Source organism: Asanoa sp. NPDC049573, assembly GCF_040676615.1.
Classification (GTDB): Bacteria; Actinomycetota; Actinomycetes; order Mycobacteriales; family Micromonosporaceae; genus Asanoa.
Genome location: NZ_JBFAPI010000028.1, coordinates 1 through 56,566, shown reverse-complemented (window position 1 = coordinate 56,566; position 56,566 = coordinate 1). Strand labels below are relative to the sequence as shown.

Annotated in this window: 51 protein-coding genes, 1 other RNA gene and 1 pseudogene (1 of these 53 cut by a window edge); 33 read left to right on the top strand and 20 right to left on the bottom strand. The window is 72.2% G+C overall.

Annotated elements, in window-relative coordinates; all coding sequences use genetic code 11:
* The 6 genes from AB0J74_RS35960 to AB0J74_RS35935 form a co-directional block, all read left to right on the top strand.
* Nucleotides 1-410: the 3' portion of a flavoprotein gene (locus tag AB0J74_RS35960; RefSeq protein ID WP_363456762.1), read on the top strand. 187 nt of this gene lie to the left of the window's left edge; 410 of the gene's 597 nt are visible here — the last part of the coding sequence; the start codon falls outside the window, past its left edge; the stop codon is at nt 408-410.
* Between the two features lie 11 nt (nt 411-421).
* On the top strand, nt 422-1,672 hold the full coding sequence (locus AB0J74_RS35955) for a Nif3-like dinuclear metal center hexameric protein (RefSeq protein WP_363456760.1): 1,251 nt from the start codon (nt 422-424) through the stop codon (nt 1,670-1,672).
* Nucleotides 1,669-2,409, top strand: a complete 741-nt coding sequence (locus AB0J74_RS35950) for a C4-type zinc ribbon domain-containing protein (protein ID WP_363456757.1) — start codon at nt 1,669-1,671, stop codon at nt 2,407-2,409. Before AB0J74_RS35955 ends, AB0J74_RS35950 begins: the two co-directional genes overlap by 4 nt.
* Entirely contained in the window at nt 2,406-3,509 is a 1,104-nt protein-coding gene (locus AB0J74_RS35945; protein WP_363456754.1) for a bifunctional RNase H/acid phosphatase, read from the top strand. Before AB0J74_RS35950 ends, AB0J74_RS35945 begins: the two co-directional genes overlap by 4 nt.
* Nucleotides 3,510-3,669: 160 nt before the next feature.
* Entirely contained in the window at nt 3,670-9,144 is a 5,475-nt protein-coding gene (locus tag AB0J74_RS35940) for a biotin carboxylase N-terminal domain-containing protein (protein ID WP_363456751.1), read from the top strand.
* A 49-nt stretch (nt 9,145-9,193) separates the two neighbouring features.
* Nucleotides 9,194-10,045: a DUF4253 domain-containing protein gene (locus tag AB0J74_RS35935; RefSeq protein WP_363456780.1), complete on the top strand. Its 852-nt coding sequence runs from the start codon at nt 9,194-9,196 to the stop codon at nt 10,043-10,045.
* Here AB0J74_RS35935 and AB0J74_RS35930 read toward each other — a convergent pair.
* Together AB0J74_RS35930 and rnpB are read right to left on the bottom strand one after the other, a co-directional pair.
* Nucleotides 10,026-10,499 (bottom strand): hypothetical protein, encoded by a 474-nt coding sequence (locus AB0J74_RS35930; protein WP_363456748.1) that lies wholly within the window; start codon nt 10,497-10,499, stop codon nt 10,026-10,028. The two genes, AB0J74_RS35935 and AB0J74_RS35930, sit on opposite strands and share 20 nt — an antisense overlap.
* A gap of 328 nt (nt 10,500-10,827) precedes the next feature.
* An RNA gene (gene rnpB, locus AB0J74_RS35925) (RNase P RNA component class A) lies at nt 10,828-11,226 on the bottom strand.
* 43 nt (nt 11,227-11,269) lie between these two features.
* On the opposite strand from rnpB, the gene AB0J74_RS35920 reads away from it, so the two are divergent.
* Entirely contained in the window at nt 11,270-12,034 is a 765-nt protein-coding gene (locus AB0J74_RS35920) for a sulfite exporter TauE/SafE family protein (RefSeq protein WP_363456745.1), read from the top strand.
* On the opposite strand, the gene AB0J74_RS35915 is transcribed toward AB0J74_RS35920, so the two are convergent.
* The 7 genes from AB0J74_RS35915 to AB0J74_RS35885 form a co-directional block, all read right to left on the bottom strand.
* Nucleotides 11,951-13,222: an MFS transporter gene (locus AB0J74_RS35915; RefSeq protein ID WP_363456743.1), complete on the bottom strand. Its 1,272-nt coding sequence runs from the start codon at nt 13,220-13,222 to the stop codon at nt 11,951-11,953. The genes AB0J74_RS35920 and AB0J74_RS35915 overlap by 84 nt on opposite strands.
* Before the next feature lie 88 nt (nt 13,223-13,310).
* Nucleotides 13,311-13,508 carry a helix-turn-helix domain-containing protein gene (locus AB0J74_RS35910; protein ID WP_363456740.1) on the bottom strand — a complete coding sequence of 66 codons (198 nt, stop codon included), beginning with the start codon at nt 13,506-13,508 and terminating at the stop codon, nt 13,311-13,313.
* 176 nt (nt 13,509-13,684) lie between these two features.
* Entirely contained in the window at nt 13,685-15,355 is a 1,671-nt protein-coding gene (gene mctP, locus AB0J74_RS35905; RefSeq protein ID WP_363456736.1) for a monocarboxylate uptake permease MctP, read from the bottom strand.
* A gap of 5 nt (nt 15,356-15,360) precedes the next feature.
* Nucleotides 15,361-15,600: a DUF3311 domain-containing protein gene (locus tag AB0J74_RS35900; protein ID WP_363456733.1), complete on the bottom strand. Its 240-nt coding sequence runs from the start codon at nt 15,598-15,600 to the stop codon at nt 15,361-15,363.
* A gap of 128 nt (nt 15,601-15,728) precedes the next feature.
* Nucleotides 15,729-17,054, bottom strand: coding sequence for a glycoside hydrolase family 18 protein (locus tag AB0J74_RS35895; protein ID WP_363456730.1), 1,326 nt, complete (start codon nt 17,052-17,054; stop codon nt 15,729-15,731).
* 182 nt (nt 17,055-17,236) lie between these two features.
* Nucleotides 17,237-17,548 carry a hypothetical protein gene (locus AB0J74_RS35890; protein WP_363456727.1) on the bottom strand — a complete coding sequence of 104 codons (312 nt, stop codon included), beginning with the start codon at nt 17,546-17,548 and terminating at the stop codon, nt 17,237-17,239.
* Nucleotides 17,549-17,576: 28 nt separating this feature from the next.
* Nucleotides 17,577-18,041, bottom strand: a complete 465-nt coding sequence (locus AB0J74_RS35885) for a MarR family transcriptional regulator (RefSeq protein ID WP_363456724.1) — start codon at nt 18,039-18,041, stop codon at nt 17,577-17,579.
* 170 nt (nt 18,042-18,211) lie between these two features.
* On the opposite strand from AB0J74_RS35885, the gene AB0J74_RS35880 reads away from it, so the two are divergent.
* The 5 genes from AB0J74_RS35880 (at nt 18,212) to AB0J74_RS35860 (ending at nt 22,157) form a co-directional block, all read left to right on the top strand.
* On the top strand, nt 18,212-18,415 hold the full coding sequence (locus AB0J74_RS35880; protein WP_363456721.1) for a hypothetical protein: 204 nt from the start codon (nt 18,212-18,214) through the stop codon (nt 18,413-18,415).
* 87 nt (nt 18,416-18,502) lie between these two features.
* Complete coding sequence (locus AB0J74_RS35875) at nt 18,503-19,183, top strand: histone H1-like repetitive region-containing protein (protein WP_363456718.1); 681 nt, start codon at nt 18,503-18,505, stop codon at nt 19,181-19,183.
* A gap of 75 nt (nt 19,184-19,258) precedes the next feature.
* Nucleotides 19,259-20,701 carry an RNB domain-containing ribonuclease gene (locus AB0J74_RS35870; protein ID WP_363456715.1) on the top strand — a complete coding sequence of 481 codons (1,443 nt, stop codon included), beginning with the start codon at nt 19,259-19,261 and terminating at the stop codon, nt 20,699-20,701.
* A gap of 20 nt (nt 20,702-20,721) precedes the next feature.
* Entirely contained in the window at nt 20,722-21,414 is a 693-nt protein-coding gene (gene npdG, locus AB0J74_RS35865; protein WP_363456712.1) for an NADPH-dependent F420 reductase, read from the top strand.
* Between the two features lie 26 nt (nt 21,415-21,440).
* A complete protein-coding gene (locus tag AB0J74_RS35860) occupies nt 21,441-22,157 on the top strand; it encodes a helical backbone metal receptor (RefSeq protein ID WP_363456710.1) in 717 nt (238 codons plus the stop codon).
* Here the strand turns inward: AB0J74_RS35860 and panB are convergent.
* Both panB and AB0J74_RS35850 read right to left on the bottom strand, forming a co-directional pair.
* Entirely contained in the window at nt 22,140-22,970 is an 831-nt protein-coding gene (panB, locus tag AB0J74_RS35855; RefSeq protein WP_363456707.1) for a 3-methyl-2-oxobutanoate hydroxymethyltransferase, read from the bottom strand. The two genes, AB0J74_RS35860 and panB, sit on opposite strands and share 18 nt — an antisense overlap.
* A gap of 115 nt (nt 22,971-23,085) precedes the next feature.
* Complete coding sequence (locus tag AB0J74_RS35850; RefSeq protein WP_363456704.1) at nt 23,086-24,879, bottom strand: NAD+ synthase; 1,794 nt, start codon at nt 24,877-24,879, stop codon at nt 23,086-23,088.
* A gap of 130 nt (nt 24,880-25,009) precedes the next feature.
* Here AB0J74_RS35850 and glnA (AB0J74_RS35845) point away from each other — a divergent pair, with 130 nt between their 5' ends.
* The 6 genes from glnA (AB0J74_RS35845) (at nt 25,010) to AB0J74_RS35820 (ending at nt 30,572) form a co-directional block, all read left to right on the top strand.
* Nucleotides 25,010-26,362 carry a type I glutamate--ammonia ligase gene (gene glnA / locus AB0J74_RS35845; protein WP_363456701.1) on the top strand — a complete coding sequence of 451 codons (1,353 nt, stop codon included), beginning with the start codon at nt 25,010-25,012 and terminating at the stop codon, nt 26,360-26,362.
* Between the two features lie 85 nt (nt 26,363-26,447).
* Nucleotides 26,448-27,398, top strand: a complete 951-nt coding sequence (locus tag AB0J74_RS35840) for an ABC transporter ATP-binding protein (RefSeq protein ID WP_363456698.1) — start codon at nt 26,448-26,450, stop codon at nt 27,396-27,398.
* Nucleotides 27,395-28,186 (top strand): ABC transporter permease, encoded by a 792-nt coding sequence (locus AB0J74_RS35835; protein ID WP_363456696.1) that lies wholly within the window; start codon nt 27,395-27,397, stop codon nt 28,184-28,186. Before AB0J74_RS35840 ends, AB0J74_RS35835 begins: the two co-directional genes overlap by 4 nt.
* Before the next feature lie 20 nt (nt 28,187-28,206).
* Complete coding sequence (locus tag AB0J74_RS35830) at nt 28,207-29,439, top strand: histidine kinase (protein ID WP_363456693.1); 1,233 nt, start codon at nt 28,207-28,209, stop codon at nt 29,437-29,439.
* Nucleotides 29,436-30,044: a response regulator transcription factor gene (locus AB0J74_RS35825; RefSeq protein WP_363456690.1), complete on the top strand. Its 609-nt coding sequence runs from the start codon at nt 29,436-29,438 to the stop codon at nt 30,042-30,044. The genes AB0J74_RS35830 and AB0J74_RS35825 overlap by 4 nt, the downstream gene beginning before the upstream one ends.
* 102 nt (nt 30,045-30,146) lie before the next feature.
* The gene (locus AB0J74_RS35820; RefSeq protein WP_363456687.1) at nt 30,147-30,572 is read left to right on the top strand and encodes a DUF350 domain-containing protein; all 426 of its coding nucleotides are present in this window, start codon (nt 30,147-30,149) and stop codon (nt 30,570-30,572) included.
* Nucleotides 30,573-30,770: 198 nt separating this feature from the next.
* On the opposite strand, the gene AB0J74_RS35815 is transcribed toward AB0J74_RS35820, so the two are convergent.
* Entirely contained in the window at nt 30,771-31,970 is a 1,200-nt protein-coding gene (locus AB0J74_RS35815; protein ID WP_363456684.1) for a nitrate- and nitrite sensing domain-containing protein, read from the bottom strand.
* A 45-nt stretch (nt 31,971-32,015) separates the two neighbouring features.
* Nucleotides 32,016-32,891 carry an LD-carboxypeptidase gene (locus tag AB0J74_RS35810; protein WP_363456777.1) on the bottom strand — a complete coding sequence of 292 codons (876 nt, stop codon included), beginning with the start codon at nt 32,889-32,891 and terminating at the stop codon, nt 32,016-32,018.
* Nucleotides 32,892-32,968: 77 nt separating this feature from the next.
* Between AB0J74_RS35810 and AB0J74_RS35805 the strand changes: the two genes are divergently transcribed.
* Genes AB0J74_RS35805 through AB0J74_RS35795 form a run of 3 tightly spaced genes read left to right on the top strand, consistent with a single transcriptional unit; the run spans nt 32,969 to nt 38,077 of the window.
* Nucleotides 32,969-33,730: a type 1 glutamine amidotransferase gene (locus AB0J74_RS35805; protein WP_363456681.1), complete on the top strand. Its 762-nt coding sequence runs from the start codon at nt 32,969-32,971 to the stop codon at nt 33,728-33,730.
* A 4-nt stretch (nt 33,731-33,734) separates the two neighbouring features.
* The gene (locus AB0J74_RS35800) at nt 33,735-36,677 is read left to right on the top strand and encodes a bifunctional [glutamine synthetase] adenylyltransferase/[glutamine synthetase]-adenylyl-L-tyrosine phosphorylase (RefSeq protein ID WP_363456678.1); all 2,943 of its coding nucleotides are present in this window, start codon (nt 33,735-33,737) and stop codon (nt 36,675-36,677) included.
* On the top strand, nt 36,677-38,077 hold the full coding sequence (locus tag AB0J74_RS35795; RefSeq protein ID WP_363456676.1) for a pyridoxal-dependent decarboxylase: 1,401 nt from the start codon (nt 36,677-36,679) through the stop codon (nt 38,075-38,077). The genes AB0J74_RS35800 and AB0J74_RS35795 overlap by 1 nt, the downstream gene beginning before the upstream one ends.
* Here the strand turns inward: AB0J74_RS35795 and AB0J74_RS35790 are convergent.
* The 3 genes from AB0J74_RS35790 to AB0J74_RS35780 form a co-directional block, all read right to left on the bottom strand.
* Nucleotides 38,074-38,640: a hypothetical protein gene (locus AB0J74_RS35790; RefSeq protein ID WP_363456673.1), complete on the bottom strand. Its 567-nt coding sequence runs from the start codon at nt 38,638-38,640 to the stop codon at nt 38,074-38,076. The genes AB0J74_RS35795 and AB0J74_RS35790 overlap by 4 nt on opposite strands.
* Before the next feature lie 171 nt (nt 38,641-38,811).
* Nucleotides 38,812-40,083, bottom strand: a complete 1,272-nt coding sequence (locus tag AB0J74_RS35785) for an MFS transporter (protein ID WP_363456671.1) — start codon at nt 40,081-40,083, stop codon at nt 38,812-38,814.
* Nucleotides 40,084-40,171: 88 nt separating this feature from the next.
* A complete protein-coding gene (locus tag AB0J74_RS35780) occupies nt 40,172-40,729 on the bottom strand; it encodes a hypothetical protein (protein ID WP_363456668.1) in 558 nt (185 codons plus the stop codon).
* A gap of 189 nt (nt 40,730-40,918) precedes the next feature.
* Here AB0J74_RS35780 and AB0J74_RS35775 point away from each other — a divergent pair, with 189 nt between their 5' ends.
* The 7 genes from AB0J74_RS35775 to AB0J74_RS35745 all read left to right on the top strand — a co-directional run bounded on the left by AB0J74_RS35775 (nt 40,919) and on the right by AB0J74_RS35745 (nt 47,960).
* Nucleotides 40,919-41,089 carry a hypothetical protein gene (locus AB0J74_RS35775; RefSeq protein ID WP_363456665.1) on the top strand — a complete coding sequence of 57 codons (171 nt, stop codon included), beginning with the start codon at nt 40,919-40,921 and terminating at the stop codon, nt 41,087-41,089.
* Complete coding sequence (locus AB0J74_RS35770) at nt 41,086-44,115, top strand: AAA family ATPase (protein ID WP_363456662.1); 3,030 nt, start codon at nt 41,086-41,088, stop codon at nt 44,113-44,115. The genes AB0J74_RS35775 and AB0J74_RS35770 overlap by 4 nt, the downstream gene beginning before the upstream one ends.
* A gap of 10 nt (nt 44,116-44,125) precedes the next feature.
* A complete protein-coding gene (locus tag AB0J74_RS35765; protein ID WP_363456660.1) occupies nt 44,126-44,821 on the top strand; it encodes a DUF4191 domain-containing protein in 696 nt (231 codons plus the stop codon).
* A 265-nt stretch (nt 44,822-45,086) separates the two neighbouring features.
* Nucleotides 45,087-46,511: a type I glutamate--ammonia ligase gene (gene glnA, locus AB0J74_RS35760; protein WP_363456774.1), complete on the top strand. Its 1,425-nt coding sequence runs from the start codon at nt 45,087-45,089 to the stop codon at nt 46,509-46,511.
* Nucleotides 46,512-46,658: 147 nt separating this feature from the next.
* Nucleotides 46,659-46,955 (top strand): hypothetical protein, encoded by a 297-nt coding sequence (locus AB0J74_RS35755; RefSeq protein ID WP_363456657.1) that lies wholly within the window; start codon nt 46,659-46,661, stop codon nt 46,953-46,955.
* A 75-nt stretch (nt 46,956-47,030) separates the two neighbouring features.
* A complete protein-coding gene (locus AB0J74_RS35750) occupies nt 47,031-47,618 on the top strand; it encodes a tetratricopeptide repeat protein (protein WP_363456655.1) in 588 nt (195 codons plus the stop codon).
* Nucleotides 47,619-47,657: 39 nt separating this feature from the next.
* Nucleotides 47,658-47,960 (top strand): HEAT repeat domain-containing protein, encoded by a 303-nt coding sequence (locus AB0J74_RS35745; protein ID WP_363456653.1) that lies wholly within the window; start codon nt 47,658-47,660, stop codon nt 47,958-47,960.
* 3 nt (nt 47,961-47,963) lie between these two features.
* On the opposite strand, the gene lipA is transcribed toward AB0J74_RS35745, so the two are convergent.
* A complete protein-coding gene (gene lipA, locus AB0J74_RS35740) occupies nt 47,964-48,896 on the bottom strand; it encodes a lipoyl synthase (protein ID WP_363456650.1) in 933 nt (310 codons plus the stop codon).
* A gap of 340 nt (nt 48,897-49,236) precedes the next feature.
* On the opposite strand from lipA, the gene aspS reads away from it, so the two are divergent.
* Nucleotides 49,237-50,496 (top strand): aspartate--tRNA(Asn) ligase, encoded by a 1,260-nt coding sequence (aspS, locus tag AB0J74_RS35735; protein WP_363456647.1) that lies wholly within the window; start codon nt 49,237-49,239, stop codon nt 50,494-50,496.
* Between the two features lie 12 nt (nt 50,497-50,508).
* Here the strand turns inward: aspS and lipB are convergent, their stop codons facing one another.
* Nucleotides 50,509-51,147: a lipoyl(octanoyl) transferase LipB gene (gene lipB / locus AB0J74_RS35730; RefSeq protein WP_363456644.1), complete on the bottom strand. Its 639-nt coding sequence runs from the start codon at nt 51,145-51,147 to the stop codon at nt 50,509-50,511.
* 54 nt (nt 51,148-51,201) lie between these two features.
* Here lipB and AB0J74_RS35725 point away from each other — a divergent pair, with 54 nt between their 5' ends.
* A complete protein-coding gene (locus AB0J74_RS35725) occupies nt 51,202-51,624 on the top strand; it encodes a hypothetical protein (protein WP_363456641.1) in 423 nt (140 codons plus the stop codon).
* Here the strand turns inward: AB0J74_RS35725 and AB0J74_RS35720 are convergent.
* The gene (locus AB0J74_RS35720; protein WP_363456639.1) at nt 51,608-53,407 is read right to left on the bottom strand and encodes a glycosyltransferase family 87 protein; all 1,800 of its coding nucleotides are present in this window, start codon (nt 53,405-53,407) and stop codon (nt 51,608-51,610) included. The two genes, AB0J74_RS35725 and AB0J74_RS35720, sit on opposite strands and share 17 nt — an antisense overlap.
* An 83-nt stretch (nt 53,408-53,490) precedes the next feature.
* Here AB0J74_RS35720 and AB0J74_RS35715 point away from each other — a divergent pair, with 83 nt between their 5' ends.
* The 3 genes from AB0J74_RS35715 (at nt 53,491) to AB0J74_RS35705 (ending at nt 56,132) form a co-directional block, all read left to right on the top strand.
* Entirely contained in the window at nt 53,491-54,453 is a 963-nt protein-coding gene (locus AB0J74_RS35715) for an ATP-binding protein (protein WP_363456636.1), read from the top strand.
* A gap of 11 nt (nt 54,454-54,464) precedes the next feature.
* On the top strand, nt 54,465-54,848 hold the full coding sequence (locus tag AB0J74_RS35710; protein ID WP_363456633.1) for an SCO5389 family protein: 384 nt from the start codon (nt 54,465-54,467) through the stop codon (nt 54,846-54,848).
* 99 nt (nt 54,849-54,947) lie between these two features.
* A complete protein-coding gene (locus tag AB0J74_RS35705; protein ID WP_363456630.1) occupies nt 54,948-56,132 on the top strand; it encodes a PHB depolymerase family esterase in 1,185 nt (394 codons plus the stop codon).
* On the opposite strand, the pseudogene AB0J74_RS35700 reads toward AB0J74_RS35705, so the two are convergent.
* Nucleotides 56,133-56,566: pseudogene (locus AB0J74_RS35700) on the bottom strand (hypothetical protein); the annotation flags it as partial.

The following is a 56,566-nucleotide window of genomic DNA, read 5'->3' as shown; positions in this document are numbered from 1 at the left end:
ACCCCGGCGACCCCGACGTCCTACCCGCGCCCGACGCGATCGTCGTCGCGCCGGCCACCGTCAACACCGTCAACAAGTGGGCCGTCGGCATCGCCGACACGCTCGCCCTCGGCCTGGTCGTCGAGTCACAGGGCAAGGGCCTGCCGATCGTCGTGATGCCGTTCACCAACGCGCCGATGGGCGCGCACCCGGCCTTCCGCGAGGCCATCGAACGGCTGCGGTCGTGGAACATCACGGTCCTGTTCGGCGACGACGTGCTGCCGCTGCGCCCACCCGGCGCGGCCGGCGACCTGGTCGACACCTTTCCCTGGCACCTGGCCCTCGACGCGCTCGATGCCCGGATCGGCGCCGACCACCGCGTCACCGTCACCGCACCGACCATCGCCTCCGAGGACAGCCCTCGGCGGTAGGATCTGCGCCGATGAGCACGACTGTGGCCGCCGCCGTCGCGGCCCTCGACGAGCGTTATCCGCCCGTCTGGGCGGAAGAGTGGGACCGGGTGGGCCTGGTCGTGGGCGACCCCGGCTGGCCGGTCGCCCGCATCCTGTGTGTGGTCGACTGCGTGCCGGAGACCGTCGCCGAGGCGATCGCCGCCGACGCCGACCTGATCGTGGCCCACCATCCGTTGCTGATGCGGGGGGTTTCGTCGGTCGCCGCGACCACCTACAAAGGACGGATCGTCCAGGACCTGATCAAGAACGACGTGGCGCTGTTCACCGCGCACACCAACGCCGACGTGGCCAACCCCGGCGTGTCCGACGCCCTGGCCGCCCGGCTGGGCCTGGTCGACCTGCGCCCGCTGGTGCCCTCGGCGCCGGCCACGCCGTCGGCCGACCGCGGACCCGACCCGAGCCGCGACGCCGACTCGCCCGGTGACGCCGGCTCGGCCCGTGACGCCGGTCCTGGCCGCGATGCCGACTCGGGCCGTGACGCCGGTCCTGGCCGCGGCGCCGGCTCGGCCCGGGACGCCGGTCCTGGCGCCGACGCGGGCCGCGATGCCGGCTCGGGCGGCGATGCCGGCTCGGGCCGCGATGCCGGCTCGGGGCGTGATGCCGGCTCGGGGCGTGATGCCGGCTCGGGCCGTGATGCCGGCTCGGGCCGTGATGCCGGCTCGGGCCGTGATGCCGGCTCGGGCCGTGATGCCGGCTCGGGCCGTGACGCCGGTCCTGGGCCAGGCGTCGGCCTCGGCCGCGATGCCGATCTCGTCCGCGACGGCCGCCCGGGGCCCGGCCTCGGCCGGGGCGTCGGGCGGATCGGCCGGCTGCCCGTGCCGCGGCCGCTGTCGGCGTTGACCGCCCAGGCCGCCTCCGTCCTGCCGCGTACCGCCTGGGGTGTCCGGGCCGCCGGCGACCCCGACCGGGTGATCTCCACGGTCGCCGTCTGCGGCGGTGCCGGCGACTCCTTCCTGGCCGCGGCCGCCGCGGCCGGCGTCGACGCCTACCTCACCGCGGACCTGCGCCACCACCCGGCCAGTGAGGCGGTCGCCGGAGGTGGCCCCGCGCTGCTGGACGCGGCACACTGGGCCACCGAGCGTCCGTGGCTCGACGACCTCGCGGCCTACCTGCGTGCCAGGCTTGAGGTGGATGTGGTGGTCTCCGACCTCGACACCGACCCGTGGACGCTGCACGCCGCATCAGCACTTTTCACCCCGTCGAAGGAGTCGCTTCCGTGAAGGCCGAACCACAGGCGCAGCGCCGGCTGCTCGACCTCCAGGCGATCGACACCTCGCTGGCCCAGATCGCCCACCGCCGCCGCACGCTGCCGGAGAACGCCGAGCTGGAGGCCCTGGCCCGGGAGCTGTCGGCGCTGGAGGACGAGCGGGTCCGGGCCCAGGTCGCCGTCGACGATCTTGATCGGGACATCGCCCGGATGGAGAAGGACGTCGAGCAGGTACGCGCCCGCAAGGACCGCGACCAGGCCCGGCTGACCATGGGCAGCGGCCCGGCCCGGGAGCTGGAGGCGATCCAGCACGAGATGGTCTCGCTGACCCGGCGGCAGTCCGAGCTCGAAGACGCCGAACTGGAGTTGATGGAGAGCCGGGAGACCGCACAGGCCGCGCTCGACGAGGTGCTCGGCCGGCTGACCGCGACCCGCGACCGCCGCGGCGACACCGAGGCCCGTCGCGACCAACTGCTGGCCGAGATCGAGTCCGACGAGCAGGGCCGGATCGCGGCCCGCGGCCCGGCCGCCGGCGAGGTGCCGGCCGACCTGCTGGCTCTCTACGACAAGATCCGCGAGACCTCCGGCGGTCTCGGCGCCGCGCTGCTGACCGCCGGCCGCTGCGGCGGCTGCCGGATCGAGTTCTCCGGCGCCGACCGCGCCCGGATCAAGGCGGCCCCGGCCGACGAGGTGCTCCGCTGCGAGGAGTGCCGCCGGATCATGGTCCGCACCTCGGAGTCCGGCCTGTGACTCGCCCGACCCGGGTGGTCATCGAGGCCGACGGCGGCGCGCGCGGCAACCCCGGTCCGGCCGGTTACGGCGCGGTCGTGCGTACCCCCGCCGGAGAGGTCCTGGTCGAACGCTCCGAGGCGATCGGCATCACGACCAACAACGTCGCCGAATATCGCGGGCTGATCGCCGGCCTGCAGGCCGCGGTCGACCTGGGCGCCGCCGAGGCCGACATCCGGATGGACTCGAAGCTGGTCGTCGAGCAGATGTCGGGCCGCTGGCAGATCAAGAACGCCGGCCTGCGCCCGCTCGCGGCCGAGGCCGCGGCGCTGGTCAACCGCCTCGACCGGGTCAGCTTCACCTGGGTGCCGCGCGACCGCAACACGCACGCCGACGCCCTGGCCAACCAGGCGATGGACGCGGCGGCCGGCATCGCGCCGGTCTCCTCGGCCGAGGCCGCGGCGGCGTCCGCGCCCCGGTCCTGGGAGCCCCGCCCGACCGAGAGCGCCACCCGGGTGCTGCTGGTCCGGCACGGCGCGACGGCGATGACGGCACAGGGCCGCTACTCCGGCCGGGGCGACGTGCCGCTGTCGACGATCGGCGAGGCCCAGGCCACGGCGGCCGGGGTGCTGGTCGCGGCCCGGGTGCCCGACGCGGTCGCGGTAGTCAGCTCGCCGCTGACCCGCTGCGTCCAGACGGCGCGGGCGATCGCGGAAGAACTCGGCGGCGTCCCGGTCCGGATCGACGAAGACCTGATCGAGTGCGACTTCGGCGACTGGGAGGGCCTGACCTTCGCGGAGGTGCGCTCCCGCTGGGCCACCGAACTCGACGCGTGGCTGGCCGACCCGTCGGTGGCCCCACCCGGCGGCGAGTCCTTCACGGCCGTGGCCACCCGCGCCCGCCGGGCCGCGTCGGCCCTGCTCTCGGCGTACCCGTCGAGTGCCGTGGTCGCGGTCTCGCACGTCTCGCCGATCAAGCTGATCCTCCAGGACGCGCTGGCCGGCGGCCCAGGCTTCCTGCACCGCCTCTACCTCGACCCGGCCGGCGCGTCCACGGTCGACTACTGGCCCGACGGCGGCGTCGCCGTCCGCACGGTGAACGACACTTCCCATCTACGCTGAGTCACCAGCGTCGCATCACTTTTGTGGGGTCTCCACAACGAGCGCGGTCTGCCATGCGCGGTGCGGGGATTGGTGTACCCGCCGGTAATCGAGCAGGGTATGCACAGGTGCAGGCGACCGTCCGAAACCCGGACGTCGTCCTCTATGGGAGGCTCAGCCGGTGTTCAGTCGTGTCGCCATCGTCAACCGTGGTGAGGCCGCCATGCGGCTCATCCACGCGGTCCGGGACCTTTCCGCCGAAACCGGGGCGCGGATCGAGACGGTCGCGCTCTACACCGACGCCGACCGCACCGCGACGTTCGTGCGGGAGGCCGACGTCGCCTACCCGCTCGGGCCGGCCTCCGCGCGTCCCTACCTCGACCACGCCGTCCTCGAACGGGCGCTGATCGAGACCCGGGCCGACGCCGCGTGGGTCGGCTGGGGATTCGTGGCCGAAGACCCGGCGTTCGCCGAACTGTGCGACAAGCTCGGCGTCACCTTCATCGGGCCGAGCGCCGAAGCGATGCGCAAGCTGGGCGACAAGATCGGCGCCAAGCTGATCGCCGAAGAGGTCGGCGTGCCGGTCGCGCCGTGGAGCCGGGGCGAGGTGGCCACCCTCGACGACGCGCTGCGCGCCGGCGAGCAGATCGGCTACCCGCTGATGCTCAAGGCGACCGCCGGCGGTGGCGGGCGCGGCATCCGGATGGTCGCCTCGGCCGACGACCTGACCGACGCCTACACCCGCACCAGCCAGGAGGCGCTGCGCGCGTTCGGCTCCGGCGTCGTCTTCCTGGAGCGCCTGGTCACCGGCGCCCGCCACGTCGAGGTGCAGGTCATCGCCGACGGGCAGGGCACCGCCTGGGCCCTGGGGGTGCGCGACTGCTCGGTGCAGCGGCGCAACCAGAAGATCATCGAGGAGTCGTCCTCGCCGGTGCTGTCCAGCGAGCAGGCCGCCGAGCTCAGGGCCTCGGCCGAGCGGCTCGCGGTGGCCGTCGGCTACCGCGGCGCCTGCACGGTCGAGTTCCTCTACCACCCCGGCGACAAGATGTTCGCGTTCCTCGAGGTCAACACCCGCCTCCAGGTCGAGCACCCGATCACCGAACTGACCACCGGCACCGACCTGGTCCGTCTCCAGTTGCACGTGGCCAACGGCGGCAGCCTGACCGGCCCGCAGCCGGCCGAGGCCGGGCACGCGGTCGAGGCGCGGCTCAACGCCGAGGACCCCGATCGCGACTTCGCGCCGGCGCCCGGTCGGATCGCCCGGCTGGTGCTGCCCGCCGGCCCCGGCATCCGGGTCGACACCGGCGTCAGCGAGGGCGACACGATCCCGGCCGACTTCGACTCCATGATCGCCAAGATCATCGCGTACGGGCAGGACCGCGCCCAGGCGCTCGGCCGTCTCCGCCGGGCCATGGCCGAGACCACGGTGATCATCGAGGGCGGCGCCACCAACAAGAGCTTCGTGCTCGACCTGCTCGACCAGCCCGAGGTGATCGACGCCAGTGCCGACACCGGTTGGATCGACCGGGTACGCGCCGAAGGCCGCCTGGTCAACCACCGGCACTCGGCGATCGCGCTGGCCGCCGCCGCCATCGAGGCCTACGAGGACGAAGAGGAGATCAGCCGGCAGCGGCTGCTGGAGACCGCGCACGGCGGCCGCCCGCAGGTGCACCACGACCCGGGCCGGCCGCTCGACCTCAAGCTGCGCGGCGCCGGCTACCGGGTCAGCGTGGCCCGGGTCGGGCATCGCCGCTTCCGGGTCGACCTCTCCGGCGCGGCCACCGCCGACGTCGAGATCGAGCGCTACGACGAGCACACCGGCCAGATCGTCGTCAACGGCCGCCGGTTCCGGCTGGTGTCGGCCACCCACGGCCCGATCCACCTGGTCGAGGTCGACGGCGTCACCCACCGGATCAGCCGCGACGAGGGCGGTGTCGTCCGTTCACCCGCGCCGGCTCTGGTGGTCGCCACGCCGGTGTCCGTCGGCGACGAGGTCGAGTCGGGGGCCCCGATCCTCGTACTCGAAAGCATGAAAATGGAGACGGTGCTCCGGGCGCCGTTCCGGGCCCGGGTGCGCGAGTGCCCCGTGTCGGTGGGCAGCCAGGTCGAGACCGGTGCGCCGCTGATGCGGCTCGAGCCGCTGGCCGACCAGGACGCGGCCGAGCCGGCCGCGGCCGCCGCCACGGCCGTCGAGATCGACCTGCCGGCCCGGCCGGTGGAGTCGCCGGCCGACCGGGTCGACCGCGGCCTGCACGACCTGCGCGGCCTGCTGCTCGGCTTCGACATCGACCCCAACGGCCACCAGCGGGTGCTCTCGGCCTACCTGACCGCCCGCGCCGCCCTCGGCGAGCGGCCGCTGGCCGGCGAGCTCGACCTGTTCACGGTCTTCGCCGACCTGTCCGAGCTGAGCCGCAACAGGCCGCTCGGTGAGCTCGAGGTCGAGTCCGACAGCCACGTGCACAGCCCGCGCGAGTCGTTCCACAGCTACCTGCAGAGCCTCGACGTCGAGCGCGCCGGCGTGCCCGAGAGCTTCCAGGCCCGGCTGACCCGGGTGCTCGCCCACTACGGCGTGACCAGCCTCGACCGCACGCCCGAGCTCGAGGAAGCCGTCTTCCGGATCTTCCTGGCCCAGCAGCAGATGAGCCGCAACGTCGCGATCGTCTCCGAGCTGCTCCGAGCGTGGATCGCCGGCTCGCCGCCGGTCGAGGCGCTCCGCGAACGCGCCGGCCTGACCCTCGAACACCTCGTCGAAGCCACCCAGGTGCGCTTCCCGACCGTGTCCGACCTGTCGCGCGGCGTCGTGTTCCGCTGGTTCGCCCAGCCGCTGCTGCGCCGCAACCGGGCCGCCGTCTACGCCGCCGTCCGCGCCGACCTGCGGCACCTCGACCGCAACCCGGACGCGCCCGACCGCGCCGAGCGGATCCAGGCCATGGTCGCCAGCGCCGAGCCGCTGGTCCGGCTGATCGGCCAGCGGATCGGCCGGCCCGGTCGCGACCACGCGCCGCTGCTGGAGGTGCTGACCCGGCGCTACTACGGCAACCGGGGCCTGTCGTCGGTCACCGAGCGGGAGATCGCCGGCTGCCGGTTCGTCACCGCCGAGCACACCGGCGTCCGGGGCGTGACCCGGCTCGTCACGACGGCCGTCGACATCGCCACCCTGCCCGCCGCGATCGGCGCGGTGGGCGCGTTCGCCGCCGACGTCGCCGACCGTTCGCTGGTCGCCGACCTCTACGTCATGTGGGACGACCAGCCCGACGCCGAGGCGATGGCGGTGCGACTCGGCGAGATCCTGGCCGCGAGCACGCTGCCCGCCGGCGTCCGCCGGATCACCACCACGATCGCCGGCAAGAGCGGCGCGGTGATGCACCACCACTTCACGTTCCGGCCGGACGGTCACGGCTTCGCCGAGGACAGGCTGATCCGTGGCCTGCACCCGCAGATCGCCCAGCGCCTCCAACTGCACCGGCTGCGCGAGTTCGACCTCACCCGGCTGCCGTCCGCCGACGAGGAGATCTACCTCTTCAAGGCGGTGGCCCGGAGCAATCCGGCCGACGAGCGGCTGGTCGCGATGGGTCAGGTCCGCGACCTGACGCCGCTGCGCGAGGCCGACGGCCGGCTGGTCGCGCTGCCCGCGCTGGAAGACGCGATCACCGCGGGCCTCGACGCGATCCGCAACATCCAGGCCCAACGGCCGCAGAACAAGCGCTACGACACCAACCGCCTGATGATGTACGTCTGGCCGGCCACCGAACTGTCCGCCGACGAGCTCAACGCCCTGGTCCAGCGGATCCTGCCGACCACGGCCGGCGCGGGCCTCGAAGAGGTGCAGTTCGTGGCCCGCCAGCGCAACGCCGCCGGCGAGCTGGCCGAGGTCGCGGTGCGGATCACCCTCGACCCGGGCAACGGCGCACGGGTGCACGTCGACAAGCCGTCGATGGAGCCGGTGCGCCCGCTCGACGACTACCGCCAGAAGGTGCTGCGGGCGGCCCGGCGCGGCAACGTCTACCCCTACGAGCTGACCGAGTTGCTGGCCGGCCGGTCCGGCACGTTCGTCGAGCACGACCTCGACGACGGTGGCGTGCTGGTGCCGGTCGACCGGCCGAAGGGGCGCAACACGGCGGCGATCGTCGCGGGCGTCGTCACGACCCCGACCGAGCGGCATCCCGAGGGCGTCACCCGGGTGGTCCTGCTCGGCGACCCGACCAAGGCACTGGGTGCGCTGGCCGAGCCGGAGTGCGCGCGGGTGATCGCGGCGCTCGACCTGGCCGCTTCGATGCGCGTACCCCTGGAATGGTTCGCTCTTTCGGCGGGTGCCCGCATCTCGATGAGCTCCGGCACCGAGAACATGGACTGGGTCGCGGCCGCGCTCAAGCGGATCGTCACGTTCACCCAGGACGGCGGCGAGATCAACATCGTGGTCGCCGGCATCACGGTCGGTGCCCAGCCCTACTGGAACGCCGAAGCCACGATGCTGATGCACACCAAGGGCATCCTGGTGATGACCCCGGACTCGGCGATGGTGCTGACCGGCAAGCAGTCGCTCGATTTCTCCGGCGGCGTCTCGGCCGAAGACAACTTCGGCATCGGCGGCTACGACCGGGTGATGGGCCCCAACGGCCAGGCGCAGTACTGGGCGCCCAACCTGCCGGCCGCGCGCGACGTGCTGATGGCGCACTACGACCACACCTACGTGGTGCCCGGCGAGTCCGGCCCGCGGCGGGCTGTCACGGCCGACCCCGCCTCGCGCGACGTCTCGTCGTTCCCGCACGAGCTGGCCGGCAGCGACTTCAACACGGTCGGCGAGATCTTCTCGGCCGCGCACAACCCGGACCGGAAGAAGCCGTTCGACATCCGTACGGTCATGCGTGCCCTGTCCGACCAGGACCACCCCGTGCTGGAACGCTGGGCCGGCATGGCGGACGCGGAGACGTCGGCGGTGCAGGACGTGCACATCGGCGGCTGGCCGGTCTGCCTGATCGGCATCGAGTCGCGCTCCGTACCGCGGCGCGGTTTCCCGCCCACCGACGGCCCCGACACCTACACGGCCGGCACGCTGTTCCCGCGCTCGTCGAAGAAGACCGCGCGGGCAATCAACGCCGCGTCGGGCAACCGCCCGCTGGTGGTGCTGGCCAACCTGTCGGGATTCGACGGTTCTCCCGAGTCGATGCGCAAGCTCCAACTCGAGTACGGCGCCGAGATCGGCCGGGCGATCGTCAACTTCGAGGGCCCGATCGTCTTCTGCGTCATCTCCCGCTACCACGGTGGCGCGTTCGTGGTCTTCTCGAAGGCCCTGAACCCCAACATGACGGTGCTGGCGCTGGAGGGCTCGTTCGCCTCGGTGCTGGGCGGCGCACCGGCCGCGGCCGTGGTCTTCTCGGGCGACGTCAACAACCGCACGGCGACGGACCCGCGGGTCACCAACCTGCAGGCTTCCGTCGCCGCCGCGAGCGGTGCGGAGCGGGCGGCGCTGAACGCGCAGTTGGCCGAGGTCGCGGCGGCGGTCCGCGCGGAGAAGCTGGGCGAGGTGGCGGCGGAGTTCGACCGCGTGCACAGCATCCAGCGGGCGGTCGAGGTCGGCTCGGTCGACGCCATCATCAGCGCCGCGGAACTGCGTCCTCGGATCATCGAGGCCATCGAGCGTGGCATGACCCGCTGACCGGCAGCCGTTGTCTTCGCTCCGCCGGGTCTGGAAGGCTCGGCCGGTGATGACGGACCTGGACGACATCGAAGGCGCGCTGGATGGTGGCTTTCTCGCCGGTCTGACGGCCGCGCACGGGCCGGCCGGCACGATTCTGGTCGCCGACGTCGACCCGGCGGAGGTTCTCCAGACCTGGCAGGCGGCTTACGCACTGGTCGGTGTGACGGGTCGGTGGCCGGTGCTCGTCGCCGACGAGTGGAGTGCCGTCGACCCGCGACCCGACCCCGACCCGAGGCAGCCGGGACCGCGTGAGTTGACGACCCTGGACGACGCCGCCCGCACCGTGGACCCGTGGACACGTTTCCGGCGTTGGTCGGATGAGGATGGCCCAGCCACCGCGGACGAGGTGCCCGGCTACGCGCGCGGCTACCACGGCATCGACCTCGGCGAGACCCTCCTCCAGCAGGCGCCGGTGCCGTCAACCGGCGCCGACCTCGACCATTGGATCTATGACCGGGTCCTGGCCGATCCCGAGCTCGAAGCGCGGGTTCGGGGCAGGGTCGGCTACGCGGTCCGGACCGACTACTGGTTCACGCCGTCCGGCGTCACGCTGGTGTTGCTGCCGACCGCCGACCCTTGGCTCGCCGCGAAATGGATCAGCTTCTACGGTGCCGAGCAGAACGAACGCGAGTTGGCCGCGGTCCTGTGGCAGTGGCACGGTCGCTGGGGCGCGCACCTCGTCGCCTGTTGGGGGACCATGCTCCAGTTCACGGTCGAACGTCCACCCACAGCGGGCAACGACGCCTGGGCAGCGGCCGGTCAGATTCTCGGCCTGGCCGGCAACCTGTCGATGACCCGATGGGAGTTGGCCGCCGCACTGCCCGGCGGCACGGCCTGGTTCATCCACAACCGACCCTGACAGCGTTGCCGGGCAAGGCGTCGCGGACCTCGAAGTCCACCGTGAGGGTTTGCTCGTACCTGTGTGACGCGGACTCGTACTGGATCTCAATCTCGTCGACGCCGTGGTTCCCGGTGGCGCATAACGCGAACCCCCCGAAGTCCTCCCGGTGATAGATGCGTGCACCGAGCAGCGTGAGGCCGCGATCAGGCGACGCGGCGATCTCCGTAACGCGGATGGTCCTGCCGTCCTTGATGTCTGGCACGTCAAGCTCGAACATCACCACGTCGCCTACCAGCGGCTCCCGCACCGACAGGGTGACCGCGGAATTGTCGGGATGTCCAATCGCGCTTCCCGGCAGAACAACGTCGCTTGCCTTCACGATGACGGGTACGGCGACGGCCGCCACCACAAGAAGCGAGGCGATCAGCGCGAGGCGTTTCTTGCGCTGACCGCTCAACTTGTCCAGTCCCACCACATGCTTGACGGATCCATCCTGGCCGATGATTTAGGTTCTGGGTTCCGTGAAGGCGCCGGCCGGTCACCGTGCGGGGCGTGACTGCTGGATGGCCTTCTGGGTGAGTGCCTGTGGAGCTGAAGGTCAGATCACGCCACGAGCGCCTCTGACGTTGTCGCGGTCGATCTCACCTCAGACGAGCGGTTCCTGTCGAGCCGGGGCTGGGTGAGTGGGGCGGCCCCGCAAGTCCAGAGCCAGGGTCAAAACCAGCCGACGTGCCGCCGTGGGCGACGTCCGCTGAGCCGTCTGGGCACCAGGGTGGCCAGCACGGCAAGCAGGAGGGCGACGGACGAGTCGGCCTGTACGCCGGATTCTGTTCCCGCCGCCTCGCGGCGGTGGGTGGCGGCCATCCATCTAGGCCTGTCGTTGCCGGCAGGCTCGAGCGGCCTACCCGCAGGCTCGGGCGGGCAGCCCTCGAACGCCTGCGCAGATCGCCCGTGGGCGATCCTTTTGGCCTTGCTCCGGGTGGGGTTTACCGAGCCGCGCCGGTCACCCGGCGCGCTGGTGGGCTCTTACCCCACCGTTTCACCCTTACCAGGTCGCTGGGACCTGGCGGTTTGTTTTCTGTGGCACTTTCCCGCGGGTCACCCCGGGTTGCCGTTAACAACCACCCTGCCCTGCGGAGTCCGGACGTTCCTCGGCGGCGACCCCGGAGGGTCACCGACGCGACCGCCCAGCCGACTCGTCCGTCTGCAGCCATTCTACCGGGGGGCTATTCTGCATCTCCGATGGATCTCACCCATGCCGTTCTGCTGGTCGCCGCCGGGCTGGCCGCTGGGCTGATGAACGCGATCGCCGGTGGTGGGTCCCTCATCACGTTTCCGGCGCTGCTCGGTGTCGGCCTCGCACCCGTACCGGCCAACGTCAGCAACAGCGTCGCCGTCTGTCCGGGCTACTTCGCCAGCGTGTACGGGAGCCGCCGCGACCTGCGTGGCCAGGAGCGGCGGACCCTGTTGTTGCTGCCGACCGCGGTGGTCGGGGCGATCGCCGGCTGTGTGCTGCTGCTGATCACGCCGGAGGCCGCGTTCGACATCGTGGTGCCGTTCCTGGTGCTCGGCGCCACCGCCGTGCTGGCGTTCCAGGACCAGCTTCGCAAGGTCGTCGGGCATCCGGCGCGGATCAGTCGCGGCCGGCAGCGGGTGATGCTGCACAGCATGGTCGCCGTCGGCAGCGTCTACGGCGGCTACTTCGGCGCCGCGCTCGGTGTGATGTTCGTCGCTGGGCTGGCGCTGGTGCTCGACGAGACGCTGGCCCGGGTGACCGCCGTCAAGAACCTCCTCTCGGCCACCGTCGGGCTGACCACCGTCGTGGTGTTCGCCCTCTTCGGTCCGGTCAACTGGGCCACCGTCGCGGTGCTGGCGCCGGCCACGATCGTCGGTGGCTATGTCGGCGCGCGGCTGGCCCGCCGGCTACGCGGCAGTGTGCTCAAGGTGCTCATCGTCGTGTTCGGCACCGGCATCGGCATCTATCTGCTGTTCCACGCCTTCGTCTGAACGGCGGCGACCCGGGCGTACGAGCACCGCCGTCGCCGTCAGCAGCAACGGCAGCGCCGCCACCGCGAAGCACAGCGGCAGTGGCGCGCGGCCGATCAGCAGGCCGACCGCGGCCGTGCCACCCGAAGAACCGGCGTTGTAGGCGCTGTTCACCCAGGTGCCGGCCCGGGTCCGGGCCGCGGCCGGAACGGCCTCGTCGACCAGCAGGTACGCCGTGGTCAGCGCCGGCGCCACGAACAGGCCCGCGAGCGCCGCCGCGACCGCCAGCGCGACCACGCCCGGCGCGAAACCGGCGGCGACGAGCACGGCGGCCAGCGCGAGCGTCAGCAACGGCAACTGGACGCGCCGCGGCAACGCCCAGGCGCGGGCGCCGTAGGCGATGCCGCCCACCGCGCTGCCCGCCGCCAGGGCCGCCTCGATCCAGGCCACCGCGGTCACCTGGTCGTGCCGGGTCGCGAACGCGACCACCAGCAGGCCCAGCGCGCCGAGTCCCAGACCCAGGCCGCCCACCACCAGCACCGGCTCCCACAGGGCCCGTCCGCCGCGCAGCGGGGGAGCGGTGGCGGCCGGTGAAGGCCAGTCGGCGGCCGCCGGTGAGGAGACCATCGCCAGCGCCCCGGCCAGCACCAGGACGGCGCTGGTGGCCACGCCCAGGGCGGGCCGGCCGATCGTGATGAACAGCCCGGCCACCACCGGCCCGGTCACGAACAGCAGTTCCTCGACGACCGTGTCGAGGGCGAAGGCCCGCTGCCGGCGGGCGGCGTCGGGCAGCAGGCTGCTCCACAACGTACGCATGACCGGTCCGAGCGGTGGCGAACAGACACCGGCCAGGGCGGTCAGCACCAGCAGAGGCCAGCCCGCGGACGCACCGGGTCGCCAGGTCGCGACGGCGAGCGCGGCCAGCAGACCCGCGTACGCGACCGCCATCGGCGGCAGGGTGCGGCGCGGCCCGTAGCGGTCGATCAGCCCGGCGCGCAGCGGCGCGACGGCCACGGCGCCGACGCCGAACAGCGCGATCGCGGCCCCGGCCAGGGAATACGAGCCGGTCGCGGTGGTGAGGGCGACGGTCAATGAGACGAAGACGACGCCGTAGGAGAGGCGGCCGACCAGGGCCGCCGAGAACGTCCGCAGGGCGTGCGGAGTGGCGAGGACGGCGCGGTAGGACGCCGCCCGCGAGGGCGCAGACATGGGGATTTTCCTCAGGGTGGTAGGGACGCCAAGGGCCGGCTAGGGAAGCGGCGGCGTCCTACGCACGGGAGAGGAACATGGCGTGATCCTAACAGCGCGGCTCGTGGACGGTGAACAGGTCGCCCGGCTGGCAGCCGAGCGCTGTGCATCGGGCGCTCAGCGTCGAGAAGCGCACGGCCCGGGCCCGGCCGTTCTTCAGGATCGAGAGGTTGGCCGGCGTCATGCCGCGCGCGGCCAGCAGCTTGTCGATGTGCGCCTCGACGCGGTCCCCGTCGTCCGGCGGCATGGCGTCAGACGACGGTGTCGAGTTCGGACCGCACGGCGACGCCGCGGGTGATCTGCCAGAGCAGTGCGGCGCTGAGGTGGAGCTGCCCCAACCAGTCCCGACCGCGCATGGTGGCGCCCCCTTGTCGGATGTCGACGCATCGACATCCGATATAGGGGGCGCCGGCTGTCAAGCGGTCAGACCTTCGGGGACGGTGCCGGGGCGAGGTCGGGGTCCGTGGTGGTCGGCTGGGCCGGCACCGAGACGCGTGGGTCGCCCTCGTCGGCGAAGTAGTCGTCGGGCGTGGTGTCGTCGCCGCCGTCGGGCACCTTGCCGGCCCGCAGGGCCAGCGTGACCAGGGCCGCGACGGCGAGGTTGACGGCGACGGCGACCAGGCCGACGTACACCGTGGTGGTCGAGTCGATGAAGCCGAACTTGTTGAGCGGGAAGGCCGAGCCGCCGAAGTGGGCGCGGCCCGTCGCCGCGTTGGGGATCTGGTAGAGCATCCAGGTGCCCAGCGCCATGCCGGCGAACCAACCGGCGATCAGGCCGCCGCGGTGGAACCACCGGGTGTAGATGCCCAGCGCCACCGCCGGCAGCGTCTGCAGGATGATCACGCCGCCGATGAGTTGCAGGTCGATGGAGAACTGCGGGTCGAGGAACACGATGCAGGCGACCGCGCCGACCTTGACCACCAGCGAGGTGATCTTCGAGACGCTGGCCTCCTGCGCCGGCGTCGCGTCGCGCTTCAGGTATTCCTTGTAGATGTTGCGGGTGAACAGGTTGGCCGCGGCGATCGACATGATCGCGGCCGGCACCAGCGCGCCGATGCCGATCGCGGCGAACGCGATGCCCGCGAACCAGGCCGGGAAGTGCAGGTCGAAGAGCAGCGGCACGACCGTGTTGCTGTCGGTCGAGCCCGCCTTCGCGCCGGGCAGCGGTTTGACCCCGGCCGCGATCGCCATGAAGCCCAGCAGCGCGATCAGGCCGAGCAGCAGGCTGTAGGCCGGCAGCGCCGACATGTTGCGTTTGATCACGTCGCGGTTGCGGCTGGCCAGCACGCCGGTGAGGCTGTGCGGGTAGAGGAACAGGGCGAGCGCCGAGCCCAGCGCCAGCGTGATGTATTGCCACTGGTTGGCCGCGGTCAGCACGATGCCGTCGTTGGGGTTGGGCGTGCCGTCGAACTTCTTCTGCGCCGCGTCGAAGATCGAGCCCCAGCCGCCCAGCTTGTAGGGCAGGTAGAAGATCGCCACCAGGATCACGATGTAGATCAGCGAGTCCTTGACGAACGCGATCAGCGCCGGCGCCCGCAGCCCCGACTGGTAGGTGTAGGCGGCCAGGATCGCGAACGCGATGATGATCGGCAGGTGCCGGGCCAGCGCGCTGTCGCCGGTCACGCCCATCGTCTTGAGCACGGCCTCGATGCCGACGAGTTGCAGCGCGATGTAGGGCATCGTGGCGACGATGCCGGTGATCGCGATCAGCAGCGCCAGCGTCGGCGACTGGAACCGCGACCGCACGAAGTCGGCCGGCGTCACGAACCCGTGCCGGTGCGAGACCGACCAGAGCCGCACCAGGACCAGGAAGACCAGGGGATAGATGATGATGGTGTACGGGACGGCGAAGAAGCCCGCCGCGCCCGCACCGAACAGCAGCGCCGGCACCGCGACGAACGTGTAGGCCGTGTAGAGGTCGCCGCCGACCAGGAACCAGGTGATCCAGCCGCCGAAGCTGCGCCCGCCCAGGCCCCACTCGTCGAGGTGGCCCATGTCGTTGGGCGCGCGCCAGCGGGCGGCGACGAAACCGATGCCGCTGACCAGCAGGAACAGGACGGTGAAGATGACGATCTCGGTAACGTGGTCGCCCATCGTGCTCACCGCCGCTTCTTGGTCATCTGGTAGACGACGGTGGTCGTCGACACGCCCAGCACGATGAACAGCAGTTGCAGCCAGTAGAACATCGGGAAGCCACCGACCCGCGGCGAGTCATGGTTGAACAGCGGGGTCAGCAGCGGAACAACGATTGGCAGGAACAGTAACCAGTTCCACGGGCTCTTGTCCTTCGCGCGAGCCACCGCGGGCGCGCCGTCGGCGCGCGCTTCCTGATCACTCATGACAAACCTCCGGCCGTCATGGTTCTTTTGACGGCCGGAGGTTAACCGTTCGTTAAGTCAGAACTCGACGTTCCACGGAGCCGACGCGCCGAACGGCGAGTCACCTGCGCTGAGCGGCTATCCGCAGCTCAGGGGGTCCACAGTCCCAGGTGGAGGGTGCGGGTCAGGGTGGCGTTGTCGTCGTCGCCGTCGAGCGACCAGACCATCGCGCCGCCGAGCCGCTCACTGCGGATCCACAGCGCCTTCTGCAGCAGCACCGCCGGGTCGTCGTACGTCCAGAAGGTGGTGCCGTTGTATAGCCAGGCGGTGCCGGCCCGCAGGTCGCGGTAGACCTGGTAGCCGTCGGTGCCGGCGAGGGTCTTGAGCACCTTGTAGTCTTCCGTGCCCGCATCGAACGTGGCCGGCGCGGCGCCGCCGGTCGCCGTGCCGAACAGGCCGTTGCGCCCGCCCGTCACGCCGGTCCAGCCGTGACCGTAGTAGGGGATGCCGACGACCAGCTTGTCGCGCGGCGCGCCCCGGTCGAGCCACGCCCTGGTCGTGTCGGCCAGCGAGAAGTCCGGCAGGGTGGCGCCGGCCGGGATGCGCAACGCCGACTGCTGGTTGGCGGTCGCTTCCCAGGTGCCGTGGAAGTCGTACCCCTGGATGGTCGCGAAGTCCAGGTTCTTCATGACCTGGGGGACCTCGTAGCCGGCGTCGATGTTCGTCGGGTTGGCCGGCAGGAACGCGGTCAGTTCGAAATGCTTCTTCTGGGTACGCCCGTACGCGTCGAGTTGCTTGCGGAACTCGGCGACCAGCCTGGTGAAGTTCTGCTTGTCTTCGGGCCGGTAGACGTTGTCGACGTCACCGGGCGCCGCCGGCCACTCCCAGTCGAGGTCGACGCCGTCGAACACGCCCTTCAGCGTGCCCGGCCCGCCCGCGCTGCCGTCCGGGTTGGGCAGGTTGCCCTTGAGGTAGAGGTCGATGCAGGACGCGACGAACGCCTTGCGGGACGCGTCGGTGAGGGCCGCGTCGGAGAAGTGGTTCGACCAGGACCACCCGCCGAGCGAGATCAGCACCTTCAGGTCGGGATGCTTGACCTTGAGCTTCTGCAGTTGGCCGAAGTTGCCGTTGAGCGGCTCGCCCCAGGTGTCGGCGACGCCGTCGACGCTCTCCTCGGCGGGCACCGGCCGCTGGTAGTCGGCCCACGAGTCGCCCTCGGGCGCCGCGCCGTCGACGTAGCACTTCCCGTCGGGGCTGACGTTGCCGAACGCGTAGTTGAGGTGCGTCAGCCGCGCGGCGGCGCCGGAGGTGTCGAGCTTCTTGACCGGGAAGGCCCGGCCGTAGATGCCCCACTGGGTGAAATAGCCGACCTGCCGGAAACTCTGACCGTCGCGGTCGTGCGCCGAGGCCGGCGCCGCGGTGAGCGCGGTGCCCAGGAGTGTTGCTACGGCCGCCACGGCGACAATTCTGCGCATCTGGACTCCTGTCGGGAAGAAACAGTAAGGCTTCTTTCCTGTTGTGTGCGCAAAACGTAGGCTGTCGATCCGTAGCCCGTCAAGCGAGCCCCAACTCGCTCAGGCTGTTGAAGAGCTCAACGTCCACCAAGGACTGAAATCAGTCGAACGGGCACGGACGGGACGGCGGGGCGCAATACCCCCTAGAGCTTGACCGGCGCCCAGCTGAAGCGGGACGTCCAGGCTGGGTCCTGGCGCGCGTACGCCTGGAACGCCTCGATGGTCTCCTCGATCGTGGCCACCTCGGTGCCGACGTGCGTCTCGTCGCCGCCCGCGCGGCGTTCCAGCGCGAAGAAGTCCGGCTTGACCGCCACCTGGAGGAAGGTGTCGTCATTCTCCTCCAGGATGACGAACCAGTTGTCGACGGTCAGCGCCCGCACCGCGTCCGCGATCGTGGCCGGATCGGGATCCTGGGTTCGGGCGCCGTCGGCGGCGATCAGGGTGAAGGCAGTCATGCGTGGCAGTATGCCCCGGCGCGCGACGTCACGAACGCGGGCGCGACTGGCTACGCGCCGACAGTGCCTCGTTGAGGCGCTTCAGGAGTGTCGCGAGCTCGGTGCGGTCGCGTTCGGACCAGTCGCGGAGCATCCCGTCGTAGAGCTCGGCCCGCGCGGCGCGGACCACGCCCATCCGGCGCAACCCGGCCTGGGTCGCGGAGACCAGCGTGCCGCGGCCGTCACTGGGGTCGGGCTCGCGGTCGATCAGGCCCTCGCGCTCCATCGCGCTCACCTGCCGGGTGACCGTGGAGCCGTCGAGGTTGAGGCGGGCGGCGAGCGCGGACACGTTCTGTGGGCCGGCCTCTTCGAGGTGCCGCAGGATCACGTAGGCCGCCCGGTCGAGCGATCGGTGCGCCTCGACGGGGGTGGCCCGCCGCGTCGCCTCACCGAACCGCATGAGCAGCGCCACTTCGGTTTCGATCCGGCCGATGACGGAGTCGTCCGCGTTCATGACTGTATGTTACAGCCGTAAAACCGGACAGAATTGCCGCCCTTCACGCGGTAGGGACACGCCAGGGGCGATTCGGTCCCTTACCGACTCAGCCGGTCTACAGTGGATGGGACCCCCTCTTTTTGTGTGAAACGGTGGCGCTTAGCCGTTTTGCGGTGCACAGTGATCCCATGAGCGACAGCGGACGTGGGACGGAGTACTTCTGGTGCACCCGTCATCACAGGGTCGAGACCGATGCTGACGTATGCCCCGCGGTGTACGTCCTGGGTCCCTACCGGTCCAAGGCCGACGCCGAGAACGCCCTGCAAACCGTGCAGGAGCGCAACGAGGTGTGGGACGAAGAGGACCGCCGCTGGGCAGGGGAGGAGAGGTAGGCGCCGCGGCACTCGTCACGGCGAGCAACTCCGCGGTCTCCGCGACGGAGCCGGACCCGACGCACGTCTCGCAAGGAGGAAACCGACATGGCCGAAGCGTTGAAGGCCAAGACACCGAGGGCCGCGAAACGCGCGGCGGGCAAGAAGACCACCGCGGCCAAGCGGTCGAGCGCGTCCCGCGCCTCGGGCACCGCCAGGAAGACCGTCTCCGCGCAGACACCCGCGCGCAAGACGGTGACCACCAGGGCAACTGCCAAGAAGGCGCCCGCGAAACGGGCGACGGCGAAGAAGACCACGGCGAAGAAGACCGCCGCCAAGCGGACCACGACTACCGCCGCGAAGCGCACCACGGCGAAGCGGACCACCGCCAAGAAGACCACCGCGCGCAAGACGACCACCGCGCGTAAGACTGCGGCGAAGAAGACGACGCGCCCCACGGCGCGTAAGGCGGCCACCAAGGCCCCCGCGAAGCGGGCCACCGCCAAGAAGACCGCCGCGAAGAAGACGACCGCGAAGCGCACCACGGCGAAGAAGACCAGCGCCGCGCGCAAGACGGCCACGAAGCGGGCGACCACGGCCAAGACGGCCGCGAAGAAGGCGCCGGCGAAGCGGGCGACCGCGAAGAAGGCACCCGCCAAGCGCACTGCCGCCAAGAAGACCACGACCGCCCGCAAGACGGCGGCCAAGCGGACCACCGCGGCCCGCAAGAGCACGGTCCGCAAGGCGACCAGCCCGCGCAAGACGACCGCCCGCAAGACCGCGCGATAGGGCCAGCGATCGGTCCGCGCGAGCGGACCGCGAGCAAAACCGGAGCGGGGCGCTCGCGACTGGTATGAAGTACCGGTGGTGACCCGACGAGTCCGAGCGCCCCACTTCGACTTCGCCGCGCTGCGCCGCGAGCTGGAGCTGCCAGACAGCTTCCCGCCCGCGGCGCAGCGCGAGGCGGAAGACGCCGCCGCGGCACCGCTGCCGGACCGGCCCGACCGCACCGACATCCCGTTCGTCACGATCGACCCGGTCGGGTCCCGCGACCTCGACCAGGCGATGTGCCTGACCCGCCGCCCGGGCGGCTATCGCGTCCACTACGCGATCGCCGACGTGGCGGCGTTCGTGCGTCCGGGCGGCGCGCTCGAGGAGGAGACCTGGCGCCGGGGCCAGACCGTCTACCTGCCCGACGGCAACGTCCCGCTGCACCCGGTCGCGCTCAGCGAGGGCGCCGCGAGCCTGTTACCCGAGCGCACCCGCGCCGCCGTGCTGTGGACCATCGACCTCGACGCCGACGGCGGCACCACCGGCGTCACGCTGGAACGCGCGCTGGTGCGCAGCCGCGAGCAGCTCGACTACGGCACCGTGCAGGGCCAGTTCGCGGCCGGCACTGCGGCCGAGCCGATCGCCCTGCTGCCCGAGATCGGCGCGCTGCTCACCGAGCGCGGCCTCGACCGGGGCGCGATCAACCTGCCGCTACCCGAACAGGAGATCGAACCCGACGGCGACGGCTACACGTTGGTGCTCCGCGCTCCGCTGCCGGCCGAGCAGCACAACGCCCAGATCTCCCTGCTGACCGGCGCGGCCGCCGCCGGCATCATGCTCGCCGGCCGGGTCGGCCTGCTGCGCACGATGCCGTCGCCGGACCCCGAGGCCGTCGAGCGGCTGCGGGCCGCCGCGCACGCGCTGGGCATCTCGTGGCCCGACGGCGCCCCCGTGGGCCGGGTGATCGCCGGCGTCGACCCGGCCGACCCGCGCGGCGCCGCCTTCCTCGACCAGGCCGCCGAGCTGATGCGCGGCGCCGGCTACACCGCGTTCGACGGCGCTCCGCCGGACCAGGCCGGGCACGGTGGCGTAGGCGCCCCGTACGCCCACGTGACGGCCCCGCTGCGGCGGCTGGCCGACCGCTACGCCACCGAGGTCTGTCTGGCCCTCACCGCCGGCGTCAGCGTGCCGCAGTGGGCCCGCGAGGCGCTGCCGAAGCTGCCCAAGACGATGACGGGCACCGACCGGGTGGCCGGTGCGGCGGCCCGCGGCGCCGTCGACCTGACCGAGGCGGTGCTGCTGCGCGACCGGGTCGGCGAGACGTTCGATGCCGGGGTGACCGACGTCGACGGCCCGCGCCGCACGGCCCCGGCCCCGGCCGCGCCGAACGGCCGCGAGCCGGGCGGCACGGTTGCGCTCGACGACCCGCCGGTGCGCGCCCGCTGCACCGGCGACCTGCCACTCGGTGAGCGGGTCCAGGTGACCCTGGTCACCGCCGACCCGGCCAGACGGACGGTGCTGTTCACCCGGAAGTGATCGTTTGGGACGATGCCACCATGGCCTACGACCCGAGCGCGCTACCCGACGTTTCCGCCCTGTCGGTCGCCATCATCGGCGGCACCGGCGACCAGGGCCGGGGGCTGGCCTACCGGCTCGCCCGGGCCGGCCAGCGGGTGCTGATCGGCTCCCGCCAGGCGGTCCGGGCGGCGGCCTCGGCCGAGGAGATCTCCGCCCTGCCCGGCGTCACGCGCGCGGTCGAGGGCGGCCCCAACGCCGACGTGGCCGCCGCGGCCGACCTGACCATCATCGCGGTGCCGTGGGCCGGCCACCGTGACACGGTGGCCGCGCTGCGCCGCCCGCTGGCCGGCAAGCTGGTCGTCGACTGCGTCAACCCGATCGGCTTCGACAGCCACGGGCCCTACCCGCTGCTGGTCGAGGAGGGCAGCGCGGTGCAGCAGGCCGCCGCGCTGCTGCCCGAGTCGACCGTCGCCGCCGCGTTCAACCACGTCAGCGCGCCGCTGCTGGCCGACCCGTCGGTCGAGTCGATGGATCTCGACATCATGATCTGCACGGAGGACCGGCACCTGGCCGGCGTCGTCGCGGCGCTGGCGGCCCGGATTCCCGGCATGCGCGGCATCTACGCCGGCCGGTTGCGCAACGCGCACCAGGTCGAGGCGCTGACCGCCAACCTGATCGCGATCAACCGCCGCTACAAGGCACACGCCGGGTTCCGGGTGACCGACGTCTGAACGACGACCTCGGCACGCCCGTCCCGTTGCCCGGCGCGCCGCGCCGGGTGGTCTCGCTGGTGCCCTCGCTGACCGAGGCGGTCGCCCGCACCGTGCCGGACGTGCTGGTCGGCGCCACCGACTGGTGCGTGGAGCCGGAGGGCCTCGACGTGCTCCGGGTCGGCGGGACGAAATATCCAGCTCTCGACCGCGTACGCGCGGCCGCTCCGGATCTGGTCCTGGCCAACGCCGAGGAGAACCGCCGCGAAGACGTCGAGGCGTTGCGGGCCGCGGGCGTGCCGGTCTGGGTGACCTATCCGCGCACGCTGGACGCGGCGCTGGACTCGTTGGAGCGGCTGCTGGCGGTGCTGGGCGCGGCCGCGCCGGCCTGGTTGCGCGCCGCCCGAGAGGCCTGGTCAGAGCCGTTCACGGGGGTACGCCGCCGCGCGCTGATCCCGGTCTGGCGGCGGCCCTGGGTGGTGCTCGGCGCCGACACGTTCGCGGGCGACCTGCTCGCCCGGCTCGGCGTCGACAACGTCTACGCGGGCGCCGCGGAACGGTATCCGCGCCCGCCGCTCGCGGACCTGCGGGCGGCGGGCGCGGACCTGCTGGTGCTGCCGGACGAGCCTTACGCGTTCTCCGCGGGCGACGGCCCGGAGGCGTTCCCGGGGCTGCCGTACGCGCTGGTCAGCGGCCGGCATCTGACCTGGTACGGCCCGTCGCTGGCCTCGGCCCGGGCGGTGCTGTCAGAAGCTCTGCTCTGAGGTCGGGAACTGCCCGCCGCGGACCTCGTCGCCGAACTGGGCGGCCGCGTCGCGCAGCACCCCGTGCAGGTCGGCGTAGCGCTTGACGAAGCGCGGCAGCTTGCCGGTGCGCATGCCGGCCATGTCCTGCCAGACGAGCACCTGGGCGTCGGTCTCGGGCCCCGCGCCGATGCCGATGGTCGGCACCGCGATCTCGTTGGTGATCCGCTTCGCGACGTGTGCCGGCACCATCTCCAGCACCACGGCGAACGCCCCGGCCTCGGCCACGGCGTGTGCGTCGGCGATCACCTCGTCGGCCGCGTCACCCCGGCCCTGGACGCGGTAGCCGCCGATCGCGTGCTCGCTCTGCGGCGTGAACCCGATGTGCGCCATCACCGGGATGCCGGCCGAGGTGATCGCCTCGATCTGGGCCGCGGTGCGCCGCCCGCCCTCCAGCTTGACGGCGTGGCAGCCGCCTTCCTTCATGAACCGCACGGCGGTGCGCAGGGCCTGGGTCGGCCCCTCCTCGTAGGAGCCGAAGGGCAGGTCACCGACGACCAGGGCGCGGTGTGTGGCCCGCACCACAGCGCGTACGAGGGGAAGCAGCTCCTCGGCCGTGACCGGCACGGTGGTCTCGTAGCCGAACACGTTGTTGGCGGCCGAGTCGCCGACGAGCAGCACCGGAATGCCGACCTCGTCGAAGATCGCCGCGGTGTACTGGTCGTAGGCGGTCAGCATCGGCCACTTCTCGCCACGCTCCTTGGCGGCGATCAGCTCACGGGTGCGAACCCGGCGGTTGGGGGGCCCGCCGTAGAGGGACGGTTGCTCTGACATCGCAGCTCTCCTCTCGCCTCAAGGCCGCTCCGGTGCGGTCCCTGGGCACCCTCCGATGGTCCCACCGCGAGCCCCCGGGGGAGAGACGAGCGTGGAATCTTTCACACGAGCCGAGTCAGCCGGTGGCTTCGCGCCAGCGGTTGGTGATGGGGAGGCGGCGGTCGCGGCCGAAGGCCTTGATGGAGATCTTGGTGCCTGGCGCGGACTGGCGGCGTTTGTATTCGGCCAGGTCGACCAGGTGCAGGACGCGATCGACGACCGCCGGGTCGTGGCCGGCCGCCACCAGGTCGGCGCGGCCCCGGTCGCTGTCGACGTAGGACAGCAGGATCGCGTCCAGCTCGTCGTAGTCGGGCAGCGAGTCGCTGTCGAGCTGACCGGGGCGTAGCTCCGCGCTCGGCGGCTTCTCTATCGAGCGCTCGGGGATGGGCGGCTCCTCGCCGGTGCGCAGGGCCTCGTCGTTGCGCCACCGGGCCAGCTTCCAGACCAGTGTCTTCGGCACGTCCTTGAGCGGGTTGAAGCCGCCCACCGAGTCGCCGTAGAGGGTGGAGTAGCCGACCGCCAGCTCGCTCTTGTTGCCCGTGGTCAGGACCAGCGGGCCCTCCTGGTTGGAGATCGACATGAGGATCACGCCGCGGACCCGGGCCTGCAGGTTCTCCAGGGCCAGGCCGGACAGCGACATGCCGGTCAGGAACGTGTCGACCATCGGCTGGATCTCGTGCACCCGGTATTCCAGGCCGGTGCGCTTGGCCAGCTCGGCCGCGTCCTCGCGGGAGTGCGTCGACGAGTGCTGGCTCGGCATCGAGACGCCGACCACCGCGGCCGGGCCGATCGCGTCGACCGCGATGGCCGCGACCACCGACGAGTCGATGCCGCCGGACAGGCCGAGGGCGACGCCGCTGAACCCGTTCTTCCGCACGTAGTCGCGCAGGCCCAGCACCAGCGCGCCCCAGACCTCGGCCTCGTCGGACAGCCGCTCGGCGACGCCGCCCTGGAGCGGGGTTGCGGGCAGCACCGGGTGGGGGTCGGAGACGTGCACCCGCTGGATGCCCATTTCGTCGCCGACCAGCTCGGCCTTGCTGCGCCCGGGCAGGGGCGGCGTCGACGGTGGCGGCGGGAGCAGGCCGAGCGGCAGGTCGAGGTCGTGGATCAGCAGGTGCTCGGTGAGCTGCGGCCCGCGGGCCAGCACCGAGCCGTCGGCGGCGACGATCATGGAGTCGCCGTCGAAGACGAGTTCGTCCTGGCCGCCGACCATGTTGAGGTAGGCGATCGTCGCGCCCGCCTCGGCGGCCCGCCGGCGGACCAGGCCCAGCCGGGTGTCGTCCTTGTGCAACTCGAACGGTGAGCCGTTGACCGTCAGCACCAGGCCGACACCGGCCCGGCGGGCGGCCGCGAACGGGCCACCGACCTGCCACATGTCTTCGCAGATGGTCAGCGCCACGTCGATGCCGTCGATCCGGACGACAACCAGGGTGTTGCCGGGTACGAAGTAGCGGTCTTCGTCGAAGACGCCGTAGTTGGGCAGGTGGTGCTTGAAGTAGCGGGCCACGACGAGGCCCCGATGCAGGACGGCGAGCGCGTTGCGCGGGCCGGCGGACGGGTCGTGGGCGGAGTTGACCGAGGGCGGGCCGTCGGCGTCGAGATAGCCGACCGCCACCGGCACGTCGCCCAGGCCGTCGCTGTCGAGGTCGGCGGCCAGCCGCTCCAGCGCGGCCCGGGAGGCGGCCACGAAGGACTGGCGGAAGACCAGGTCCTCGATCGGGTAGCCGGTGAGCATCATCTCCGGGAACACCACGAGCCGGGCGCCGGCGTCGCGGGCGGCGCGGGTCGTGGAGCGAACGATGCCGGCGTTGCCGGTGAGGTCGCCGACGGTCGGGTTGACCTGGGCGAGCGCTATGCGCAGCGTGGGCATGCCTCAATCCTCCCATCCGCGGGCACCCGCACCCGGGGCCGCCGGCGGGCACCGTCCTACCGTAACGTTGGCGTAACGAGACCGAGCAACACTGGTCAGCTAGCACACATGCAGCTCAGAGGGGTTGGCCGTGGATCGTCAGCAGGAGTTCGTGCTCCGTACGCTGGAGGAGCGCGATATCCGGTTTGTCCGGTTGTGGTTCACCGACGTGCTCGGCACCCTCAAGAGCGTCTCGGTCGCACCCGCCGAGCTCGAATCGGCCTTCGACGAGGGCATCGGCTTCGACGGCTCGGCCATCGAGGGCTTCGCCCGGGTCTTCGAGTCCGACATGATCGCGATGCCCGACCCCACGACGTTCCAGGTCTTCCCGTTCGAGGGCGGTGTCAGCGGCGAGAGCGCCCGGATGTTCTGCGACGTCCTGCTGCCTGACCGCACCCCGTCCTGGGCCGATCCCCGACACGTGCTGCGCCGCGCGCTGTCCCGGGCGGCGGAGAAGGGCTTCACCTTCTACACCCACCCCGAGATCGAGTTCTTCCTGCTCGAAGACGGCCCCAACGACGGCTCGGTGCCGGTGCCGGTCGACGCCGGGGGTTACTTCGACCACACCACCCACGCCGTCGCCCGCGACTTCCGCCGCCAGGCGGTGCTCGCACTGGAGCGGATCGGCATCTCGGTCGAGTTCAGCCACCACGAGGTCGCGCCCGGCCAGCAGGAGATCGACCTGCGCTACGCCGACGCGCTGACCACCGCCGACAACGTGATGACGTTCCGCCACGTGGTCAAGGAGGTGGCGCTCAGCCACGGCGTGAAGGCCACCTTCATGCCCAAGCCGTTCACCGACCAGCCCGGCAGCGGCATGCACACCCACCTGTCGCTCTTCGAAGGCGAGCGCAACGCGTTCCACGACGCCAGCGACCCGATGAAGCTTTCCAAGGTGGCCCGCGCGTTCATCGCCGGCCTGCTGGTGCACGCCCGCGAATACACCGCGGTGACCAACCAGTGGGTCAACTCCTACAAGCGGCTGTTCCCACAGGCCCTGCCGGACCGGATCACCGAATCACCGGCGTACGTGTGCTGGGGTCACCTCAACCGCTCGGCGCTGGTCCGGGTGCCGGCCTACGGCAAGCCCAACTCCGCCCGGGTCGAGGTGCGCTCGATCGACTCGGCCGCCAACCCCTACCTGGCCTTCGCGATCATGCTGGGCGCCGGCCTGAAGGGCATCGAAGAGGGCTACGAGCTGCCGCCGGGGGCCGAAGACGACGTGTGGGCGCTGTCCAACGCGGAGCGCCGCGCGGCCGGCTACGAGACGCTGCCGGAAAACCTCGCCGAGGCGATCGACGTGATGGCCGGCTCGGAACTGGTCGCCGAGGTGCTCGGCGAGCACGTCTTCGACTACTTCCTGCGCAACAAACGGGCCGAGTGGGAGCAATACCGGCGCGAGGTCACCCCCTACGAGCGGGAACGCTACCTCGGGGCGTTGTAGGGCCTCCTGATCACTGACATTTGTCACGGCGGCATCGTGACGCGCGGCCCGATGTGGGGCGGGTGGCTGCCGCGACAGTAGTGACATGCAAACGGAAACGCTGGCGGCGAGCGAGATCACGGGGACCCGCACTCCGGCCGTACTTCTGCGGGGGTTGACCAAGAGGTTCGGCGCGGTGACCGCCGTCAACAACCTCGATCTGCGGATCGAGCCGGGTGAGGTGGTCGCGTTTCTCGGCCCGAACGGTGCCGGCAAGACCACGACCATCGACATGATGCTCGGCCTGGCCAAGCCCACCGAGGGCACCGTGCAGGTCTACGGCCACACGCCGACCGAGGCGATCAACCGCGGCCGGATCGCGGCGGTGATGCAGACCGGCGGCCTGCTCAAGGACGTCACCGTCGCGGAGACGGTCCGGATGACCGCGTCGTTCTTCAGCCGCACCCGGCCGGTGGCCGAGGTGCTGGAGCGGGCCGGCATCGCCGACATCGCCGATCGCCGGGTGGCCAAGTGCTCCGGCGGCCAGCAGCAACGGCTCCGGTTCGCGCTGGCGCTGCTGCCGGATCCGGACCTGATGGTGCTGGACGAGCCGACCACGGGGATGGACGTCGAGGGGCGGCGGGACTTCTGGAACGCCATCCGCGCCGACGCCCAGGCCGGCCGCACGGTGCTGTTCGCGACCCACTACCTCGAAGAGGCGGACGCGTACGCCGACCGGATCGTGCTGATCCGCAAGGGCCAGGTGGTCGCGGACGGCACCGCCGCCGAGGTCAAGGCGCTGGCCGCCGGCCGCCAGGTCCGGGCGACGCTGCCCGGCGCCGACGAGGTCCGGCTGGCCGCGCTGCCCGGCGTCGACCGGGCCGAGGTGCGCGGCGACACGGTGCTGCTGCACACCAACGACTCCGACGGGGTCGCCCGCTACCTGCTCACCCAGACGCCGGCCCGCGATCTGGAGATCACCTCGCGCAACCTCGAAGACGCCTTCCTGGCCCTGACCAGCGGCGAAGACATCGACCTGGAAGGAATTGCCCGATGACCGCCGCCGCGCTGCCCCGCACCGAGGTCGATCGGCGGCCGCCGCTGGGCGGGTTCTCGCTGACCTACCTGGGCCTGGAGATCCGCCGGGTGTTGCGCAACCGCCGCAGCCTCTTCTTCATCCTGGTCATGCCGGCGGTGTTCTTCCTGCTCTTCGGCCTGCCGCAGAAGGGCCAGAACATCGACCAGGCCAACAGCGCCGCGGCGATCGCGTACATCATGATCAGTTTGGCCGTGTACGGCGCGATGACCGCCTCGACGGCGACCGGCGGCGCGGTGGCCGTGGAGCGGGCCCAGGGCTGGAGCCGCCAACTGCGGCTCACCCCGCTGCGGCCGCCGGCGTACGTGGCCACCAAGGTCCTCTCGGCCCTGTCGCTGAGCCTGCTCTCGGTGCTCGTCGAGTTCGTCGTCGGCGGGATCGGCGGCGTGCGGATGCCCGCACACGTCTGGCTGCTGGCCGGCCTCGGCGCGTGGCTCGGCTCACTGGTCTTCGCCGCGCTCGGCCTGTTCGTCGGCTACCTGGCCCCGGCGGAGAACGTGATGCAGTTCATGGGCCCGATCCTGGCGCTGCTCGCGCTCTTCGGCGGCCTGTTCGTGCCGCTCGAGGTGCTGCCGCACGTCATGCAGACCATCGCGAAGTTCACGCCGGTGTACGGCGTCGGCTCGATCGCCCGCAGCCCGCTGACGCACGACTTCAGCTGGGTGGCGGTGCTCAACGTGGTGCTCTGGACGGGCGGCTTCGGCCTCGGCGCCGCGTTGCTCTTCCGCCGCGATACCGCTCGGGTCTGACCGCGGATAGCGTGTCAGGCATGACGGCAACGTCCTCGGCGTCCGGCCCGGTTTCGACCGGGCCGGCGCCGGCGCGTCCGGACGACGACGAGCGGCGGCTGCGGCCGGCCGAGGTCCCGGGCATGCACACCTTCGGGCCGCGGGTGCCGCTGCCGAGCCCGTTCTTCCAGCGCGGCTTCGGCTGGATACTCGGCGGCGTCTGGCTCTTCTACCTCGGCCAGCCGCTCGGCACGATCCTGCGCCACCCCGACGGGTTCGCGAAGTGGTTCAGCCTGGCCGCCCTGATCGGGTTCGGCTTCAGCTACATCCTGGTGTTCCTCTGGATGCGCCGGCTGCGCCTCGCCCGGGAAGACGGCGGCCTGCGCAAGCCGCTGGCCTGGCTGGCGGTGATGCTGGCGCTGGCGCTGGCGACGATCCCGGGCGCCGGCGGCGACTGGATGGTCGGCCTGGTCTACATCGCGGCAGCGTCGATCATGGTGTTGCCGACCCGCGCGGCGGGCCCGACCGTGGCGGTGATCGCCGTCCTGCCGCTCGTGCTGCCCGAGGTCGTGGCCTCGTGGAAGCCCGAGAACGCGCTGTTCTTCTCGATCCTGCTGGCCGCGTTCGCGATGTTCGGCGTGACCCGGATGATCGACCACAACCAGCGACTGACCGCCGCCAACCGGGAGATCGCCCGGCTCGCCGTCGCCGAGGAGCGCGCCCGCGCCGCCCGCGACCTGCACGACATCCTCGGCCACTCGCTGACCGTGATCACCATCAAGGCCGAGCTCGCCGGCCGGCTGGTGTCGGTCGCGCCCGAACGCGCCGAGGCCGAGGTCAACGACCTCGAACGGCTGGCCCGGGAGGCGCTGGCCGACATCCGCCGCACGGTCGGCAACTATCGCGAGGTCTGCCTCGAGGAGGAGCTGGCCAGCGCCCGGTCGGCACTGTCGGCGGCCGGCATCGACGCGAAGTTGCCCGGCTCGGTCGCCGACGTGCCCGAGCCGCGCGGCACCCTCTTCAGCTGGGCCGTCCGCGAGGGCGTCACCAACGTGGTCCGGCACAGCGGCGCGACCCACTGCGTGATCACGGTGCGGCCGGACCTTGTGGAGATCGCCGACAACGGCCGCGGCCCGAGCGAAGACGGCGACCACGGCGGCTCCGGCCTGCGCGGCCTGCGTGAGCGCGCCGAGGCGTGCGGCGCCCACCTCTCCGTCGGCCGGGGCGCCGGCCCCGGCTCCGGCTTTGTGCTGCGCGTGAGCGTGCCGGCGTGACCATCCGCGTGCTGATCGCCGACGACCAGGCCCTGGTGCGCGGCGCGCTGGCCGCCCTGCTCTCGCTCGAGCCCGACCTGGAGGTCGTCGCCGAGGTGGGCCGCGGCGACGAGGTGGTCGAGGCCGCCCGACGCACCGCTCCCGACGTGGCCCTGCTCGACGTGGAGATGCCCGGCGGTGACGGGATCGCCGCGGCCGCCGAACTGGCCGGCGCGGTGCCCGACTGCCGGGTGCTGGTGGTGACCACGTTCGGGCGACCCGGCTACCTCCGCCGGGCGATGGAGGCCGGCGCCAGCGGGTTCGTCGTCAAGGACACCCCGGCCCGGCAGTTGGCCGAGGCGGTCCGCCGGGTGCACGCCGGCCTGCGGGTGGTCGACCCGTCGCTGGCGGCCGAGACGCTGGTCGCCGGGCGCAGCCCGCTCACCGCGCGGGAGACCGACGTGCTGCGCGCCGCGCGCGACGGCGGCACGGTCGCCGACCTGGCCGGTGTCGTGCACCTGTCCGAGGGCACGGTGCGCAACCACCTGTCGTCGGCGATCGGCAAGACCGGCTCGCGTACCCGGGCCGAAGCGGTGCGGATCGCCGAACAGAACGGCTGGTTGTGACGGTCCGCTCGATCCGATCGGACATTTCCCGGCTTGCATGATCGCGCTATCGTCCTTTGACGCCACGTCGGTGGCATCGACAACCTTGGAGGGCACACCGCGATGTGGGAGGACCTTTACACCGGCGCGTGGCACAGCATCGTCTACGGCGTGGTCGGCATCGGCCTGATGGTCGCCGGCTTCATGCTGGTCGACCTGCTCACCCCCGGCAAGCTGCGCGAGCTGATCTGGATCCACCGCAACGGCAACGCGTCGCTGCTGCTCGCGGCCAACCAGCTCGGCATCGCGGTCATCGTCTTCACGGCGATCATCACCAGCTACACCGACTTCGGCCAGGGCCTCGCGTCCACCATCCTCTTCGGACTGCTGGGCATCGTCCTGATGGGCGTCGCGTTCCTGGTGCTCGACATGATGACCCCGGGCAAGCTCGGCGAGATCATCTGTGACGACCAGCCCCATCCGGCGGCCCGCGTCAGCGCGGCCAGCCACTTCGGCGTAGCCCTGATCGTCGCCGCCTGCATCGCCTAGCGGATCCCGCCCACTTTCCGCGCGTCGCCGCCCGGTCGAGCCCGCTGACCGCGGGCCGGCCCTGGCGTTCGCGCCCTGCGGCGGTTGCCGGCCGGGGCCGGCCTTGGGTTCTGTGCCTTGCGGCGGTTGCCGGCCGGTGGGCCGGCCCTGGCGTTTACGCCTTGCGGCGGTGGGCGGGCCTTCGCCTGGGCTGTTCGCCTAGGGGCGGTTGCTGGCGGCGGTTCTCGCCAGCGGACGGTCCGGGTCGACCGGGCCGCCGCCCACCGCGGCGCCGTCGTGCAGGTCGCGCCGCGACCGGGTCAGCGACCGGGCCACGAACGCGGCCAGCACGATGGCCAGCAGCAGGATCGCCAGCGGCACCCCGGCCTCGACCAGGGCCTCGCGCCGGTCGTTGTCGCGGGCCGTGTTGGCCGCGCCGACGGTGGTGTCGTCGAGTTGGCGCTCGACCGAGCGGATCAGGGCGCCGTTGGCGCGGAGCGCGCTGTCCCAGCTGTCCATCGTGAACGGTGCGCCCAGGAGGGTGCCGTCGGCCGGCATGACGCCGGTGACCCAGCTGGCGAACTGGACCGCCGTGCGCAGGTCGGTGCCGGCCACCGTGTCGTCGTACAGCGCTTTCTCGGCCCCCGTCGCGGTCGCGGAGAACGTTTCCAGCGCACCCGCCAGGCCCGTCTGCGCCGCGATGAACTCGGTCCGGAGGTTGGGTTTCATCGCGCCCGCGGAGAAGGCCTGGAGCATCACCAGCCGCTCCCGGGAGAGGTGTTCCTTGCCTCGTGCCACGGCTGCCGCGGCCCGCATCCGCTCGCTGAGCGCCGGGTCGGCGGTCTGCGCGGCGCTGTCGCGCAGCGCGAGCAGGTCGTCGACCACGGCGGTGTAGGCCCTGGCCTCGTCGGTGAAGCTGAGTTTGAGGCCGGCGACCCCCGAGCGCAGGTCTGGCAGCGCCGCGAGCCCCTCGTCGATCTGGCGCAATGTGGTGGTGATGCTCGTGGGCACCTCGCGCAGCCGGCCGCGCGGGCCGGCCCAGCCTCCGACCGCGGCGGTCACCACCGACTGCGCCTGGGTGTAGGCGGCCTGATAGTTCCGCTGTCGCGCGGACGCCTCGCCGCTGATCAACAAGGCCGCGGCGGCGCGCTCGTTCTGCAGGCCCTCCACGAGATCGCCGGATGCCCGCACCACGGTCGCGAGGTCGCGGGTCCGGTCGGCGGTCTTCGCCCTGTCGGCGTGGTCGACCCAGCCGTTGGTGACCAGCCAGACCGTCGCGGCGATCGGCAGGATCAGGACGAGGCCGACCTTCGCCCAGACCCGTCGCGGTGACGCCTGATCCGGCCGCTCGCCCATGCCGCTGCCCTTCCGGCCGACCCGGGCGGGTCGGGACCCCGGGCATTCCACCACGTCGATCATGACCGTGGGGACCCGTCCGATTACGCATGGAGCGAACGTGGCCGTTCAGCCGACCGCGGCCTCCACCGTCAGCACACCCGCAGTCGCGTCCAGTGTGGCCGGTGCGCCGACCGGCACGCTGAGCTGACCCGGGCCGTGGCCGATCGGCAGCCCGCCGAGCACCGGCACCCCGAGGTCGCCGAGGCGTTCGAGGAGCATCGTGGTGAGTCCGGTGCCCCAGTCGTCGGAGCAGTCGGTGAACTGGCCGAGCGCCACCCCGGCCAGACCGTCGAGGGCGCCGGCCCGGCGCAGGTGGGTGAGCATCCGGTCGATCTTGTAGAGCGGTTCCTGCACCTCCTCGACCAGCAGCACCGCGCCGGTCAGGTCGGGCATGTCGGCCGTGCCGATCGACGAGGTGATCAGGCAGAGGTTGCCGCCGAGCAGCGGGCCGGCGGCACTGCCGGGCACCCGTACCCCCGCCGTCTCCTCGGTCTCGACCGCCTTGATCGTCACCGGATCGGTGCTCATCAGCGCGGACCGCAGCGACTCGGCCGAGGCGGCCGGCGTCCGCTCGTCGCGCCAGGCCAGGCCGGGACCGTGCACGGCGGCCAGCCGCGCACCGCGCCAGAGCGCGAACTGGAGAGCCGTGATGTCGGAGAAGCCGGCGACGACCTTGGGGTCGTGGCGGACGGCGGCCATGTCGATGGCGTCGACCATCCGCTGCGCGCCGTAGCCGCCGCGGGTGCAGAGCACACCGCGGATCCGCGGGTCCGCGAACGCGGCGTTGAGGTCGGCGGCGCGGTCCGCGTCAGTGCCGGCGAGATAACCGTCGCGGGCGTACGCGTGCGGCCCGGGCACCGCCCGCAGCCCCCACTCGGCGAGCAGTTCGAGCCCGCGGTCGAGCCGTTCGGGGTTGGTCGGGCCCGAAGGTGAGACCAGCATCACCGCGTCGCCCGGTCGCAGGGCAGGTGCCTTGATCGCGTGCACGAGCGGAGCCTAGCTCCCGATAAGGTCGAGCTGTGGCTACCGCGCTCGTGATCGAAAACGACCCCACCGACGACCTGCGCCGGCTGGGCGACTGGTTCACCGAGGGCGGCCTGGAGCAGCGGGTGCTCCGGCCCTACGACGACGACCAGCTGCCCGACGACCTGAGCGGCTACGACGCGTTCGTGGTCATGGGCGGCGAGCAGCGGGCCTACCCCGACGACGACGGCGGCTACGACGGCTGGTGGCTGCCCAAGGTCGAGGGCCTGTTGCGCAAGGCGGTCCGCACCGGGCTGCCGACGCTCGGCATCTGCCTCGGCGCCCAGCTCCTCGCGACCGCGCACGCCGGCGCGGTCGAGCGCAGCGCCTCCGGGCCGGAGATCGGCCCGGCCCTGGTCGCCAAGCGCGACGCGGCCGAGAGCGACCCGCTGTTCCGCTGGGTGCCGATCGCGCCCGACGTGCTGCAGTGGCACAGCGACGAGATCACCGAGCTGCCCCGCGGCGCCACCCTGCTGGCCGCCTCGACCTACTACCCCAACCAGGCGTTCCGGCTGGGGGAGCGGGCCTGGGGCCTGCAGTTCCACATCGAGTGCGACGAGGCGATGATCGCCGACTGGGCGGCCGGCTCGACCGAGCTGGCCGAGCTGGGGCTGGCCGAGGAGGCGGTGGTCGGCGCCTGCGCCTCGGTGCTGCCCGACCTCGAAGACGTCTGGCAACCGTTCGCCATCCGGTTCGCGTCGCTGGCGCAGGGCGAGCTCGACCTGCCGCGACCGACGCTGCCCCTGCTGGGACGCTGAGCCGATGGCCCGGCCGACCGGCGAGCGCCCGACCCGGCTGGCCCGGTTCGGCTTCGGCGACCGGGCGGCCGAGCTGCTCGGCCCGGGCGGGCTCGGGCTCTGGGACCCGGCGACGGGCGAGCCGCTCGGTGAGCCGGGTGCCGAGCTGATCGGTGCGCTGTCCCGGGCCGGCGATCCCGACCTGGCGCTGCGCCAGTTGCACCGGTTGGTCGAGTCGCTCGACCGCACCGGCTCCGGTCCGGCCCTGCTGTCCGCGCTTTCCGACGACGACGGGCTGCGGCGGCGGCTGGTGGCGGTGCTCGGCGCGTCGTCTGCCCTCGGGGACCACCTGGTCGCCAACCCGGCGCAGTGGACCGCGTTGCGCACGACCGACGGGCAGGCACCGAGCGCGACCGGGGTGCTCGAACCGGTCGACGCGCCCAACCCGGTGTCGGCGCTGCGGCTCGCGTACCGCCTGGCCTTGTTGAAGATCGCCGCCGCGGACCTGACCGGTGGCCGCGGCCTGGAGCAGACCATGGCGGCCCTGTCGGCGCTGGCCGACGGCACGCTGCGGGCCGCGTACGGGATCGCCGCGGCCGAGGTGGGCGCGGCGCCGCGGCTCGGGGTGGTCGCGCTGGGCAAGTGCGGCGGCAACGAGCTCAACTACGTCTCCGACGTCGACGTCATCTTCGTCGCGGCGACCGACGACGACCTGGCCGCCGCGACCGGCATCGCCACCCGGCTGATCGAGATCTGCGGCCTGGTCGCCTGGCCGGTGGACGCCGCACTGCGGCCCGAGGGCAGCCGCGGGCCGCTGGTCCGCACGCTGGCCAGCCACCAGGCCTACTACCAGCGCTGGGCCCGCACGTGGGAGTTCCAGGCGCTGCTCAAGGCCCGGCCCGCGGCCGGCGACACCGCCCTGGCCCAGCAGTGGATCGACACACTGGCGCCGCTGGTCTGGCACGCCGCCGAACGCCCCGAGGCCGTCGAAGACGTGCGGGCGATGCGCCGGCGGATCGTCGACAACGTGCCCGCCCGGGAGATGGAACGCGAGATCAAGCGCGGGCCTGGCGGGCTGCGCGACATCGAGTTCGCGGTGCAGTTGCTGCAGCTCGTGCACGGACGGGCCGACGAGACGCTGCGGGTCACCGGCACGATGCCGGCGTTGCGGGCGCTGGTCGGCGGCGGCTACGTGGGGCGGGCCGACGGCGAGACGCTGCTGCGGGGCTACCGGTTCCTGCGTACCGTCGAGCACCGGTTGCAGCTACAGGCCCTGCGCCGCACGCACACCGTGCCGGCCGACCCGGCCGGGCTGCGCTGGCTGGCCGCGGCCCTGGGCTACACCGCCATGCCCGGGCGCGACGCGGTCGAGTCGTTCCGGGCCGACTGGGTGGCGCACGCCAGCGAGGTCCGCCGGCTGCACGTCAAGCTGCTCTACCGGCCGTTGCTGGAGGCGGTCGCCCGGGTGCCGGCCGAGGCGCTGCGGCTCACGCCGGAAGCGGCCCGCCGCCAACTCGAGGTGCTCGGCTTCGCCGACCCGACCGGCGCGCTGCGCCACCTGGAGGCGCTCACCGGCGGCGTCTCCCGCACGGCGGCGATCCAACGCACGCTGCTTCCGGTGCTGCTGCAGGAGTTCGCTGACGCCGCCGAACCCGACCGCGGGCTGCTCAGCTATCGCCAGGTCTCCGACAAGCTCGGCACCACTCCCTGGTATCTGCGGCTGCTCCGCGACGAGGGCCCGGTGGCCCGCCGGCTGGCCCGGGTGCTGGGCCTGTCCCGTTACGCCGCCGACCTGCTCGCCCGCGACCCGGAGGCGCTGCGCCTGCTGGCCGAGGACGCGGAGCTCACGCCCCGCACCGGCGACGTGGTCCGGGACGGCTTCGGGGCCGCGGCCGACCGGCACGAGGACCCGGCCGAGGCGATCCGGGCGGTCCGCGGGCTGCGCCGCCGGGAGCTGTTCCGGATCGCCTGCGCCGACGCGCTCAGCCACGGCTCGCTGGCCCCGTCGCCGGTGCTCGACGTGCGCGGCGTCGGCACCGCACTGTCCGATGTGGCCGATGCGACGCTGGGCGCCGCCCTGCGGGCCGCGGCCCGGGCCTATCCGCTGCCGCCCGGGCTGACCTTTGCCGTTATCGGGATGGGGCGGCTGGGCGGGCTGGAGATGGGCTTCTCGTCCGACGCCGACGTGCTGTTCGTCTTCGACCCGCCGCCGGGCCAGCCCGACGGTGCGTCCAGCGCCGCCGCCCATGCGGTCGCCGAGGAGTTGCGCCGGTTGCTCGGGATGCCGGCACCCGACCCGCCGCTCGGTGTCGACGCCGACCTGCGGCCCGAAGGGCGGCAGGGCCCGCTGGTGCGCAGCCTGGCCGCCTATGCGCAGTACTACGCCCGCTGGTCGCACGTCTGGGAGGCCCAGGCGCTGCTGCGGGCCCGGCCGGTGGCCGGCGACGCCGAACTCGGTGCGCGGTTCGTGGCGATGGCCGACCGCTACCGCTATCCCGCGACGGGGCTCAGCCAGGCCCAGCAGGTGGAGATCCGGCGGATCAAGGCACGCGTGGAGAACGAGCGGCTGCCGCGCGGTGCCGACCCGGCGACCCACGTCAAGCTCGGCCGGGGCGGGCTGGCCGACGTCGAGTGGGCGGCGCAGGTGCTGCAACTGCGGCACGCCGGCGCGCATCCCGCGCTGCGGACCACCCGTACGGTCGACGCTCTGGCCGCCGCCGAATCGGCCGGGCTGCTCGACCCGGCCGACGCCACCGCGTTGGTCGCGGGTTGGCGGCAGGCGGCCCGGGTGCGCAACGCGCTGATGCTCGTGCGCGGTCGCCCCGGCGACCAGTTGCCGCGGCACGGCGTCGAGTTGGCCGGCGTGGTGCGACTGCTCGGCCGCGACGACGCGGGCGAGTTCATCGACGAGTACCTCCGCACCGCGCGCCGCGCGCGGGCGGCCATGGAGCACGTGTTGGAGGGCTGATGGACCCCTTGCACGACGACGGCACGGACGCCGCACTGCGCGCGGTGTTCGACACGGCCGGTCCCTATCTCGCGTCCCTCGCCGATCGCCCGGTCTACGCCGGATCGTCGGGGGTCAAGTCGCTGGGCGGCGACCTGCCGCTCTCGGGCGCCGGCGCGGCGTCCGTCGTGGACAGGCTTCTTTCCGTGGGTACGTCGTCCGCCACCCACTCGGCCGGGCCGCGCTTCTTCCACTTCGTCACGGGCGGCGTGACGCCGGCCGCGCTGGCCGCCGACTGGACCGTCTCGCTGCTCGACCAGAACGCGTTCTCGCGGGCGGCGTCGGAGTTCGCGACGTCGGTGGAGACGGTGGCGCTGGACTGGCTGCGGTCACTCTTCGGGCTGCCGGCGTCGTTCGGCGGGGCGCTGGTGGCGAGCGCGACGTTCGCCAACTTCACCGCGCTGGGCGCGGCGACGCACTGGTGGGCGTCGCGGCACGGGGTCGACGTGGCGGCGGCGGGGCTTTCCGGGTTGCCGCGGATGCCGGTGTTCTCGGGCGGGTACGTGCACGCCTCGGCCCGCAAGGCCCTGCAGATGCTGGGGCACGGGCGGGAGTCGGTGTCGGTGCACGGCGCGGGCAGGGTCGATCTGTCCTCACTGGACCGGGCGTTGGCCTCGTCGGGCCCGGCCGTGGTGATCGCGAACGCGGGCGAGGTCAACGCCGGCGACTTCGACCCGTTGGCCGATCTCGCTTCCGTCGTCGCCCGGCATGACGCGTGGCTGCATGTCGACGGGGCGTTCGGGCTCTTCGCGGCGCTGTCGCCGCGCACGGCCCATCTGGTGGCAGGGCTGGAGCGGGCCGACTCGATCGCGTGCGACGGCCACAAGTGGCTCAACGTGCCCTACGAGAGCGGTTTCGCCTTCCTTCGCGACCCGTCGCGGCTGGGCGCGGCGTTCGGGATGCCGGGCGCGCCCTACCTGCCCGGCGCCGACTCGCCGCGGGGTGGCTACGCGCTGCTGGGCCCGGAGTCGTCGCGGCGGGCGCGGTCGTTGCCGATCTGGGCGACGCTGGCGGCGTACGGGCGGTCGGGCTATCGAGCGATGGTGGAGCGGCACCTCGACCTGGCGCAGGAGTTGGCGTCGCTGGTCGACGCCGCGCCCGACCTGGAGCGGCTGGCCGAGGTGCCGCTGTGCATCGTCTGTTTCCGGGTGCGGCCGCCGGGCGTGCCGGAGTCGCGGCTCGACGACCTCAACCGGCGGGTGGGCGAGGCCCTGCTCGACGACGGCCGGGTCTTCGCCGGTACGACGGTCTACGAGGGCAAGGTGGCGCTGCGGCCGGCGATCGTCAACTGGCGTACGACGTCGCGCGACGTGTCGCTCTTCGTGTCGGTGGTCCGCGAGCTGGCGGCGGCGCTCGCCTAGAGGTCGTTCCCCGTGACGGCGATCTGGTTGTCGGCGCTGACCGGGCGGAAGGTGCCGTCCGGGTCGACCTCGTAGTGGGCCTGGTAAGGGTTGAGCAGCGCGGCCGACGAGTCCGGGTAGGTTTCCAGGAACAGCAGGTAGGTGTCTCCTTCCCGGAAGGGCACCGCCGCGTCCTGCTCGTAGCTCACGCCGTCGAGGAGCCCACCCACCTGGTGCACGTCGACCACGTCGCCGGGCTTGTTCGGTCCCTTGTGGACCACTTTGATGGTCGCCGACCAGACCGTGATGACGACGGCGGTGTCCTCGACCGGCTCGGGCGCGCCGGCCCGCGGGTCGGCCTTCGGACCGCTGCCGCCGCCGTCGGGATAGAGCTTGTCGACCCGGGGCCGCGCGACCGTCGCCTCGATGACCAGGCTGGCCCTGTCCATCAGCTCCGCCGCGCTCCGGTAGTGGGGATAGTCGCCCTGGTAGACGACGCGCCCGCCGAACGGCTTGCCGCAACCGCCGACGGCCAACGCGAGGGCGAGTGCGCCTCCGACGAGCCGGCTGATCCGCATGGCCATGAGAAGTAGACGCGCCTGGGACCGGCGCCGTTCCCGCCGCGATGCCACCCACCGACCTCGTTGCCGCAACGCGGGGTCGGGGCTCGGGGCGACCCGCGCGGACCTGGCAGCGCAGCGGTCCCCGGCGGGAGCGACGGTCGTGCCCACGACGCGCCCGGGACCGCACGGGATCTAGACCGTTGCTGCTGAGCGCTCGTCCGCGGCGGCGACAGGGTCGATCGGGGCTTCGCCGCGGCGCACGTCGCGGATGGCCGGGAGGGCGAGCAGCACGAGGACGGACAGGATCTGCCAGGCGACACCGACCGTGAGGACGAGCGGGATGCTGGTGGCGGTGGCGGCGGGACCGGCCAGCGCCAGGCCGATCGGGCCGACCGAGAACGAGCCGAAGACCACATAGGAGTTGACCCGCGACATCGCCTCGGCCGGGACGCGTTGGTGGATGGTGGTCATCCACAGGGTGCCGAAGACGGCGCTGATCGCGCCGGCCAGCAGCGCGCCGGCGCAGACCACGATCAGCGGGGCGCGGGCGGCGAGGGCCGCCGACGGTGCCGCCCAGAGCATCGTGGCGGCCGTGGCCACCAGCAGGGGGCGCGCGGGTTTCCAGGCCAGCATGGCCAGGCCGCCGAGGATGGCGCCGGCCCCGTAGGTGGCGCTGATCGTGCCCCAGGCCGCGGCGCCGCCGTAGAAGCGGTCGGCGGAGATCGGGCCCAGGACCAGGTAGGGGGCCCAGAGCAGGAGGTTGAACAGGGTGAACTGCACCGTGATGGTCCACAGCCACGGCAGGCCGGCGAAGACCCGCCAGCCCTCGCGCATCTCGCGCAGCATCGAGGTGCGCGCGGCCCGGTCCGGGTCGGGGACCCGCAGCCAGAGCAGGGCGACGATGCTCGGCACGAACGTGATCGCGTCGACGAGCAGGACCGTCGCGGGCGAGGTGACCACCACGAGCGCCGCGGCCAGGGCGGGGCCGGCCACGGTGGCCGTCGACTGGATCAGGCCGACGAAGGTGTTGGCCTCGTGGCGACGGTCCGGCGGGACGAGTTGCGGCACCAGGCCGTCGAACGACGGGCGGAACACCGCCTCGCCCAGACCGCTCAGGGCGGCCAGCGCGAGCAGCGGCCAGGGGTCGGGCGCGCCGGCGAAGAACAGCACCGCGATCGCGGCCTGGGCGGCGGCACGCACGCAGTCGGCGGTGAGCATGACCAGGCGGCGCGGCAGGCGGTCGCCGAGCGCGCCGGCGACGGGCAGGACCAGGACCATCGGGACGATGCGCGCCGCGAGTACGTAGCTCAGCGTCGCCGGGGAGCCGTCACTGTCGAGCACCGCGAAGGCCAGCGCCACGCTGGCCATCAGGGTGCCCAGCGTGGAGGGCGCGTGGCCCGCGACGAAGATGCGGAAATCGCGCAGTCGCAGCACCGCGAACCGCGCGGCGATCGGGTGGGCCACCAGTCCTCCCCAGGACATTGAGTCTTTGTGGCTCAGATCCTGGGGGACGCTCGTTGATCGTGTCAAGCCGTGGTTGAGCTTCGAGGGCTCAACTCAGCGCAGCGCGCAGGTCGTCGGCGGCCGCCCCGATCGCGGCCGGCAGCGGGGTCGGGGCCTGGGCCAGATCGTCGATGACGCTTGTGGCCAGGGAGAACAGGCCTCCGGGGGGTGCGTCGGCGGCGATCCTGAGGGTGTCTCGGGCAAGCGTGGCGCGGGCGAAGCGATCGTCCCAGCCGGGGTCCGCCTCGATTCTTCGAAGCAGGCCGCGGGCCGCTCGGCGGAGGTGGGCGATGGCGGGGCCGTGCTGGGTGTCAACGGATCGCTGACGCTGGCGTGCCTGCCGGGTCGGTGCGACGTCTCGGTTCTGCTCGCCGGCCAGGCGCAGGAACCGCTGCTCGGCGGCCTGGCGGGTGCCCAGGCCGAGGGCGCCGCCGATGGTGGCCCAACTCGCCCCGCCGCCGCGGGCCGACTCGATCAGGGCGCGCTCGGTCGCGTCGATCCGGTCGCGGACGCCGCGCAGCAGGGGGAGCGCCTCGAGCGCGCTGCCGGGGTCGTCGGTCCGCGCCGCGGCCAGGAGCGTGCCCAGGTCCTGTTCCAGCTTGTCCACGCCGGCCATGATGCCGGTGGACCATCATCGGTGTCAACGGACCATTGACGCTGAGGTACCTTACCCGCCTTACCGATGGCCGGGGGCCGGGTAAGGCAGTCGGGATAGGGCCGGCGCCGGGTGTGCGGCGGCTACCTGCGCGCGAATCGTCAACGTCGACACCGAACGACGACGGCCGAGGAGCCCGCGATGATCAACGACCCGTACCTGGTTCTCGAACTGCACCGTGCCCGCGTGGAGTCGCTGGCCGCTGATGTGCGCGGTGGCCGACTGGCCCGCGCGTTGCGTCGCCACGCGTCCTCGACCGATTCCACCGAAGCCGCTTCGATGCGGCCGGCGTTGCGGCGGAGGCCTGCTTGACCGCGCGAAATCTCGGCGGCGTCCTGTCGCACCCGCGTGGCATTCTCGACGCTGTGACCGTTCGTGCCCGCAGCACCGCGTTCGTCGGCCGTGACGCCGAGATCGCCGCGCTGCGCGAAGCGCTCAAGCGGGTCCGCACCGACGAGCCGGCGATGGTGCTGGTCGGCGGCGAGGCCGGCGTCGGCAAGACGCGGCTGATCGAGGAGTTCGCCCGGCACGGGGGCGGCGCGAGGTTCCTCACCGGCCAGTGCCTCGAGCTCGGCGAGGAAGGCCTGCCCTACGCGCCGTTCGCCGGCATCGTGCGCGAGCTGGTCCGCACCGACGGCCTCGCGATCCTCGACGGTCACGAGGCCGAGTTCGCCCGGCTCCTTCCGGAGCTGGGCGCCGTCTCGCCCGACGCGCACCGCGGTGTGCTCTTCGACCGGGTCGCGACGCTGCTCGCCCGGCTGGCCGCCGACCGGCCGGTGGTCGTCGTGCTCGAAGACCTGCACTGGGCCGACCGGTCCACCCGCGACCTGATCGAGTTCCTGGTCCGTGGCGCCCGGGCGGCGCGGGTGCTGATGATCTGCACCTACCGCACCGACGAGCTGCACCGCGGCCACCCGCTGCGGGCGTTCGTCGCCGAGCTCGACCGGGCCCGCGGCGTCGAGCGGCTCGACCTCGGCCGGCTCGACCGCGACGGCACCGCCGAGATCCTGGCCAGCATCTTCGGCGGCGAGCCGGCCCAGCGGTCGATCGACAAGGTGCACATGCGGGCACAGGGCAACCCGTTCTTCATCGAGGAGCTGGCTGCGTCCGGCGACCCGATGGCCTGCGCCGACATCCCGGAGAGCCTGCGCGACCTGCTGCTGGCCCGGGTCGACCGGCTGCCCGAGTCGGCCCAGCCGGTGTTGCGGATCGCCGCGGCGGGCGGCAACCGCATCGGGCACGACCTGCTCACCACCGTGGCCGGCCTGCCGGAGACCGCACTCGACACCGCGTTGCGCACCGCGGTCACCGCGCAGTTGCTGGTGGCCGATCCCGACGGCGGCTACGAGTTCCGCCACGCGCTGGTCCGCGAGGCGGTGCACGACGACCTGCTGCCCGGCGAGCACGCGCGCCTGCACGCCCGCTACGCGGCCGCCATCGAGGCCGACCCCACGCTGGTCGCCGCCGGGCGGGCACCGGCCGAGATCGCCCATCACTGGTACGCGGCCCACGACCATCCCCGGGCCCTGGTCACCTCGCGCGCGGCGGCCGTCGCGGCCGGCGAGCGCTACGCACACGCCGAGCAGGCCCGGCTGCTGGAGCGCGTGCTCGACCTGTGGGAGCAGATCCCCGACGCCGGTGAGCGGCTCGGCCTCGACCACCTCACGCTGCTCGAGGAGACGATGCTCGCCACCTACACGGCGGGCGACTTCAAGCGTTCGCTGAGCCTCAACCGCGCCGCGCTGCAGGCCGTCGACCGCACCGCCGAGCCGCTGCGCGCGGCCCGGCTGCTGTCCCGTCGGGGCAAGCTGCTCGGCTCGCTGGGCAAGAGCGACGGCACCGCCGAGCTCCGCGAGGCGGTCACGCTCGCCGAGGCGGCCCCCGACGACGCGGCCCGGGCCCAGCTGCTGGCCGACATCGCCTACCAGATCAGCCGGATCGACCGCGTCGAGGGGGCGCGGATCGCCTCGCTGGCCAGGGCGGCGGCCGAGACGCTGGGCGACGCCGCCGCGGCCGTCCACGCCACGCTGACGCTGGGCCGGGTGTGCAGCCGCCTGACCGCCGGCGACGTCGGCCTGGCTGAGCTGCGCGAGGCCGAAGAGTGGGCCAGGTCCATCGGCGACGTCGAGGGCCTGGTGCACGCCCGGGTCAACATCTCCGACGCGCTGTTCGAGGTCGGCCAATACGCGGCCTCCGCCGAGACGGCGGCGCTCGGCACCAAAGACTCCACCAAAGTCGGCGTCGACCGGTCGAGCGGCGCCTTCCTGCGCTCCAACCACGCCGAGGCGCTGATGGCCCTGGGCCGCTGGGACGAGGCCGACGCGATCTGCGCCGAGTCCGCCCGCTTCGACCCACCGGGCCACCTGGGCCTGCACTGGCTCCAGATCCGCGCCAACCTCCGCCTCGCCCGCGGCGACGCCTCCGCGCCCGAGCTGATCGGGCGGGCGCTGGCCTTCCTGCGGCGGCCCTATGTCAGCGCGCAGCACCGCCTGCCGCTGCTGGTGCTCCAGGTCGAGGCGGCGCTGGCCACCGGCGAGGTGGCCACCGCGGCCGCGACCGCGCACGGTGCGCTGGACGCGACGGATCTGGTCGGCAACCCGCGCTACACCTGGCCGTTGCTGGCTGTCTCGGCCCGCGCGGCGGTGGCGGCCGACGACGCCGAGCTGCGGTCGTCGATCGAGGCGCTCGCCGCCGAGCTCGAATGCCAATACCCGCCTGACCGGGCCTACGCCGCGCAGATCGTCGCCAGCTTCACGGCGGCCCCGCCGGGTTCGGCGGTCGCAGCGTCGGATGGCGCCGATCCCGCACCGGCGCGGGGCAAGGCCGGGGAGACGGCGGGCCAGGCTCGCGCCGAGGCCGCGCGGCAGCGGTGGGCCGCGGCGGTCGAGGCGTGGCGGACCGACGGCCAGCCCTACCCGCTCGCCCGCGCCCTGGTGGCCTACGCCGAGACGCTGGCCGCGGTGGGCGACCGCGCGGCCGCCGGCGAGGCGCTCGAAGAGGCGGGTGCGCTCGCGGCCGACCTCGACGCACGGCCGCTGCGTGACGAGGTGGCCCGGCTGGCCCGCCGGGTCGGGCTGCGTGGTGCCGTCGGCGCGGGCCCAGACGTGCTCACCGCGCGCGAGCGCGAGGTGCTGCGGCTGGTAGCGGCGGGCAACAGCAACAGCCGGATCGCCACCGAACTCTATCTATCGCCAAAAACGGTCAGCGTGCACGTTTCGCGCATTATCGCCAAGCTCGAAGTCACGAATCGGATCGAAGCGGCAGCAGTCGCCCACCGGCTCGGGCTGCTGGGCGCCGACATGATTGCCGGCGGACAGACCCCGGCATCCGGACACTAGACTGCGTGCCATGGCCAAGGCAGAAGAGAAGGTGTCGTTCTTTGGACGCCTGAAGCAGATCGGGATGGTGTTCTCGTTCACCGCCAAACAGGACAAGATGTTCGTCCCGTTGGCGGTCGGCGCGGTGCTGATCCCGTTGCTGCTCGCCGCGCTCGCGGTCGTCGTCGGCTGGGGCCTGATCTTCATCCCCCTCGGCATCCTGATCGCCCTGCTCGCGCTGCTGATCGTGCTCAACCTGCGGTCCAACCGGGCGATGATGAACGCGGCCGAGGGCCAACCCGGCGCCGCCGCCTCGATCATCGAGAACATGCGCGGTGACTGGCGGGTCCGCCCGGCGGTGAGTTCGACCACGGCGATGGACATGGTCCACCTGGTCGTCGGCAAGCCCGGCGTCATCCTGCTGGCCGAGGGCAACCCGCAGCGGGTCCGCAGCATGCTGGGCCAGGAGAAGCGCCGCCTGGCCAAGGTGATCGGCAACGCGCCGCTGCACGACTACGTGATCGGCAACGGCGACGACGAGGTGCCGATCCGCAAGCTGCGCATGACGCTGACCAAGCTACCGCGCGCCCTCACCGGCAAAGACGTCAACGCCCTCGACAAGCGCCTGACCGCGCTGTCCGCGGCCCGTCCCCAGATGCCCAAGGGCGCGATCCCCAAGAACATGCGGCCCTCCAAGGGCGCGTTCCGCCAGACCCGCGGCCGCTGAGGCACGCCAGTCGACGAGAAAGCCGAGACCCGGGCCGGGTCTCGGCTTTTCTCGTCGGCAAGTCCGTCCAATCGGCCGGTCTTGGGGTATATGTTCGGATTTGGTCGGCTGGATCGCTGGCCAATCGGGCATTCCTGGCGGCCCGAGGGTGACGTAACACGGCAGAAACTTTTGCGACACGCTCGGGCAACGGCTCAGCCATACCGTCGCTGCCAGCCTTGCTTGAGAACCGCAAGCCATGAAAGCGACGTGCCAGGAGGACGTGTTGTTCGCCAATCCCGAGGAACTCCTGCGATACCTCAAAGACGAGGACGTGAAGTTCGTCGACGTCCGGTTCTGCGACCTGCCCGGCGTGATGCAGCACTTCAACGCCCCGGTCGAGTCCATCGACGACGACATCTTCACCACCGGCCTCGCGTTCGACGGTTCGTCGATCCGTGGTTTCCAGCAGATCCACGAGTCCGACATGCTGCTGCTGCCGGACGTGGCTTCCGCGTTCATCGACCCGTTCCGGGCGCAGAAGACGCTGGCCCTCAACTTCTTCATCCACGACCCGTTCACCCGCGAGGCCTACTCGCGTGACCCGCGGAACGTGGCGAAGAAGGCCGAGGCCTACCTGGCGGCCAGCGGCATCGCCGACACCGCCTACTTCGGGCCCGAGGCCGAGTTCTACATCTTCGACTCGATCCGCCACGAGACCAGCTCCAACCAGGCGTTCTACTACATCGACTCGGTCGAGGGCTGGTGGAACACCGGTCGCGAGGAGCCGGGTGGCAACCGCGGCTACAAGACCGCCTACAAGGGCGGCTACTTCCCGGTGCCGCCGGTCGACCACTACGCCGACCTGCGCGACTCGATCGTGCGCAACCTGGTCGACAGCGGCTTCACGGTGGAGCGCTCGCACCACGAGGTCGGCACCGCCGGCCAGGCCGAGATCAACTACAAGTTCTCGACCCTGCTGCACGCGGGCGACCAGCTCCAGTTGTTCAAATACATCGTCAAGAACACCGCCTGGCACGCCGGCAAGACCGCGACGTTCATGCCCAAGCCGCTGTTCGGTGACAACGGCTCCGGCATGCACACCCACCAGAGCCTCTGGCTCAACGGCGAGCCGCTGTTCTACGACGAGACGGGGTACGCCGGGCTGTCCGACATGGCCCGCTGGTACATCGGCGGCCTGCTGCACCACGCGCCGTCGCTGCTGGCGTTCACCAACCCGACGGTCAACTCGTACCGCCGCCTGGTGCCCGGTTTCGAGGCCCCGGTCAACCTGGTCTACTCACAGCGCAACCGCTCCGCGTGCACCCGCATCCCGGTGACCGGCAGCAACGCGAAGGCCAAGCGCGTCGAGTTCCGCGTGCCGGACCCGTCGGCCAACGTCTACCTGGCCTTCTCGGCGATGCTGATGGCCGGCCTCGACGGCATCAAGAGCAAGATCGAGCCGCCGGAGCCGATCGACAAGGACCTCTACGACCTGCCGCCGGAGGAATACAGCTCGGTCAAGCAGGTCCCGGGCTCGCTGCCCGAGGTCCTGGACTCGCTCGAGGCCGACCACGACTACCTGCTCGAGGGCGGCGTCTTCACCCCGGACCTGATCTCGACCTGGGTCGACTACAAGCGCGAGAACGAGGTCGACCCGGTCCGCCTGCGTCCGACCCCGCACGAGTTCGCCATGTACTACGACGTCTGACGGTCACGCGGTGAGAAGGCCCGGCGGCAGCGCCGGGCCTTTTCGCTGTGTCCCGAATCAGAAACGGGGCAAACAGCCACGAAATGCCGTCGTGCGCGGGAAAATGTGGACGTCGATACCGGCCTACCACAACCGGGGGAACCGCACATGCGCATGGTCATGACGATGCAGATGGACACCGAGGCCGCCAACAGCGCCATCGAGGACGGCAAGCTCGGGAAGATGATCGACGCCATGATGGAGCGGTTCGAGCCCGAGGCCGTCTACTTCACCACCCGCGACGGCATGCGGACCGCGTACGTCTTCTTCGACCTGGCCGAACCATCGCGGATGATCGAGATGGCCGAGCCGCTCTTCTCCGGCCTGAAGGCCAGGATCGACTTCGCACCGGCCATGACGCCCGACGACGTGCGGCAGGGTATAAGCCGACTGTCCAAGAAGTAGGCGACCGGGCCGCCGATGGCGGAGACGCCGCCACCATGTTCAATCGGGGGGTCGGATCGGCGGGAGGCGAGGGACATGACCGGTGCGGAGCGGTGGTACCGGCGCGCCGCGGAAGCTGGTGACAGCGACGCGATGGCCGCCGTCGGGCAGATTCTGCAGGACCGGTGGGACCTGGCCGAGGCGGAGGAGTGGTACCAGCGGGCCGCCGACGCCGGTCACACCGGCGCGATGGTCAACCTCGGCGTCCTGCTGACCATGCGCGGCGACGTGGGCGCCGCCGAACTCTGGTACCAGCAGGCCGCCGAAGCCGGCGACACCGACGCGATGCTCAACCTCGCCGGGCTCCAGGCCGAGCGCGACGATCGGACCTCCGCCGAGCACTGGCTGCACCTGGCCGCCAAGGCGGGGGAGAGCGACGCGTTGGTCAGCCTCGGCGTCCTGGCCCAGACCGGCGGCGACCGGGACGCGGCCCGGCGCTGGTTCCAGCAGGCGGCCGACGCCGGCAACGCGTCCGGCATGTTCAGCCTCGGCGTGCTGGCCGAGGAACTGGGCGACGTGACCGGCGCCGAGCGGTGGTATCAGCGCGCCGCCGACGCCGGCGACCACCACGCACTGGTCAACCTCGGCAGCCTCCGCGCCCAACGGGGCGACAACCCGAACTGACCCTCGCCTAGCGGGCCTGTCCGGGACTAGCCTGCGACGATGGCGGACGAGTTCGCGCGGGCCCTGCTTCTGATGCGGCGCCGTGACCCGCAGTTGGCGGAAGACGGTTTCCAGCGGCTGCGCGGCATCGCCGCCGAGCATGTCGACCGGCTGATCGACGAGTTCCGGCGCGAGACCGACCACGGCGTCCGGTGCTGGCTGCTGGAGCTCATCGCCCAGGCCCGCGCGCCGCGCGCCGCGGCCCTGCTGACCGCGCAGTCGCGCAGCGACGACGAGTCGTTGCGGGCCTGGGCCGAGCAGGGACTACGCCTGCTCGACGCCAAGGAACCCGTGACGCCCTGAAGATCAGGCGGCGGGCGTACGCGCGGCCAGTGCCTGCTGGTAGAGCCGGCCGGCGCGGTAGCTGGAGCGGACCAGCGGGCCGCTCATCACGCCGGCGAAGCCGATCTGCTCGGCCTCCTGCGCCAGCTCGACGAACTCCTCCGGCTTGACCCAGCGCTCCACCGGGTGGTGCCGCGGCGACGGGCGCAGGTATTGCGTGATCGTCACCAGTTCGCAGCCGGAGTCGTGCAGGTCGCGCAGCGCCTGTGAGATCTCGGCGCGCTCCTCGCCCATGCCCAGGATCAGGTTGGACTTGGTGACCAGGCCGAAGGTGCGGGCCTGGGTGATGACGTCGAGCGAACGGTCGTAGCGGAAGCCCGGCCGGATCCGCTTGAAGATCCGCGGCACCGTCTCGACGTTGTGCGCCAGCACCTCGGGGCGCGACTCGAAGACCTCGCGCAGCAGCGCGGGCGTGCCGTTGAAGTCGGGGATGAGCAACTCGACGCCGCAACCCTCCTGGAGGGCGTGGATCTGGCGGACCGTCTCCGCGTAGAGCCAGGCGCCGCCGTCGGGCAGATCGTCGCGGGCGACGCCGGTGACCGTCGCGTAGCGCAGGCCCATCGTCGCGACCGACTCGGCGACCCGGCGGGGCTCGTCGGCGTCGAACTCGGCCGGCTTGCCGGTATCGATCTGGCAGAAGTCGCAGCGCCGGGTGCACTGGTCGCCGCCGATCAGGAAGGTGGCCTCGCGATCTTCCCAACACTCGTAGATGTTGGGACAGCCAGCCTCCTGGCACACGGTGTGCAAGCCTTCGCGCTGAACCAGACCGTGGAGCGAGGTGAACTCAGGGCCCATCTTGGCCTTGACCTTGATCCACGGCGGCTTGCGCTCGATCGGCGTCTCGGCATTCCGCGCCTCGACGCGCAGGAGCCGGCGGCCTTCTGGAGCGATCGTCACGAATCCGAGCGTATCCCGGTGTTCATCCTTCCTACATACAGGGCGACGGGGTTCACATGTGCGTCGCGCCTGTGAAGCGGGTCACGGATTAACCGGTAGCGGCCTCCGGTAACCTCTCGGGCAACGGCGCAGACGGAACCAAGTAGCGATCGACCCTGCCGGCCGAGAGAGCCACCAGTTGCTGTGACGGTGGCCCGGCACCGGTCGCGAAGACACTCCCGAGCCGCGGCACGACAAATGAGGCCCCGGTGCGCCGGGGTGAAGGTGTGGTGGCACCGCGAGGAACCCGCTCGCCCACACCTCCCGGGGATCGCGTTGCGACCGACGAGGAGGTCCACCAATGCAACGCATCCTGTCCAGCCAGCTGCCCACCCATCCCGGCGAAACGGTCACCGTCGCCGGCTGGGTGCACCGCCGCCGCCTGCTCAAGGCGGTCGCGTTCCTGATCCTGCGCGACCGGGCCGGCCTGGTCCAGATCGTGATCACCGACCCTGGCCTGCGGCAACAGCTCGAGGAGCTGACCGAGGAGACGGTCGTCGAGGTCACCGGCGTGGTGACCGTCAACAGCGCCGCGCCGTTGGGCGTGGAGATCACCGAGCCGGTCATACGCGCCCTGAGCGCAGCCGCCGCCCCGCCCCCGTTCGACCTCTACCGGCCGCTGCTGACCGCCAACCTGCCCACCCAGCTCGACCACGCGTCGGTGGCCCTGCGGCACGCCACCCGGCGCCGCGCGGTCACGGCCGCGGCGGCCGCCGCCGAGGGCTTCCGGGCGACGCTCGACCGGCGCGGCTTCACCGAGATCTTCACGCCCAAGATCGTCGCCTCGGCCACCGAGAGCGGGGCCAACGTCTTCGGCATCGACTACTTCGGCAGCCGGGCCTACCTGGCCCAGAGTCCGCAGTTCTACAAGCAGCTCATGGTCGGGGTGTTCGAGCAGGTCTACGAGGTCGGCCCGGTCTTCCGCGCCGAGCCGCACGACACCGCCCGGCACCTGGCCCAGTACACGTCGCTCGACGTCGAGTTGGGCTTCATCGACGACCACCGCGACGTGATGGCGGTGCTGCGCGACGTCGTGGCCGGCATGACCGACCAGGTGGGCGACCGCCTGCCCGGGGTCAAGATGCCCGACGTGCCCGCCGAGATCCCGGCCATCCACTTCACGACCGCGCTGGAGATCGCCGGGGCGCCGGACGACGAGCCCGACCTGGCGCCGGCGCACGAGCGGGCGCTGGGCGAGTGGGCGCTGCGCGAGCACGGCTCGGACTTCCTCTTCGTGACCGGTTACCCGATGCGCAAGAGGCCGTTCTACACCCATCCCGAGCCGGGCCGGCCGACCCACTCGAACTCGTTCGACCTGCTGTTCCGCGGCCTGGAAATGGTCACCGGCGGGCAGCGGTTGCACGAGTACGCCGACTACGTCGCCGCGCTGAACGGCGACCTGACCGGCGTCGAGACCTACGTCGAGGCGTTCCGGCACGGCATGCCGCCGCACGGCGGTTTCGCCATCGGCCTGGAGCGCTTCGTGGCCCGCCTCCTCGGCGCGACCAACGTGCGTGAGGTCGCCGTGTTCCCCCGCGACCTACACCGGCTCACGCCGTAGAAGGCCGGGCCCTCAGCCCAACAGGGTCGGCAGGCGCCGCTCGACGATCGGCAACACCTCGTCGACGGTGACCTGCCGGCCCAGTTCGGCCGTGACCGACGTCGTCCCGGCGTCGCGGATGCCGCAGGCGACGATGTGGTCGTAGGCGCCCAGGTCGCAGTTGGCGTTGATCGCGAACCCGTGCTGGGTCACCCCGCGGGAGACGCGGATGCCGATCGCGGCGACCTTGCGGGCCGGGCCGCGGTCGTCTTCGGGCACCCAGACGCCGCTGCGGCCCTCGATCCGGGTGGTCTCAAGGCCAAGCTCGGCACAGGTGTCGATCAGCAGTTGCTCGGTGCGGCGCACGTAGGCCACCACGTCGATCGGGGCCGGCAGGCGCAGGATCGGGTAGCCGACGAGCTGACCCGGCCCGTGCCAGGTGATCTTGCCGCCGCGGTCGACGGCGATCACCGGGGTGCCGTCGGTCGGCCGGTCGGACTCCTCGGTGCGCTTGCCGGCGGTGTAGACGGAGGGGTGCTCGAGGAGCAGCACGGTGTCGGGAGTGACGCCGTCGGCGACCTCTTCGTGGAGGCGTCGCTGCTCGTCCCAGGCCGCCTGGTAGTCGATCATGCCGAGGCGGCGGGCGGTGAGCTTGGGAAGCACGCTGGTCACGACCAAAAGCGTAGCCCTCGCCGCGCGAACCGACCCGGTGACATGATGCGCGTCATGGTGACCCGGGCGCTGGTCCTCGTCCATGCCGGCGTGGCCGCGCTCTGGCTCGGGTCGATGGCCTACAGCCTGTTCACGGTGCAGCCGAAGCTGGCCGCGATGGTCGGCCGGGACGACACCGAAGACGCCCAGCGGGTCCTCGCGCACGGCAACCGCTGGCGGGTGGTCGCCCTGATCACCGTGCTCTGGGTCACCGGCATCGCGCTGGCGGTCAGGGAACCCAGCGCCGCCGCGGCGGCACAGGCGGCGCTGCTGGCCGCCGCCACCGCCCTGTTCTGGTGGATCTCCTGGCGCGCGTGGCCGCGCCGGGTCTTCGCCCTCCCGGCCGAGATCCCCGCACTCCAGCGCCGGTTCCGGGCCGTCGCGCTGGCCATGTTCGCCCTGGTCGGCGCCGCCTTCGTGGTCAGCTACCTCTGGTGACCCGCCAGACCCAGACGTCGTCGATCCGCTCGCCCGGGCCGAGCAACTGCCGGGTCGCGGTCAGCAGCGCGTCGTGCTGCACCGGCCACTTCGCGCCGTGGATCCGGTCGGCCAGCACCACCGCGTCGACCCGCCAGTAGGCCAGGTCGGCACGCGCCTCGGCCTGCTCCGCCGGCCCGATCGGCGGGACCACCCCGGTCTTGGCGACGTCGTAGAGCATCCCGTCGGTGTACCGCGGCACCGGCCCGATCCGGCCCCGACCGTCCGGCCCGCCGGGACCCAGGTAGAACCCGGACACCAGCGAGAACTCGCCCTGCCCGTGCGTCCACGCGTACGCCTGCCAGCGTTGCCCGTCCGGCACCGTGTCGAGGGTGAACGGGACGGTCGCGATGACCCCGCCGGGCGGCACGACCGACGCCCAGTCGTTCGACGTGATGAACTCGGGGATCGGCTCGCGCGCCACCGTCAGCAGGTTGACCGGCAACAGCGGCACCAGGGCGACGGCGAACGCGACGGGCCAGACCCGGCCCCGCGGCCGCGCGTCGACCAGCAGGGCCAGAAGCAGGCCGACGATCGGGGTGACCACCAGGGCCAGCCGTTGCGGCAACGCCGCGTTGAACACCGGAAGCGGGTTGAGCAGCGCGTACGGCAGCGGCACGTCGGTGTAGTTCGTGAAGATCTTCACCGCCGGCCCCCAGGACAGCACGGTGAACACCAGCGCCGTCACCCCGAGCGCGCGCAGCGTGGCCCGCCGGCCCGGCGACGCCACCCGCCAGAGGTACCAGAACGCCGCCACCGCGAGCAGCACGAGCGGCAGACCGAAGAACGAGTTCTCCTCCGTCTCGTTCGGCGCCAGCGACGTGTCCAGCCCGGCGATCCCGGCCAGCGAGCGCTGCGGGAACGCGAAGTACCCGGCGATGTCCTCGCTGTGCACCCGGGCGTCGAAGCCCGTGCCCGCGAACCGCTGCGGACCGAAGAAATGCATCCAGATGGGGTACGCCAGGAGCGCGAACGCGACGACCGCGGTGACACCGAGGCCGCGCAGCACGGCCGGCAGCGCGGCCCGCGCCTCGCCCCGGGTGACGGTGGCCGCCGACCAGGTGCCGAGGAAGACCAGGCAGGCCAGGGCGATGAAGAACAGCCCCTCGGCGGCGATGGAGAAGGTGATGGCGACCAGCACACCGAGCAGCACGCCATCGCGCAGCCAGCGGCCCTCGCGCAGCCGCAGCACCCGCCACACCACCAGCGGCGCCAGCCAGCCCGCCGTCCAGTTCAGGTGGGCGTTGGCATGCGAGACCATGCTCGGCGCGAACGCGATGAACAGCGCCCCGGTCGCCGCGGCCAGGCGCGAGCCGACCAGGTGCCGGGAGAGCAGCCAGAACCAGGCGTACGCCGTCGCGACCAGGTTCAGCGTCAGGATCACCGCGAAGGTGACCGGCGCGCCGAGCAGGAAGGTCAACGGCGCGAAGACCACGGCGTACACCGTGATCGAGGTGTTGACGGCCAGATTGGCACCGTCGGGGAACCCGATCAGGTGGGTGAAGAACGGGTTCTCGCTGTGGGTGATCGCCCGCGCGCCGTAGGACAGCAACCACTCGAACAGGGCCTGGTCACTGGAGTTGACCTTGATGGCTCGCCCGTTCGGGTCGATCCAGAGCCCGCTGGTCACCCACAGCGCGAGCAGCACCGCGATGCCGGTGACCAGCAGATCTGCCCGCCAGCGGGAGACCCGTGCGGGCGGCTCCGCGGCGACGGTCGGTGAAGCGGGGGACGCGATCGACACGGGCGGAGGCTACCAATGGTGACGACACGCCCAGAAAGCGCCTGTTGCTTGCGCCGTTATTGGAAATGACTTCCAATGTCAGCATGAAGATCGCCTTCGTCGGGAAGGGCGGCAGCGGGAAGACCACGCTGGCCGCCCTGCTCGCCCGCCACCTGGCCGCCGCGCCCGACCGCCCGCCGTTGCTCGCCATCGACGCCGACATCAACCAGCATCTGGCCGCCGCCCTCGGCGCCGCCGACGACGCGACGCGCCCGGCGCTGGGCGACCACCTCGCGCAGATCAAGGACTACCTGCGCGGCGACAACCCGCGGATCTCCTCGGCCGCCGCCATGGTCAAGACCACGCCGCCCGGTCGCGGCTCCCGGTTGCTCACCATCGACGGCCCCAACCCGGTGTACGACCTGGTCGTGCGCGAGGTCGGCGGCGTCCGGCTGGCCGTGACCGGCCCGTTCGCGGAGCAGGACCTCGGCGTCGCGTGTTACCACGGCAAGGTCGGCGCGGTCGAGTTGCTGCTCAACCACCTGCTCGACGGCCCAGGGGAGTACGCCGTGGTGGACATGACCGCCGGCGCCGACTCGTTCGCGTCCGGGCTGTTCACCCGCTTCGACGCGACGTTCCTGGTCTGCGAGCCGACCGTGCGCGGTGTCGCCGTCTACCGGCAGTACCTCGGCCACGCCCGCGACCGCGGCGTCCGGGTGCACGTGGTCGGCAACAAGATCGTCGACGGGTCCGACGTGGCGTTCCTGCGCGCCGAGGTCGGCGACGACCTGCTCACCTGGTTCGGCCGGTCGGACTGGGTGCGGGCCGCCGAACGCGGCGAGGTGCGCCCGCTGGACGCCCTCGAACCGGCCAACCACGCCGCCCTGCGGCTGGTCCGCGAGGCCGCCGACGCCGCGGAGAAGGACTGGCACCGCTACGCCCGGCAGGCCGCCGAGTTCCACCGGCGCAACGCCATCGCCTGGGCCAACGACCGTATTGGCGAAGACCTCGCCGACCAGATCGACCCGGACTTCGTCCTGGGTGACCACCGCCAGCTCGTCCGTTGAAGGAGACCCGCATGTCCCTGACCGTGCCCGCCGACCTGCTCGTCCGTGCCGAGAACGGCGCCGTCGACGACGCCGAGTTCGTCGACTGCGTCCGCACCTCCCTGCCCTACGCCTGGGAGGTCGTCTCCGACGTCGCCGCCCGGGCCGGCGACCGGTTCGCCGAGCACGCGGTGCCGCCGCCCAGCGAGGCCGAGCGTGGCCAGTTGCTCCGCGCGCTGGCCAGCGACTCGATCCGCGGCGCCCTGGAGCGCCACTTCGGCGTCACGCTGGCCTTCCAGAACTGCCACCGGGTCGCCGCCTTCGCGCCGGCCACGGTGGACGGCCCGGCATATCGCGAGTTCGTCTCCCCGCTCGCGCAGATCCGCAACCAGTCCCCGGAACTGCGTGATTGTTAGCCACGCCACACTCCCGGTCGTCGATATGTGGTATCGCCGGCCATGTCAGATCGATGGCCGCCGATCGTAGCCTCACGGAAACCCCGCGAGGAGGTCGCGATGCGACGGTCCATATCCCTACTCGCCGCCGGCGCGGCGCTGGTCGTCGCGGCAGTGCTCGCACTGGCCGCGCCCGCCCAGGCGGCGCAGCTCAGCCCGGTCAGCGGCTTCGGCTCCAACCCCGGAAACCTGGCCATGTACGCCTACCGGCCTGACGGCCTGCCCACCGGCGCGCCGGCCGTGGTGCTGCTGCACGGGTGCAGCCAGGACGCCGCCACCTACTTCACCAACGGCGGCTGGCGCACGTTCGCTGACCGGTGGCGGTTCGCGCTGATCATCCCGCAGCAGAGCAGCGGCAACAACGCGACGTCGTGCTTCAACTGGTTCGAGCCCGGTGACATCGGCCGGGGCCAGGGCGAGGCCGCGTCGATCCGGTCGATGGTCGGCTACGCGGTCAGCACGTACGGCACCGCGGCCAACCGGGTCTACGTCAGCGGGCTGTCGGCCGGCGGTGCGATGAGTTCGGTCATGCTGGCCACCTATCCGGACGTGTTCGCGGCCGGTTCGGTGATCGCCGGGATCCCGTACCGCTGCGCCACCAGCATGGCCAACGCGTTCAGCTGCATGAACCCGGGCGTCGACAAGACACCGGCGCAGTGGGGCGACCTCGTGCGGGGTGCGTTCCCCGGTTACGCCGGCGCCCGGCCCCGGGTGGCGATCTGGCACGGCACGTCGGACTTCACCGTCGCGACGGCCAACGCCAACGAGTCGCGCGACCAGTGGACCAACGTGCTCGGCATCTCGGCCAGCCCGACCGGCACCTCGTCGCTGCCCGGCGGCACGACGCAGGAGCGCTACGGCAACGACCAGGTGCGTGTCTACCGGGTGTCCGGGATGGGGCACGGCACGCCGGTCGACCCGGGCAGCGCGGCCGACCAGTGCGGGACGGCGGCGGCGTACTTCCTGGACACGATCTGTTCCGCGTACTACGACGCGACGTTCTTCGGGTTGAACACCGGGGGACCGACGTCGCCGCCCACCACGACTCCGCCGACCACCAACCCGCCGACGAGCGGCCCGTGCGTGACGGCCACCAACTACGCGCACGTCGTGGCCGGGCGGGCGTATCAGCAACTCGGCTACGTGTACGCGCGCGGCTCGAACCAGGCGATGGGCCTCTACAACGTGTTCCAGACCAACGCCCTGCGCCAGACCGGCCCTGATTACTGGGTGGTCGGCTGCTAGCTAGGCGGCCCGGTCCCGGTCGCGGGTGCCCGGGCCGCCGAAGCGGCTGCCGTACGGGCGGCCGGCTCCCTCGGGAGCGTGCACGATGCCGCCGAGCAGGGCGCCCTCGTAGCCGTCGACCGGTGGTGTCCAGCGCTCCACGTCGGCGCGCGCCGCGGCCAGTGCCTGGCTACCCAGGGACTGCGCGGCGCGCGCGGCGGCCAGTGCCTCGACCGGCTCGGCCTCGGTGGCCGCGGCGGCCTGGCCCAGCTCGCAGCGGGCCGCGAAGAGCCGGGTGCGGGCCCGGGCGGCGATCGCGCCACGCCGGGTGATCACGAAGGCCGCCGCCGCGTCGATCGTCGCGACCACGTCGCCGACCGGGCCGGGAAAGATCCGGAGCCCGTCGGCGCGCTCCGGGCCGCAGACGTAGCAGGTCGGGAACGGGTGGTCGGTGA

What these genes read in the sequence shown, in the direction of transcription:
- AB0J74_RS35955 (WP_363456760.1), top strand. Translation starts at nt 422, where the DNA reads ATGAGCACGACTGTGGCCGCCGCCGTCGCGGCCCTCGACGAGCGTTAT.
- AB0J74_RS35935 (WP_363456780.1), top strand. Translation starts at nt 9,194, where the DNA reads ATGACGGACCTGGACGACATCGAAGGCGCGCTGGATGGTGGCTTTCTC.
- AB0J74_RS35920 (WP_363456745.1), top strand. Translation starts at nt 11,270, where the DNA reads ATGGATCTCACCCATGCCGTTCTGCTGGTCGCCGCCGGGCTGGCCGCT.
- AB0J74_RS35915 (WP_363456743.1), bottom strand. Translation starts at nt 13,222, where the DNA reads ATGTCTGCGCCCTCGCGGGCGGCGTCCTACCGCGCCGTCCTCGCCACT.
- AB0J74_RS35910 (WP_363456740.1), bottom strand. Translation starts at nt 13,508, where the DNA reads ATGCCGCCGGACGACGGGGACCGCGTCGAGGCGCACATCGACAAGCTG.
- mctP (WP_363456736.1), bottom strand. Translation starts at nt 15,355, where the DNA reads ATGGGCGACCACGTTACCGAGATCGTCATCTTCACCGTCCTGTTCCTG.
- AB0J74_RS35900 (WP_363456733.1), bottom strand. Translation starts at nt 15,600, where the DNA reads ATGAGTGATCAGGAAGCGCGCGCCGACGGCGCGCCCGCGGTGGCTCGC.
- AB0J74_RS35895 (WP_363456730.1), bottom strand. Translation starts at nt 17,054, where the DNA reads ATGCGCAGAATTGTCGCCGTGGCGGCCGTAGCAACACTCCTGGGCACC.
- AB0J74_RS35890 (WP_363456727.1), bottom strand. Translation starts at nt 17,548, where the DNA reads ATGACTGCCTTCACCCTGATCGCCGCCGACGGCGCCCGAACCCAGGAT.
- AB0J74_RS35885 (WP_363456724.1), bottom strand. Translation starts at nt 18,041, where the DNA reads ATGAACGCGGACGACTCCGTCATCGGCCGGATCGAAACCGAAGTGGCG.
- AB0J74_RS35880 (WP_363456721.1), top strand. Translation starts at nt 18,212, where the DNA reads ATGAGCGACAGCGGACGTGGGACGGAGTACTTCTGGTGCACCCGTCAT.
- AB0J74_RS35875 (WP_363456718.1), top strand. Translation starts at nt 18,503, where the DNA reads ATGGCCGAAGCGTTGAAGGCCAAGACACCGAGGGCCGCGAAACGCGCG.
- npdG (WP_363456712.1), top strand. Translation starts at nt 20,722, where the DNA reads ATGGCCTACGACCCGAGCGCGCTACCCGACGTTTCCGCCCTGTCGGTC.
- panB (WP_363456707.1), bottom strand. Translation starts at nt 22,970, where the DNA reads ATGTCAGAGCAACCGTCCCTCTACGGCGGGCCCCCCAACCGCCGGGTT.
- AB0J74_RS35850 (WP_363456704.1), bottom strand. Translation starts at nt 24,879, where the DNA reads ATGCCCACGCTGCGCATAGCGCTCGCCCAGGTCAACCCGACCGTCGGC.
- AB0J74_RS35840 (WP_363456698.1), top strand. Translation starts at nt 26,448, where the DNA reads ATGCAAACGGAAACGCTGGCGGCGAGCGAGATCACGGGGACCCGCACT.
- AB0J74_RS35835 (WP_363456696.1), top strand. Translation starts at nt 27,395, where the DNA reads ATGACCGCCGCCGCGCTGCCCCGCACCGAGGTCGATCGGCGGCCGCCG.
- AB0J74_RS35830 (WP_363456693.1), top strand. Translation starts at nt 28,207, where the DNA reads ATGACGGCAACGTCCTCGGCGTCCGGCCCGGTTTCGACCGGGCCGGCG.
- AB0J74_RS35820 (WP_363456687.1), top strand. Translation starts at nt 30,147, where the DNA reads ATGTGGGAGGACCTTTACACCGGCGCGTGGCACAGCATCGTCTACGGC.
- AB0J74_RS35815 (WP_363456684.1), bottom strand. Translation starts at nt 31,970, where the DNA reads ATGATCGACGTGGTGGAATGCCCGGGGTCCCGACCCGCCCGGGTCGGC.
- AB0J74_RS35810 (WP_363456777.1), bottom strand. Translation starts at nt 32,891, where the DNA reads ATGCTGGTCTCACCTTCGGGCCCGACCAACCCCGAACGGCTCGACCGC.
- AB0J74_RS35800 (WP_363456678.1), top strand. Translation starts at nt 33,735, where the DNA reads ATGGCCCGGCCGACCGGCGAGCGCCCGACCCGGCTGGCCCGGTTCGGC.
- AB0J74_RS35795 (WP_363456676.1), top strand. Translation starts at nt 36,677, where the DNA reads ATGGACCCCTTGCACGACGACGGCACGGACGCCGCACTGCGCGCGGTG.
- AB0J74_RS35790 (WP_363456673.1), bottom strand. Translation starts at nt 38,640, where the DNA reads ATGGCCATGCGGATCAGCCGGCTCGTCGGAGGCGCACTCGCCCTCGCG.
- AB0J74_RS35775 (WP_363456665.1), top strand. Translation starts at nt 40,919, where the DNA reads ATGATCAACGACCCGTACCTGGTTCTCGAACTGCACCGTGCCCGCGTG.
- AB0J74_RS35765 (WP_363456660.1), top strand. Translation starts at nt 44,126, where the DNA reads ATGGCCAAGGCAGAAGAGAAGGTGTCGTTCTTTGGACGCCTGAAGCAG.
- AB0J74_RS35755 (WP_363456657.1), top strand. Translation starts at nt 46,659, where the DNA reads ATGCGCATGGTCATGACGATGCAGATGGACACCGAGGCCGCCAACAGC.
- AB0J74_RS35750 (WP_363456655.1), top strand. Translation starts at nt 47,031, where the DNA reads ATGACCGGTGCGGAGCGGTGGTACCGGCGCGCCGCGGAAGCTGGTGAC.
- AB0J74_RS35745 (WP_363456653.1), top strand. Translation starts at nt 47,658, where the DNA reads ATGGCGGACGAGTTCGCGCGGGCCCTGCTTCTGATGCGGCGCCGTGAC.
- aspS (WP_363456647.1), top strand. Translation starts at nt 49,237, where the DNA reads ATGCAACGCATCCTGTCCAGCCAGCTGCCCACCCATCCCGGCGAAACG.
- AB0J74_RS35725 (WP_363456641.1), top strand. Translation starts at nt 51,202, where the DNA reads ATGGTGACCCGGGCGCTGGTCCTCGTCCATGCCGGCGTGGCCGCGCTC.
- AB0J74_RS35715 (WP_363456636.1), top strand. Translation starts at nt 53,491, where the DNA reads ATGAAGATCGCCTTCGTCGGGAAGGGCGGCAGCGGGAAGACCACGCTG.
- AB0J74_RS35710 (WP_363456633.1), top strand. Translation starts at nt 54,465, where the DNA reads ATGTCCCTGACCGTGCCCGCCGACCTGCTCGTCCGTGCCGAGAACGGC.
- AB0J74_RS35705 (WP_363456630.1), top strand. Translation starts at nt 54,948, where the DNA reads ATGCGACGGTCCATATCCCTACTCGCCGCCGGCGCGGCGCTGGTCGTC.